The 57,671-nt window shown below is 69.3% G+C and carries 46 protein-coding genes and 1 tRNA gene (1 of these 47 running past the window's edge); 26 read left to right on the plus strand and 21 right to left on the minus strand.

The features are described from left to right. The 6 genes from ACSSVZ_RS12495 to ACSSVZ_RS12520 form a co-directional block, all read right to left on the minus strand. A partial coding sequence (locus tag ACSSVZ_RS12495) for a hypothetical protein (protein WP_453970441.1) occupies positions 1–182 on the minus strand: 182 nt, incomplete at its 3' end. Positions 183–339: 157 nt separating this feature from the next. Next, entirely contained in the window at positions 340–975 is a 636-nt protein-coding gene (locus tag ACSSVZ_RS12500) for a ferric reductase-like transmembrane domain-containing protein (protein ID WP_453970443.1), read from the minus strand. 20 nt (positions 976–995) lie between these two features. Further along, on the minus strand, positions 996–1,490 hold the full coding sequence (locus tag ACSSVZ_RS12505) for a twin-arginine translocation pathway signal (RefSeq protein WP_453970445.1): 495 nt from the start codon (positions 1,488–1,490) through the stop codon (positions 996–998). A 278-nt stretch (positions 1,491–1,768) separates the two neighbouring features. After that, the gene (locus ACSSVZ_RS12510; protein ID WP_453970446.1) at positions 1,769–2,158 is read right to left on the minus strand and encodes a DoxX family protein; all 390 of its coding nucleotides are present in this window, start codon (positions 2,156–2,158) and stop codon (positions 1,769–1,771) included. A gap of 714 nt (positions 2,159–2,872) precedes the next feature. After that, a complete protein-coding gene (locus ACSSVZ_RS12515; protein WP_453970448.1) occupies positions 2,873–3,613 on the minus strand; it encodes an acetoacetate decarboxylase in 741 nt (246 codons plus the stop codon). 119 nt (positions 3,614–3,732) lie between these two features. Next, on the minus strand, positions 3,733–4,884 hold the full coding sequence (locus ACSSVZ_RS12520; RefSeq protein ID WP_453970450.1) for a patatin-like phospholipase family protein: 1,152 nt from the start codon (positions 4,882–4,884) through the stop codon (positions 3,733–3,735). A 318-nt stretch (positions 4,885–5,202) separates the two neighbouring features. Here ACSSVZ_RS12520 and ACSSVZ_RS12525 point away from each other — a divergent pair, with 318 nt between their 5' ends. From ACSSVZ_RS12525 to ACSSVZ_RS12565, 9 genes are all read left to right on the plus strand, one after another. Then, complete coding sequence (locus ACSSVZ_RS12525; RefSeq protein ID WP_453970451.1) at positions 5,203–7,194, plus strand: AMP-binding protein; 1,992 nt, start codon at positions 5,203–5,205, stop codon at positions 7,192–7,194. 9 nt (positions 7,195–7,203) lie between these two features. Then, positions 7,204–8,025 (plus strand): ABC transporter ATP-binding protein, encoded by an 822-nt coding sequence (locus ACSSVZ_RS12530; RefSeq protein ID WP_453970453.1) that lies wholly within the window; start codon positions 7,204–7,206, stop codon positions 8,023–8,025. 72 nt (positions 8,026–8,097) lie between these two features. Further along, entirely contained in the window at positions 8,098–9,054 is a 957-nt protein-coding gene (locus tag ACSSVZ_RS12535) for a branched-chain amino acid ABC transporter permease (protein ID WP_453970455.1), read from the plus strand. A gap of 4 nt (positions 9,055–9,058) precedes the next feature. Continuing rightward, entirely contained in the window at positions 9,059–9,439 is a 381-nt protein-coding gene (locus ACSSVZ_RS12540; protein ID WP_453970457.1) for a VOC family protein, read from the plus strand. Next, positions 9,439–10,515 (plus strand): branched-chain amino acid ABC transporter permease, encoded by a 1,077-nt coding sequence (locus tag ACSSVZ_RS12545; protein ID WP_453970458.1) that lies wholly within the window; start codon positions 9,439–9,441, stop codon positions 10,513–10,515. The genes ACSSVZ_RS12540 and ACSSVZ_RS12545 overlap by 1 nt, the downstream gene beginning before the upstream one ends. Before the next feature lie 159 nt (positions 10,516–10,674). Continuing rightward, the gene (locus tag ACSSVZ_RS12550; protein WP_453970460.1) at positions 10,675–12,009 is read left to right on the plus strand and encodes an ABC transporter substrate-binding protein; all 1,335 of its coding nucleotides are present in this window, start codon (positions 10,675–10,677) and stop codon (positions 12,007–12,009) included. A gap of 95 nt (positions 12,010–12,104) precedes the next feature. Beyond that, a complete protein-coding gene (locus ACSSVZ_RS12555) occupies positions 12,105–13,148 on the plus strand; it encodes an alpha/beta hydrolase (protein ID WP_453970461.1) in 1,044 nt (347 codons plus the stop codon). After that, on the plus strand, positions 13,139–13,990 hold the full coding sequence (locus ACSSVZ_RS12560) for an ABC transporter ATP-binding protein (RefSeq protein ID WP_453970463.1): 852 nt from the start codon (positions 13,139–13,141) through the stop codon (positions 13,988–13,990). Before ACSSVZ_RS12555 ends, ACSSVZ_RS12560 begins: the two co-directional genes overlap by 10 nt. Before the next feature lie 19 nt (positions 13,991–14,009). Then, positions 14,010–15,242: a phenylacetate--CoA ligase family protein gene (locus tag ACSSVZ_RS12565; protein WP_453970465.1), complete on the plus strand. Its 1,233-nt coding sequence runs from the start codon at positions 14,010–14,012 to the stop codon at positions 15,240–15,242. Between the two features lie 42 nt (positions 15,243–15,284). Here the strand turns inward: ACSSVZ_RS12565 and ACSSVZ_RS12570 are convergent, their stop codons facing one another. Then, positions 15,285–16,262, minus strand: coding sequence for a linear amide C-N hydrolase (locus ACSSVZ_RS12570; protein ID WP_453970466.1), 978 nt, complete (start codon positions 16,260–16,262; stop codon positions 15,285–15,287). Between the two features lie 356 nt (positions 16,263–16,618). On the opposite strand from ACSSVZ_RS12570, the gene rplS reads away from it, so the two are divergent. Both rplS and ACSSVZ_RS12580 read left to right on the plus strand, forming a co-directional pair. Then, positions 16,619–17,035, plus strand: a complete 417-nt coding sequence (gene rplS / locus ACSSVZ_RS12575; protein WP_453970468.1) for a 50S ribosomal protein L19 — start codon at positions 16,619–16,621, stop codon at positions 17,033–17,035. A 540-nt stretch (positions 17,036–17,575) separates the two neighbouring features. Further along, on the plus strand, positions 17,576–18,775 hold the full coding sequence (locus ACSSVZ_RS12580) for a multidrug effflux MFS transporter (RefSeq protein WP_453970470.1): 1,200 nt from the start codon (positions 17,576–17,578) through the stop codon (positions 18,773–18,775). A gap of 215 nt (positions 18,776–18,990) precedes the next feature. On the opposite strand, the gene ACSSVZ_RS12585 is transcribed toward ACSSVZ_RS12580, so the two are convergent. Beyond that, positions 18,991–21,186 (minus strand): transglycosylase domain-containing protein, encoded by a 2,196-nt coding sequence (locus ACSSVZ_RS12585; protein WP_453970472.1) that lies wholly within the window; start codon positions 21,184–21,186, stop codon positions 18,991–18,993. A gap of 274 nt (positions 21,187–21,460) precedes the next feature. Here ACSSVZ_RS12585 and polA point away from each other — a divergent pair, with 274 nt between their 5' ends. Further along, positions 21,461–24,457, plus strand: coding sequence for a DNA polymerase I (polA, locus tag ACSSVZ_RS12590; protein ID WP_453970474.1), 2,997 nt, complete (start codon positions 21,461–21,463; stop codon positions 24,455–24,457). Positions 24,458–25,250: 793 nt separating this feature from the next. Continuing rightward, positions 25,251–25,622 (plus strand): MliC family protein, encoded by a 372-nt coding sequence (locus ACSSVZ_RS12595; protein WP_453970476.1) that lies wholly within the window; start codon positions 25,251–25,253, stop codon positions 25,620–25,622. A gap of 491 nt (positions 25,623–26,113) precedes the next feature. On the opposite strand, the gene ACSSVZ_RS12600 is transcribed toward ACSSVZ_RS12595, so the two are convergent. The 3 genes from ACSSVZ_RS12600 to ACSSVZ_RS12610 are packed head-to-tail and all read right to left on the minus strand — an operon-like array spanning position 26,114 to position 29,823. Then, a complete protein-coding gene (locus ACSSVZ_RS12600) occupies positions 26,114–27,046 on the minus strand; it encodes a glycosyltransferase family 2 protein (RefSeq protein ID WP_453970478.1) in 933 nt (310 codons plus the stop codon). 31 nt (positions 27,047–27,077) lie between these two features. Beyond that, positions 27,078–27,980 carry a glycosyltransferase family 2 protein gene (locus ACSSVZ_RS12605; RefSeq protein WP_453970480.1) on the minus strand — a complete coding sequence of 301 codons (903 nt, stop codon included), beginning with the start codon at positions 27,978–27,980 and terminating at the stop codon, positions 27,078–27,080. A 16-nt stretch (positions 27,981–27,996) separates the two neighbouring features. Then, positions 27,997–29,823 (minus strand): ABC transporter ATP-binding protein, encoded by a 1,827-nt coding sequence (locus ACSSVZ_RS12610; protein WP_453970482.1) that lies wholly within the window; start codon positions 29,821–29,823, stop codon positions 27,997–27,999. A 426-nt stretch (positions 29,824–30,249) separates the two neighbouring features. Between ACSSVZ_RS12610 and ACSSVZ_RS12615 the strand changes: the two genes are divergently transcribed. Next, on the plus strand, positions 30,250–31,089 hold the full coding sequence (locus tag ACSSVZ_RS12615; protein WP_453970484.1) for an O-methyltransferase: 840 nt from the start codon (positions 30,250–30,252) through the stop codon (positions 31,087–31,089). A gap of 42 nt (positions 31,090–31,131) precedes the next feature. After that, the gene (locus ACSSVZ_RS12620) at positions 31,132–32,547 is read left to right on the plus strand and encodes an undecaprenyl-phosphate glucose phosphotransferase (protein WP_453970485.1); all 1,416 of its coding nucleotides are present in this window, start codon (positions 31,132–31,134) and stop codon (positions 32,545–32,547) included. A gap of 10 nt (positions 32,548–32,557) precedes the next feature. Here ACSSVZ_RS12620 and ACSSVZ_RS12625 read toward each other — a convergent pair whose 3' ends face one another. The 4 genes from ACSSVZ_RS12625 to ACSSVZ_RS12640 all read right to left on the minus strand — a co-directional run bounded on the left by ACSSVZ_RS12625 (position 32,558) and on the right by ACSSVZ_RS12640 (position 36,056). After that, positions 32,558–32,869, minus strand: coding sequence for a hypothetical protein (locus ACSSVZ_RS12625; RefSeq protein WP_453970487.1), 312 nt, complete (start codon positions 32,867–32,869; stop codon positions 32,558–32,560). A gap of 174 nt (positions 32,870–33,043) precedes the next feature. Continuing rightward, positions 33,044–34,327: an HlyC/CorC family transporter gene (locus ACSSVZ_RS12630; RefSeq protein WP_453970489.1), complete on the minus strand. Its 1,284-nt coding sequence runs from the start codon at positions 34,325–34,327 to the stop codon at positions 33,044–33,046. Beyond that, the gene (gene aroB, locus ACSSVZ_RS12635; RefSeq protein WP_453970490.1) at positions 34,324–35,448 is read right to left on the minus strand and encodes a 3-dehydroquinate synthase; all 1,125 of its coding nucleotides are present in this window, start codon (positions 35,446–35,448) and stop codon (positions 34,324–34,326) included. The genes ACSSVZ_RS12630 and aroB overlap by 4 nt, the downstream gene beginning before the upstream one ends. Further along, positions 35,445–36,056, minus strand: coding sequence for a shikimate kinase (locus tag ACSSVZ_RS12640; protein ID WP_453970492.1), 612 nt, complete (start codon positions 36,054–36,056; stop codon positions 35,445–35,447). Before ACSSVZ_RS12640 ends, aroB begins: the two co-directional genes overlap by 4 nt. A 131-nt stretch (positions 36,057–36,187) precedes the next feature. Between ACSSVZ_RS12640 and ACSSVZ_RS12645 the strand changes: the two genes are divergently transcribed. The 3 genes from ACSSVZ_RS12645 to ACSSVZ_RS12655 all read left to right on the plus strand — a co-directional run bounded on the left by ACSSVZ_RS12645 (position 36,188) and on the right by ACSSVZ_RS12655 (position 39,671). After that, positions 36,188–37,126, plus strand: a complete 939-nt coding sequence (locus ACSSVZ_RS12645; RefSeq protein WP_453970494.1) for a site-specific tyrosine recombinase XerD — start codon at positions 36,188–36,190, stop codon at positions 37,124–37,126. A 62-nt stretch (positions 37,127–37,188) separates the two neighbouring features. Beyond that, positions 37,189–38,151, plus strand: coding sequence for an acetyl-CoA carboxylase carboxyltransferase subunit alpha (locus tag ACSSVZ_RS12650; RefSeq protein WP_453970496.1), 963 nt, complete (start codon positions 37,189–37,191; stop codon positions 38,149–38,151). 290 nt (positions 38,152–38,441) lie between these two features. Next, on the plus strand, positions 38,442–39,671 hold the full coding sequence (locus ACSSVZ_RS12655) for a L,D-transpeptidase family protein (RefSeq protein WP_453970498.1): 1,230 nt from the start codon (positions 38,442–38,444) through the stop codon (positions 39,669–39,671). A gap of 83 nt (positions 39,672–39,754) precedes the next feature. Here the strand turns inward: ACSSVZ_RS12655 and ACSSVZ_RS12660 are convergent, their stop codons facing one another. From ACSSVZ_RS12660 to ACSSVZ_RS12675, 4 genes are all read right to left on the minus strand, one after another. Continuing rightward, entirely contained in the window at positions 39,755–43,222 is a 3,468-nt protein-coding gene (locus tag ACSSVZ_RS12660; RefSeq protein WP_453970500.1) for an indolepyruvate ferredoxin oxidoreductase family protein, read from the minus strand. A 137-nt stretch (positions 43,223–43,359) separates the two neighbouring features. Next, positions 43,360–44,955 (minus strand): TRAP transporter large permease, encoded by a 1,596-nt coding sequence (locus tag ACSSVZ_RS12665; protein WP_453970501.1) that lies wholly within the window; start codon positions 44,953–44,955, stop codon positions 43,360–43,362. A gap of 7 nt (positions 44,956–44,962) precedes the next feature. Continuing rightward, entirely contained in the window at positions 44,963–45,502 is a 540-nt protein-coding gene (locus ACSSVZ_RS12670) for a TRAP transporter small permease subunit (RefSeq protein WP_453970503.1), read from the minus strand. A 117-nt stretch (positions 45,503–45,619) separates the two neighbouring features. Next, on the minus strand, positions 45,620–46,717 hold the full coding sequence (locus ACSSVZ_RS12675) for a TRAP transporter substrate-binding protein (RefSeq protein WP_453970506.1): 1,098 nt from the start codon (positions 46,715–46,717) through the stop codon (positions 45,620–45,622). A 251-nt stretch (positions 46,718–46,968) separates the two neighbouring features. Here ACSSVZ_RS12675 and ACSSVZ_RS12680 point away from each other — a divergent pair, with 251 nt between their 5' ends. The 5 genes from ACSSVZ_RS12680 to ACSSVZ_RS12700 all read left to right on the plus strand — a co-directional run bounded on the left by ACSSVZ_RS12680 (position 46,969) and on the right by ACSSVZ_RS12700 (position 52,589). After that, positions 46,969–47,745, plus strand: a complete 777-nt coding sequence (locus ACSSVZ_RS12680; RefSeq protein ID WP_453970508.1) for a gamma-glutamyl-gamma-aminobutyrate hydrolase family protein — start codon at positions 46,969–46,971, stop codon at positions 47,743–47,745. 69 nt (positions 47,746–47,814) lie between these two features. Further along, positions 47,815–48,213 (plus strand): DUF2946 family protein, encoded by a 399-nt coding sequence (locus ACSSVZ_RS12685; protein WP_453970509.1) that lies wholly within the window; start codon positions 47,815–47,817, stop codon positions 48,211–48,213. 63 nt (positions 48,214–48,276) lie between these two features. Then, a complete protein-coding gene (locus ACSSVZ_RS12690; RefSeq protein WP_453970511.1) occupies positions 48,277–49,665 on the plus strand; it encodes a PepSY-associated TM helix domain-containing protein in 1,389 nt (462 codons plus the stop codon). 225 nt (positions 49,666–49,890) lie between these two features. Next, positions 49,891–51,036, plus strand: a complete 1,146-nt coding sequence (locus tag ACSSVZ_RS12695; protein ID WP_453970758.1) for a glycosyltransferase — start codon at positions 49,891–49,893, stop codon at positions 51,034–51,036. Positions 51,037–51,047: 11 nt separating this feature from the next. Continuing rightward, positions 51,048–52,589, plus strand: coding sequence for a glycosyltransferase family 39 protein (locus ACSSVZ_RS12700; RefSeq protein WP_453970512.1), 1,542 nt, complete (start codon positions 51,048–51,050; stop codon positions 52,587–52,589). A gap of 115 nt (positions 52,590–52,704) precedes the next feature. Here the strand turns inward: ACSSVZ_RS12700 and ACSSVZ_RS12705 are convergent, their stop codons facing one another. Further along, a complete protein-coding gene (locus ACSSVZ_RS12705; protein WP_453970514.1) occupies positions 52,705–53,922 on the minus strand; it encodes a hypothetical protein in 1,218 nt (405 codons plus the stop codon). 307 nt (positions 53,923–54,229) lie between these two features. On the opposite strand from ACSSVZ_RS12705, the gene ACSSVZ_RS12710 reads away from it, so the two are divergent. Next, positions 54,230–54,304 (plus strand) — tRNA-Glu (locus tag ACSSVZ_RS12710). Between the two features lie 173 nt (positions 54,305–54,477). On the opposite strand, the gene ACSSVZ_RS12715 is transcribed toward ACSSVZ_RS12710, so the two are convergent. Continuing rightward, entirely contained in the window at positions 54,478–55,221 is a 744-nt protein-coding gene (locus ACSSVZ_RS12715) for a GntR family transcriptional regulator (RefSeq protein ID WP_453970516.1), read from the minus strand. A gap of 384 nt (positions 55,222–55,605) precedes the next feature. Between ACSSVZ_RS12715 and ACSSVZ_RS12720 the strand changes: the two genes are divergently transcribed. Both ACSSVZ_RS12720 and ACSSVZ_RS12725 read left to right on the plus strand, forming a co-directional pair. Then, positions 55,606–56,841, plus strand: coding sequence for a branched-chain amino acid ABC transporter substrate-binding protein (locus tag ACSSVZ_RS12720; RefSeq protein ID WP_453970517.1), 1,236 nt, complete (start codon positions 55,606–55,608; stop codon positions 56,839–56,841). A gap of 192 nt (positions 56,842–57,033) precedes the next feature. Beyond that, a protein-coding gene (locus tag ACSSVZ_RS12725) for a branched-chain amino acid ABC transporter permease (protein WP_453970519.1) crosses the window boundary here: on the plus strand, positions 57,034–57,671 show its 5' portion. The gene runs 304 nt beyond the window's last position; only the first 638 of its 942 coding nucleotides appear in the window; it begins with the start codon at positions 57,034–57,036; its stop codon lies off the right edge, out of view.

Here is a 57,671-nt window from a genome sequence, read left to right on the forward strand (position 1 = left end):
TCATGCGCAAGCTCATCACCCATCTCAACGCCATCGTCCGCAACGCCGAAACAGCACAGACCATCGCACCCTAATCCGACACGGTTGCTCATTCCCGCGAAAGCGGGAATCCAGGGCGTCAGGCCGCAGCCTTGGCCAGGGGCTTCTTTTTTTGGTCGCTCACGCGCGTTCGCTTCGCTCACCGCTCCGCGGGGGCGGCCTCCGGCCGGCGCGCGGTCGCGCGCTGGGGGGTGCGGTCCGGCTAGTCTGAGGGGGGCGTCCTAGCCCCTTCACTCCGTCCATTCCCGCGCAAGCAGGAATGAAGGGCGTCAGGCCGCAGCCTCGGGGTGCCAGGTCGTCTCACGTCCGTTGCCCGGCCTTCGCCTTGCTCACGGATGCGCGGCCGGCCCGCCGCCGGACGGCCTGGGCTAAGAGGGTCACCGTCGCCGCCACCACCAGCCCGCAGAGCGCCGTCTTGGAGATGGTCTCCATCGTGCCCTCAATTAGGAGGGCGTGGGCCACCACCCCGCCGACGATCACCACCGCCAGCGACACGTGGCCGGCCCGCCACCATTTCGGGCGGATGCGCAGGGGCCGGCGCAGCGCGGCCAGCAGCGCCGTCGCGAACACCGCCCACATGGCGATCACGCCCCAGACCGAGAACGGCGTCGGCGAGCGGAACAGGAGCACGTCGATCACGTCCGGCGGGCTGGTGATCCACAGCCCCGCCACGTGGACCACGAGCGCCGCGACGAGGGCGATCCCGACCCAGCGGTGCAGACGCCTGCGGCCGGCGGGCGTGAGCCCCGGCAGGAAGCCGCCGATCGAGAGCGGCTGCAGGAGTAGGAGGCCGAGCGAGACAACTCCGGCGAAGCCCGCCGCGATGTAGACCGGGCCGCGCCAGGCGAGCAGGGGGCTGCCGGCGGCGAGCGCGACCGGCACGACGACGGCCGCTCCCACCACGGCCCAGGTCAGGATCGGGCGGACCTGGCGCATGCGGCGTGAGGTCAAGCCGGTCAGGCCGGCTGCAGGACGAAGTGGGCCTCGAGGCTGGTGTCGCTGGAGCTCGCCATCACCGGCCGCAGGAAGACCGTCTCGAACGCCCCGCCGTCATAGGCGAGGTGGCCGTGCGCCTGGCCGAAGGCCGGCACGATCTGCGGCATCTCCAGCCGGAACACGCCGTTTTCGTCGGTCAGCGTGGCGCCGTGGCTCTCCGGGTCGCGCTCGTAGCCCTCGGTGGTGTGCGCCCAGACCTGGATGCGCTGGCCGGCCAGCGGCGCCCCGTCGCCGGCGCGGCGCACCGTGCCGGTCATCCAGAAGCCGCCGCCGCCGATCCGCTCCACGATGGGCGCGCCCGGACGGTAGTTGTTGGATCCGCCGCGCATCGAAGGTGTCGGCGCCAGGCCGGCGGCGCGGGCGCGGGCGGGGAGAAGCAGGCCGGACGCGCCGGTTGCAAGGGCCGCGCCTCCGGCGGCGAGAAGCGCGCGGCGGTCGATCAAGCCGGGTCTCATGATACGGGCCTCCTGATTGAGCGCTCGGTCGGACATGCCTGCGGTCGTCGTCGGACGGGCAGGCCCGTCCTCGACACCGACCTAGGGCGTCACTCGCCGATTACAAACGGAGGTGGGCATTTGCGCGGCGGCACCCACTCACAGTCGCGTGAGGGGGTTACACCGGCCCCGGCCGAACCCTCCGCTCATTCCCGCCAAGGCGATAATCCAGGGCCGCAAGCTGCAGTCTTGTCGTGAAAGCGCGACCCCCCGACATGAGTCGGGGTGAGCGGTACCCCTCAAAACCGCCGCTCGTCCGCGCTCCACGGGCCCGGGCCGGCGAACACGAAGTACAGGAACAGGAAGCAGAACAGCACCGCCGCGTCGCCGCCGTTGGTGGCGGGGAAGGGGGTCTGCGGGGCGTGGACCATCCAGTAGGCGACCGCCATCATGCCCGAGGCGACGAAGGCGGCGGGGCGGGTGAACAGGCCGATGGCGATCAGCACGCCGGTGACGATCTCGATGACGCCGCCCACCCAGAACAGCGACAGGAAGGCCGGCGCGTTCTCGGTGGCCGGGATGCCGATGAGCTTCTGGGTGCCGTGCTCCAGGAACAACAGCCCCGAAACGAGCCGCAGGATGCTCAGCACCCGCGGTGCCAGCCAGGTCGGAAATCTGCTCGTTGCCATGTCGTCCCCCGTTTGGCCCGTTGAAATCGTCTCAGCCGTCAAGCGTTAGCAAAGACGCGGCCGGTGCGGAATGCGGAATGTGCGGGGCGGGGCGGTGGTGTGTCTCGCTCACGCCGAGTGCGCTTGGTTTCTCGCCGCTCACGCCGAACGCGCTGCGCGCGTCGGCTCCGCGAGGGCGCCCTGACCGGCCGGCGCGCGGTCGCGCGCTGGTGGGTGCCGTCCGGCAAGGCGGTGGTGGGTGTGCCGAAGCGTCAACCCAGCTTCCGCTCATTCCCGCGAAGGCGGGAATCCAGGGCTGCCGGCCGCAGCCTGTCCCCCTGCGCTCGATGCGGCGTGCGTCCGGCGCACCGGCTCTGGCCGGCCGGCGGTCGCGGACGGCACCGACCAGCGCGCAACCGCGGCCGGCTCAGGCAAGGCCAGGGCAAAGTGGGAACCGGTTTTCCGTCCGGCCTTGCGGTCGAACGACGCCGCTCACGCAGGGGTCGGCGTGAGCGGACGCGCCCGGATACTCCGGAACGTGCGGGAGTGAGCGGATTTTCGGTCCGGTGGTGGCGTGACCCAACTCAGCTGGGCCGTACCCCTCCGACCAGCGGACGACCGTCCGCCGGCCGGAGGCCGCGCCCGCGCAGCCGATGCGCGGAGCGCATTCGGCGTGAGCGCAAGGAAAACAGGCCGCGCAAGCGAACCCGGCGTGAGGGGAAAAGAGCCCCGTCCTCAGGCCAGGTAGTCGTGCACGACCTCGCCGAGCCCGAGCGTCAGATCGGAGAGGATGTGGGTGGCGCCGAGCACCTCGACCACCGGCAGCTGGGCCACCGGGGCGAGCGCGTGGTGGAACAGCTCGATCGCCGCCGGGCCGGTCCAGGCGCCTTTGAAGGCGATGTCGGTCATGTGGTAGCGCACCAGCTCGCAGACCCGCGCGGTGCCGTCGACGTGGGGCACGATCTTCAACAGGAAGTTCGGCGCCGTCAGCGACGGCATCACGTCGGCCTCGGCGAGGTCGGCGTGCTTGTAGCCCATCGTCGCGGTGCAGACGCGCACCGGACCGAAGTCCAGCGTGCCGACCAGCGTCTCCTTGTGCACCTGCATCGTCGGCTTGGCGTACTTCTTCGGGAAGCCCCACAGCTCGCGGCCGCCCAGGATCGGCGGGCCGTCGTCCAGATACATGGCGTGGACGTAGGCGCCGCGCTCGCCCTTGTAGGTCACCGGGATCACCTGGCCGGTCTCGGTGTAGTCGCCAAAGCCGTTGGAATCCGGCATGCGGATGAACTCGTACTTGACGATCGGATCGGTCACCTCCAGCGGCGCCGGCACCACGGCGGCCAGCGCCTCCGGGTCGGTGCGGTAGGTGATGATGAAGAATTCCCGGTTGGTGAACCGGTAGGGGCCCTTCGGGAAGGCGGGCGAGGTGAACGGCATCGCGAAGGCTTTGGCCTTGATCGTCTCTTCGCTGATCATGTCGGGGATCTCCGCTGGGTGAAACGGGCAGGCGGTGGGGCGGGCGCGCCGCGCCGGCGGGCCGCCGCAGCGGTGCCCGCCGGCGCGGCGCCGGCCCGGTTCCAGGTCGCAGGCGGCGGTCAGTCCTCCGCTTCGCGATCCACGTCGTGGGTGACGAACCCGATCTCCGGGTCGGGCGGCGCGAACCAGTCGGTGTGGCGCAGCGTGCGGCGCATCGACGAGGCGCCCGCCTGCCAGTGGTCGACCATGGTGTTGCGCGAGAACTCGTAGTCCTTGAACGCCTGGTCGTAGAGCTTGCGCCGGTAGATCAGGTGGAAGACGTTGACGCTCGCCGTGAGGCCGAACGACTTCAGCCGCTTCACCTCCGGATTGTCCTGCATGTCCTCCGGCAGTTTCTCCAGCAGCTTGCCGACGGCCTGGCGCGCCTCCTGGATGCGCTTGAACATGTTGGTGTTCAGGCGGGTCCGGCTGGAGAAGCGGATGTCCTTCTCGCGCTCGGAGACGTCCTGCAGGTTGCGCGGCCGCGGGCCGCGGGCGCTGAACAGGTCCACCTGGAACACCAGCGTGCCGTCGTACTGGCCGGAATCGATGATGTAGGAGAGCGGCGTGTTGGAGACGAGGCCGCCGTCCCAGTAGAGCTCGCCCTCGATCTCCACCGGCGGGAAGCCGGGCGGCAGCGCGCCGGACGCCATGATGTGCTCCGGCCCGATCCGCCGGTAGGCGCTGTCGAAGTAGGCGAAGTTGCCGCTGCGCACGTTCACCGCGCCGACCGACAGCCGCATCGGCCCGTCGTTGATCCGGTCGAAGTCGACGAGATCCTCCAGCGTCGCCTTCAGCGCCGAGGTGTCGTAGTAGCTCATCGCCCCGAACGAGCCGGCCGGCTGGAAGAGCGGCGCCGGGAAGCGGGGCGTGAAGAAGCCCGGCACCCCGAACGTCATCACCGCCATCGACGCGGCCTGGTTGTAGGCGGCGCGGATGTCGTCGCCGTCGGGGATGTGCGGCCAGTTGACCCGGCTGGTCACCCGCTCCCAGAACTCGCGCATCCGCTCGACGCGCTTCTCCGGCGGGTTGCCGGCGATCAGCGCGCAGTTGATCGCGCCGATGGAGATGCCCGCCACCCAGTCGATGTTGATCTTGGCGTCGTGCAGCACCTCGGCGACGCCGGCCTGGTAGGCGCCGAGCGCGCCGCCGCCCTGGAGGACGAGCGCGGTGGTCTTGTAGTTGCTGTCGATGGTCTTTCGGCAGGCGGCGAACGGGTCGCCGGAGGCCATGTCTTCTCGATCAGGATCGATCACGCGCGAGCCCCCTTTGTGGTTTTGCGCCACGTTTTCCGCCCCACTTCTAGCGGGCAACCTTAGTCGTTTCATGAAGGCCGATAAAGGGGGCTTGTGCGCTGCAACATCCGGCCTGGCGGCGGCCCGCGCGCCGGGGGCGCGATGGGCAGATTTCAACCCGCCCTGCCACCCGAAGTTTTCGCCCACTTGATTTGCAACGGTCAGTCCGCTTCACTCTGACGCAACCAACAAGAAGATTCCCGCAAGGATCGGCGCCAGACCGGCCTGGGGATCGCCAGAGGGTGGAAGCAGCATATGAACGGAGCGGCCGCGACCGCAGCCGGCGGCAATGTCACGTTGCCGCAGCTGCTGGTGCGAAACGCGAGCGCGTTGGGGGCGCGCCCCGCGATCCGCGAGAAAACCTATGGTATCTGGCAGACCTGGACCTGGGCCGAGGTGCACGACGAGGTCCGCCGGGCGTCGATCGGGCTGTCGCAGCTCGGGCTGAAGCGCGGCGACAGGGTCGCGGTGGTGGGCCAGAACCGCCCGCGCCTCTACTGGACCTTTGCCGCCGTCCAGGCGTTCGGCGGCGTGCCGATCCCCGTCTATGCCGATTCCGTTGCCGAGGAGATGGCCTTCGTCCTCAACCACGCCGAGGTGAAGGCGGCCGTCTGCGAGGATCAGGAGCAGGTCGACAAGGTGCTGTCGATCGCCGAGCAGGTGCACTCCATCGAACTGCTGGTCTACGACGAGCCGCGCGGCCTCAGGGACTACGACCACACCCGCCTGAAGAGCTTCGAGGACGTCCAGGAGATCGCCGACCGGGCGATCGCCGGGGAGCCGGAGCTTCTCGACGCGTGGGCCGCCGAGATCGCCCGCGGGCGCGGCTCCGATCTCGCGGTGATGCTCTACACCTCCGGCACCACCGGCCAGCCAAAGGGCGTCATGCTCACCCACGACAACCTCGTCGTGTCGGCCGAGAACGCCAACGTCTTCGACAACTTCTCCCGCGACGAGGAGGTGATCGCCTACCTGCCGCTCGCCTGGGTGGGCGACCACATGTTCTCCTACGCCCAGAGCTACGCGGCGGGTTACTGCGTCTGCTGCCCGGAAAGCCCGGAGACGGTCAACGACGACCGCCGCGAGATCGCGCCCACCTATTTCTTCGCGCCGCCGCGCGTCTACGAGACGCTGCTCACCGCGATCATGGTGCGCATGGAGGACGCCAGCGCGCCCAAGCGCCGCATGTTCCACGCGCTGATGCGCCACGCCCGCAAGGTCGGCGAGCGCATCCTCGACGGCGACCGCGTGCCGCTCGGCGACAGGCTGCTCTATCTGCTCGGCGAGTTCCTCGTCTATGGCCCGCTGAAGAACCGCATGGGATTCACCCGGCTGCGCGTCGGCTACACCGCAGGCGAGGCGATCGGGCCGGAGATCTTCCGCTTCTACCGCTCGCTCGGCATGAACCTGAAGCAGCTCTACGGACAGACCGAGGCGAGCGTCTACATCACCATGCAGCCCGACGGGACGATCGACGCGGACACCGTCGGCACGCCGCCGCCCGGCGTCGAGGTGAAGATCGCCGACAGCGGCGAGGTGATGTTCCGCTCGCCCGGCGTCTTCCAGGGCTACTACAAGAACGACGAGGCCACCCGCGAGACCAAGACCGAGGACGGCTGGGTGCACACCGGCGACGCCGGCATCTTCACCGCAGAAGGCCAGCTGAAGATCATCGACCGCGCCAAGGACGTCGGCCGGCTCTCCGACGGCAGCCTGTTCGCGCCGAAATACATCGAGAACAAGCTCAAGTTCTTCCCCAACATCAAGGAAGCCGTGGCCTTCGGGCACGAGCGCGACTTCGTGGCGGCGTTCGTCAACATCGACCTGATCGCGGTGGGCAGCTGGGCGGAACGCAACAACGTCTCCTATGCGAGCTACCAGGAGCTCGCCGCCCTGCCGCGGATCTACGAGATGATCGCCGCCCACGTGGCCGAGGTGAACCGCAGCCTGGCGGCCGAGCCGATGATGGCGTCCTCGCAGATCCGCCGTTACCTCGTGCTGCACAAGGAGCTCGACGCCGACGACGGCGAGTTGACGCGCACCCAAAAGGTGCGGCGCCGCTTCATCGCCGAGCGGTACCAGCCGCTGATCGACGCGCTCTACGACGGGTCGACGGAGAAGTTCGTGTCCACCGAAGTCATCTTCGAGGACGGCCGCAAGGGCGCCATCGAGGCGACGGTCCGCATTGCCGAGGCGGAGACGTTCCCGCCGGCGCAGGCGGCCGCGCTGTCGCAAGCGGCGGAATAGGAGCGAGCGATGGTGGCGATGGTCGACACACGGACCGAGGCCGACGCGGCGGATGCCCCGCGCGAGGTGCTGCTGGAGGTCGCCAACGTCTCGCTTGCCTTCGGCGGGGTGAAGGCGATCTCGGACATTTCCTTCGACATCCGCACCGGCGAGATACGCGCCATCATCGGTCCCAACGGCGCCGGCAAGACGTCGATGCTCAACGTCATCAACGGCTTCTACCACCCCCAGGACGGCACCATCACCTTCGAGGGCAAGGTGCGCCGGCGCATGCGGCCCTACGAGGCGGCGCGCTCGGGCATCGCCCGCACCTTCCAGAACGTCGCGCTGTTCCGCGGCATGACCACCCTCGACAACATCATGTCCGGCCGCACGCTGATGATGCGGAGGAACTTCTTCTGGCAGGCGATCCGCTTCGGGCCGGCGCTCGCCGAGGAAATTGCCCATCGCCGCCGGGTCGAGGAGATCATCGACTTCCTGGAGATCCAGCACATCCGCAAGATCCCCGTCGGCAAGCTCCCCTACGGCCTGCAGAAGCGGGTGGAGCTCGGCCGCGCGCTCGCCATGGAGCCGCGCCTGCTGCTGCTCGACGAGCCGATGGCCGGCATGAACCTGGAGGAGAAGGAGGACATGTCCCGCTTCATCCTCGACGTGAACCAGCAGTTCGGCACCACCATCGCGCTGATCGAGCACGACATGGGCGTGGTCATGGACATCTCCGACCGGGTGGTGGTGCTCGACTACGGCAAGAAGATCGGCGATGGCACCCCGCAAGAGGTGCGCGCCAACCAGGACGTCATCGACGCCTATCTGGGAGTGCCGCACGAATGATGACCGCGTGGGCCGACGGGCAGGGGCGGGGCGGCCGGTGCGCCGTCGCCGGGCGAGGGGAGCGCTGAGGCGGTGGACACCCTCTATCTGATCTTCATCGACCCGTTCGTGCAGATGGTGCAGGCGCCGGACTTCCTGCTGCAGGTGCTGTGGGAGGGCTTCGTCTCCGGCGTGCTCTACGCGCTGATCGCGCTCGGTTTCGTGCTCATCTTCAAGGCCTCGGGGGTGCTCAATTTCGCGCAAGGCATCATGGTGGTGTTTGCCGCCCTGTCGCTGGTTGGACTGACGGCGCTGGGCGTGCCGGCGCTGATCTCCTTCGTCATCTGCCTCGGCATCATGTTCGTGCTCGCCGTCGGCATCGAGCGGATGGTGCTGCGCCCGCTGGTCAACCAGCCCGACATCATCCTGTTCATGGCGACGATCGGGCTCACCTACTTCCTGATCGGCCTCGGCGAACTGATCTTCGGCGGCGAGCCGAAGACCATGGTCACCGAACAGCTGATGCTGCCGACCGGCTCGACGGCCTTCGATCTGCTCGGCGGGCTGCTGATCCTCCAGCACATCGACATCGCGGCGGCCGTCATCGCGATCCTGATGGTGGCGGCGCTCGGCTTCTTCTTCTCCAAGACCCGGATCGGCCGCGCCCTTCGTGCCGTCGCCGACGACCACCAGGCGGCGCTGTCGGTGGGCATCTCGCTCAACCAGATCTGGGTCATCGTCTGGTTCGCGGCCGGCATCGTCGCGCTGGTCACCGGCGTCATGTGGGGGGCGCGCTCGGACGTGTCCTTCGCGCTGCAGATCGTCGCCTTCAAGGCGCTGCCGGTGATCATCCTCGGCGGGCTCACCTCGATCCCCGGCGCCATCGTCGGCGGGCTGGTGATCGGCATCGGCGAGAAGCTCGGCGAGATCTACTGGGGGCCGCTGGTGGGCGGCGGCATCGAGAGCTGGCTCGCCTACATCATCGCACTGGCCTTCCTGCTGGTCCGTCCGCAGGGGCTGTTCGGTGAACGCATCATCGAGAGGATCTGACGACATGACCCACCGGAGCGGGCTCGAGGGGTTCGTGATCGACTGCCAGACGGAGGATCTCGCCGAGGCGATGGCGTTCTGGTCGGCGGCGCTCGGCGCCACGGCCGAGCTCGACGCGGACGGCAGATACGCTCACCTGGCCGGTGCCTTCGGCGGCCTCGACCTGCTGATTCAGGCGGTCGACCACGCGCCGCGCATCCACCTCGACCTGAAGAGCGACGACATCGAGGCGGAGGTCGCGCGGCTGGAGGCGCTGGGCGCCCGGCGGATCGGGCCGGGAGCGAACTGGATCGTCATGGAGGCGCCCACCGGCCACCGCTTCTGCATCGTCGGCCGGGATGCCGCGAAGATCGGCGACGACGCCACAACCTGGGACGGGAACTGATGTTCTACCGCGAGGCCGGCCAGTACAAGACGACCTACGCCGCCGACCAGGCGGTGTTCCCGATCCGCCAGGACCGGATCGGGATCGCGGTGATCCTGGCCGTCGCCTTCGTGGCGATCCCGGTGTTCGGCAACGACTTCCTGCTGACCTCGATCATGATCCCGTTCCTGATCTTCACCCTGGCGACGATCGGGCTCAACATCCTGACCGGCTACTGCGGGCAGCTGTCGCTCGGCACCGGCGCCTTCATGGGGGTCGGCGCCTATGCCTGCTACAAGCTCACCTCGATCTTCCCCGACACCAACATCGTCGTCTGGATCCTCGCGTCGGGCTTCTTCGCCGCGGCGGTGGGGGTGGTGTTCGGGCTGCCGAGCCTGCGCATCAAGGGCTTCTATCTGGCAGTGGCGACGCTGGCCGCCCAGTTCTTTCTCGAATGGGCCTTCATCCGCATCCCCTGGCTCTACAACTCCAACGCATCGGGGGCGATCGAGGTGGCCAGCCGGTCCGGCTTCGGCGTGACGCTGACCGGGCCGTCGGCCGCGGCGCTGCCGCGCTATTTCGCCGTGCTGGCGATCGTCGTCTTCATGACCTGGATCGCCTCGAATTTGCTGCGCGGACGGATCGGCCGCTCGTTCATGATGATCCGCGACATGGACATCGCCGCCGAGTTGATCGGCGTCAGGCCGCTGCACACCAAGCTGATGGCGTTCGCGGTGTCGTCGTTCTACTGCGGCGTGGCCGGCGCGATGATGGTGTTCTTCTGGCTCGGCGCGGCGGAGCCGTCGGCGTTCTCCATCAACCTGTCCTTCCAGATCCTGTTCATGGTGATCCTCGGCGGCCTCGGCAGCCTGATCGGCTGCTTCATGGGCGCCGCCTTCATCTGGGTCCTGCCGATCCTCATCCGGATGGTACCCGAGACGCTGGGCCTGTCGATCGAGGCGGCGACCATCGAGCACGTCAACTTCGTCATCATCGGCGCGCTGATCATCTTCATCCTGATCGTCGAGCCGCACGGGCTCGCCCGCATGTGGCAGATCCTCAAGCAGAAGCTGCGCGTCTGGCCATTCCCCTACTGAGGAGGACCCGATCCGGCCGGGGCCGCGGGGAGGCGGTCCGGGCCCGACAACGTCGGCTTGCAATGGTCGGCACCGCACTTAAGATCGACGGCATGGGGCCGCCAACGAGCTCCAGCTGACAACAAATCTGCGGCACACCCCGCAGCAGGGAGGAACAGCATGATCACATCGAGGAGCGCGATCGCCGGCCTGGCGTTCGCCGCCACGGCCTTTTCCGGCATCTCCGCGCCGCCCGCGCTCGCCCAGGACGGCGAGCTCTTCATTCCGCTGCTGACCTACCGCACCGGCCCGTTCGCCGGCTCCGGCATCCCGATCGCCGACGGCATGCGCGACTACCTGACCATGCTGAACGAGCGCGACGGCGGCATCGGCGGCGTGAAGATCAAGATCGAGGAGTGCGAGACCGGCTACAACACGCAAAAAGGGGTCGAGTGCTACGAGAGCACCAAGAACCGCAGCCCGCTGATCTACAATCCCTATTCCACCGGCATCACGCTGCAGCTGATCCCCAAGGCGTCCGTCGACAAGGTGCCGGTGCTGTCGATGGCCTACGGCCTGTCGGCGGCGGCCGACGGCAAGCTGTTTCCGTGGGTGTTCAACCCGCCGGACACCTACTGGGACGGCGCCTCGGCGATCATCAAGTACATCGCCGAGCAGGAAGGCGGCGACCTCGCCAACCTGAAGGGCAAGAAGATCGGCTACATCTTCCTCGATGCCGGCTACGGCCGCGAGCCGATCCCGCTGCTGGAGCAGTTCGCCAAGGACTACGGCTTCACGCTGACCCAGTATCCGGTCCCCGCCGACCAGATGCAGAACCAGTCCTCCCAGTGGCTCAACGTGCGCCGCGACCGGCCCGACTACATGATCATGTGGGGCTGGGGCGCCATGAACCCGACGGCGGTGAAGGAAGCCGCCAAGATCCGCTATCCGATGGACAAGTTCATCGGCGTGTGGTGGTCGGGCGGCGAGGACGATGCCCGACCGGCCGGCGACGGCGCCAAGGGCTTCAAGACCCTCAACTTCAACGCCGTGGGGGCCGACTTCCCGGTCATCCAGGACATCCAGAAGTTCGTCGTCGACAAGAACATGAGCCAGGTCTCCGACAAGTCCCGGGTCGGCGAGAACCTCTACAACCGCGGCGTCATGAACTCCTTCCTGATGGCCGAGGCGATCCGCACCGCCCAGAAGATGACCGGCAAGACGGTGATCGACGCGGCCGACATGCGGGCCGGCATGGAGAACCTCGACATCACGGCGGAGCGCCTGAAGGAAGCCGGCATGGAGGGCTTCATGGCGCCCCTCAAGCTCTCCTGCGAGGACCATTCCGGCGAGAACGACGTCTACGTCCAGCAGTGGGACGGCAAGACGTGGCAGAAGGTATCGGACTGGTTCGCGCCGATGAAGGACGTGGTCCGGCCGATGCTGGTCAAGGCGGCGGAGGAGTATGTCGCCTCCAACCAGCCGTGGCCGGAGCGGTCCGAACCGTGCAACTAGTGGTCTGACACGCCGGGCGGGGGGCGGTTCGCCGCCCGCCCGGTCCCCCGTCCCACGCTCCGTCGTCCGAGGGGCAGCACCGAGAGGCCGTTTCCGTGCCGCATCGACGATGGCGCTCCATCCGCCGGCTGATCGTCCTGATCCTCGTGCTGTTCGGCCTCTTCTGGGGAACCGGCTGGCTCTATGACTTCAACGCCGAGCGCACCCACCGCCATTTCAACGACTTCGGCGCCGACGGCGTCATCGTCAAGGCGCGCGAGCGCGTGCTGGAGCGCGGCTCCCGCCGGCTCGTCGTGCTGGTGCACGGCTTCGGGGCCTCGCCGATGACCATGGAGCCCTTCTACGACGCCTTCGCCGAGAACACCGAGGCCGACCTGTGGGCGCCGCTTCTCGACTATCACGGCCGCACGCTGGAGCGCTTCGCGGCGTTCGACGCCGACGCCATCCGCGACAACCTCTCGGAGCGCCTGACCCGGCGCATGGAACGCTACGACGAAGTCGTCATCATCGCCCATTCCTTCGGCGGCGCGATGGTCGCCGACCTCATCCAGGCCGGGACCATCCCCGACAGCGCCGTCGTCATCCTGCTGGCGCCGGCGATCGACATCCGCGCGAACACCCGGCTGCTGGGGCTGGAGCTGAAGGCCTACCGCCTGTGGGCCGACTACTGCGACTTCGTCGAGATCGGCTGCAAGGTGCCCAACCCGGTGGGCGTCGACGCCGCCGGCGTGGAGGACATCTACGCCCAGAACATCTTCTTCACCATCGTGCCGGACGCCGTGCTGCAGCTCTTCGACTATGCCGACCGCGTCGCCCCCCGGGTCGGCGGCATCGCCCGGCCGGTCGACATCGTGATGGCGAAGGACGACGGCGAGGTCGACTTCGCCGGCACGCAGGCGATCTGCGCCCGGCTTGCCGCCTGCCGCCTCTACGCCTTCGAAACTGGCGGCCACCTGCCGCAGTTCGGCGCCAACGCGGCGGCCGTCACCGCGCTGTTCGTCCGCCTGGCCGACGATCCCGCCGCCGGCTGCGACGGCCTGCCCTGCACCGTCACGCCCCAGACAGATGCCCGCCGCGCGCCCGCCGCCCTGCCCGGCCGGCAGGCCACGGCCGCCAGGGAGACCGCCAGATGGAACTGACCACGGAGACGGCGCCGGCGCCCGCGCCGGCCGCGGCTGCCCCGCCCATCCTCGACGTGTCCAACATCGAGGTGATCTACGACCACGTGATCCTCGTCCTCAAGGGCGTCTCGCTGGCCGTGCCCCAGGGCGGCATCGTGGCGCTGCTGGGCGCCAACGGCGCCGGCAAGACGACCACGCAGAAGGCGATCTCCAACCTGCTCAGGGCCGAGCGCGGCGAGGTCACCAAGGGCACCATCAGCTTCGCCGGCGAGCGGGTGGAGGCCTTGTCGCCGAACGCGCTGGTCACGCGCGGCTGCATCCAGGTGATGGAGGGCCGCCACTGCTTCGGCCATCTCACCATCGAGGAGAACCTGCTCACCGGCGCCTACACGCGCCGCGAGGGCTGGGGCGCCATCCGCGACGACCTGGAGATGGTCTATTCCTACTTCCCGCGCCTCAAAGTGCGGCGATCCTCCATGGCCGGCTACACCTCCGGCGGCGAACAGCAGATGTGCGCGATCGGCCGGGCGCTGATGTCGCGGCCGAAGATGGTCCTCCTCGACGAGCCGTCGATGGGCCTCGCCCCGCAGCTGGTCGAGGAGATCTTCGAGATCGTGAAGTCGCTCAATGAGAACGAGGGCGTCTCGATGCTGCTCGCCGAGCAGAACACCAACATCGCGCTGCGCTACGCCACCTACGGCTACATCCTGGAGTCCGGCCGGATCGTCATGGACGGCGATGCGGCGGCGCTGCGCGAGAACGAGGACGTGAAGGAGTTCTATCTCGGCGTCGGCGGCGAGGGGCGGCGCTCCTTCCGCAACGTCAAGCACTACAAGCGCCGCAAGCGCTGGCTGTCCTGAAGTCGGTCGGAGGTCATCGATGAGCCTGTATTTCGACGAGCGCGAAACCCAGGACAAGGAGACGCGCGAACGCGTGCTCATGCGCCGCCTCGCCGCCCTCGTTCGCCACGCCGTCAACAACGCGCCCGGCTGGGCCCGCCTGCTCGAGGGGCAGGACACCGGGTCGGTCGCGTCCCGCGCCGATCTCGCCCGGTTGCCGGTGCTGCGCAAGGCCGACCTGACGGCGCTGCAGGCCGGGGACCCGCCGTTCGGCGGCCTCGTCGCCGCGCCGCTGGAGTCGCTTGGCCGCGTCTTCGTGTCCCCCGGCCCGATCTTCGAGCCCCAGGGGGTGGGGCCGGACCCCTGGAATGTCGCGCGCGCCCTGTTTGCGGCCGGGCTGCGCCGCGGCGACCGGGTCCACAACGCCTTCTCCTATCACATGACCCCCGGCGGCTGGCTGATGGACGAGGGCGCCCGGGCAATCGGTGCCACCGTCTTCCCGGCGGGATCCAGTGGCACGGACCAGCAGGCCGCGGCGGTGGGCGCCCTGAAGTCCGGCTTCTTCTGCGGGGTTCCGGACTTCCTGAAGATCCTTCTGGACAAGGCCGACGAGCTCGGCGTCGACGCGTCCTCGATCACCCGGGCGCTGGTCTCCGGCGGCGCCCTGCCGGCGTCGTTGCGGGCCGGCTTCGACGATCGCGGCGTCGCCGTCCTGCAGGCCTACGCGACCGCCGAGCTGGGCGTCGTCGCCTACGAGAGCGAGGCGCGCGAGGGGCTGATCGTCAACGAGGACGTGGTGCTGGAGATCCTGCGCCCCGGCACCGGCGAGCCGGTGCCCGACGGCGAGGTGGGCGAGGTCGTCGTCACCAGCCTGTCGCCGACCTATCCGCTGATCCGGCTCGCCACCGGCGACCTGTCGGCGATCCTGCCCGGCGACAGCCCGTGCGGGCGCACCGGCACCCGCATCCGCGGCTGGATGGGGCGCGCCGACCAGCGCACCAAGATCAAGGGCATGTTCGTCGACCCGGCCCAGATCGACGCGCTGGTGAAGCGCCATCCGGAGGTCGTTCGGGCCCGGCTCACGGTCACGCGGGAGAGCGAACGCGACGTGATGGCGCTGGCGATCGAGACCGACGCGGGCGAGGCGATCGCGGCGCGCGTCGCCGAGAGCCTCCGCGACCTCACCAAGCTCGGCGGCGAGGTGACCGTCGTCGCGCCCGGCTCGTTGCCCAACGACGGCAAGGTGATCGCCGACGAGCGCCCCGTCGGCTGACCGCTTCCCGCCCGGGTCGATGCGCCCCGGGCGGCAGATGCCCTACGGGATCAGGAATTCGAACGGTGCGCTCGGCGTCAGGAGCGGCGCGATGTCGCCGCCCGCGTCCCGCGGCTCGTTGAGGTGCACCTTCATCGCCGGCGCGCCCTCGCCGAGATCGACCGCGTCCAGGTCGACCCACATCACCGTCGGATTGATGACGGAATCGAAGTAGTAGCGCTTGGCCGCGTGCTCGCTGACGGTCCGCCACAGGGTGGAGGAGATGTTCGGCTTCACCGGGTCGTTGAGGCCCAGCGGGGTGCTGATTGCGCGCATCTGCGAGAAGATCGCGGCCAGCGCGGCACGGCGGTCGGCGAACTTCGGGGTGGCGTTGAGATTGTAGCTCGCCCGGGCGAACCGGTCGGCGGCGGCGATCGTGCCGGGCAGGAAGTGCTGGCCGCCGACGAGGCTCCAGTAGCTGTTGATGGCGAGCTGCTGCTCGTAGATGGGCGAGTTGGTCATCACCCGGTGGTCCGGGCTGTGGTGGATCTGCAGCGCGCCGCCGACGAACTCCAGGATGGCGGAATCGCCGCTCGCGTCCGAAAGGCTCAGGTGGACCGTCGCCGGCTTGCCGTTCGGCGCGTTCGCGGAAATGATCGTGAAGGGATCGTGCTCCATGGCGGCGACCGCCTCCGCCACGGTGGCGAAGCTGTCGAGGATGTATTGGAGCCACGCCCCGACCGAGAGGGTCGGCTTGCCGCGCGCCGCCGGGTCTCCGTAGTCGGACTCCACCAGATAGAGCAGGTTGCCGGCGAGCCCCGCCTCGTTCAGCCCGTCCGATGTCGCCATGTCGTAGATGGCCACCGCCGCGGACCCGTAGGTCGAGGTCCAGCGCACCGTGTCCGCTCCGGTGCCCCCGTCGCGCTGCATGCCGCGCGGGAAGATCCACAGGTCGGTCGCCATGTGGACGTCGCTCCAGTCCATGGTGCGGCCGGTGAGGTGGGTGCCGAGACCGGTTTCGTAGAAAACGCGCGTGCACATGCGTGGAGCCCCCGATGTCAGTCCGAATGGTGCCATGTCCGGAGCCGTTGGTCGCCGCCGGTCACCCACCCGTACCACCGCGTGCCGCGCCGGGGAAAGGCGGGCCCTGCGGCCCGAAACCGTCTCATTTCACCGATTTGAAGCACTTGGCCTGCAATTCGGCCCCCGTTGGCGCGGATTTTCTGTCTGGAGCTCTTGAAATCCGGTCGCGAACTTCGCTATCTCCTGAGGATCGACAAGTTCGCCGCATCGGTGTAGACCGTCGAGCTGTTTTCCCGAGACCTATCGCTGCCACATGCGCCCTGTCGCAGGGTGCCGACGCCGCGCTCGTAAATGAATTGAGAAGGTAGAGTGCCATGAACGTCATCGAAGAGATCGAACGCGAGCAGATGGCGACCATCGATGGCCAGCGGAAGCTGCCGCCGTTCCAGGCCGGCGACACGCTGCGCGTGAACGTGCGCGTCACCGAAGGAACGCGCACCCGCGTCCAGGCTTTCGAAGGCGTCTGCATTGCCCGGTCCGGCGGCGGCCTCCACGAGAACTTCACCGTTCGCAAGATCTCCTACGGCGAGGGCGTCGAGCGCGTGTTTCCGTTCTTCTCGCCGATGATCGAATCGGTGGACGTGGTTCGCCGCGGCAAGGTCCGGCGCGCCAAGCTCTATTATCTGCGCGGCCGTCGCGGCAAGTCCGCCCGTATCGTCGAGCGGCGTGACCGTCGCGGCGAAGAGGGCCAGCGCTCGACGATCAAGCCGACCGCCGACGCCGCCGAGTAATTTCACGACTGGACAGTCCGAAAGGGCGGTCGTGATCCATCGGATCGCGGCCGCCCTTTCGTTCGTCCGCAGCACGGCGTCGACGCGCGCGCCCTTGTCCCCAGCCGCGCGGTGTCCCATCCGGGCGCCGGACGCCGGCAAGGGGATTATTCTTCGACGGACCGACACGCTTGGCCCGGTTCATGCGATGATCCCCCGCGTGCAGGCGCCTGCATCCCCGGTTCGGACCTCCTTCCTCGCCGGTCCCTGAGCCTTCAGCGCGCCGCTGCCGTGGCCGGGCCTGCGCCCGTCCGCGCCGCCATCGGTCTGTTCGCCGGTGCCGGTGCCATGCATCTGGCATGCGCCGGCGTCATCGATTCCTGTGTGCGTTTGCGTCAGTCGTCAGTCCCCCATGCCAGTTTTCGTCGTTTCGTTGCCGTGTGGTGCCCCCGGGGTGTCCGTGATGTCAGCCGTTGTATCCATGCGATCGCGCCGGACGGGCCGCCGTGCCGGTGCGCCGCCGATCCGGCCTGAGGCGGGATCGGGCGGGGCGGGCGCGTCATGCTGAAGGCCGGCACCCTCGCGCTCACCGTGCTGCTGGCGCTGCTGCAGGCCGCCGGTCCGATCTCCACCGACACCTACCTGCCGTCGCTGCCGGCGATCGCGCTCAGGCTGAACGCCTCCGTCGCCACCGCCCAGCTCACGCTGTCGGTGTTCCTGGTCGGCTTCGCCATCGCCCAGATCGTCTATGGGCCGTTCTCCGACCGGTTCGGCCGCAAGCCGGTGCTGGTCACCGCCCTTTCCCTGTTCGCCGTCGCGACGCTCGCCTGCGCCCTCGCCACCTCCATCGAGATGCTCATCGCCGCGCGCTTCCTGCAGGCCCTCGGCGCGGCCGGGCCGGTGGTGCTGTCGCGGTCCATCGTGCGGGATCTCTACGAGGGCCGGCGGGCGGGCACGGAGATGTCGCGCATGGCCACCATCATGGGGCTCATGCCCGCCGTCGCGCCCACCTTCGGCGGTCTCATCGACGCGCTGTTCGGCTGGCGCGCGGTCTTCCTCGCCGTCTTTCTTCTCGGCGTGGTCATCCTCGCGGCGGTGATCTTCAAGCTGCCGGAGACGGTGCGCGAACGCACCGAGACGCCGCTGACGGTGCGCACCTTCTTCGGCGGCTTCGGTCCGGTGATCCGGGACGCGGGCTACCGCGTGCACGTGGCGATCGTCTGCTTCACCTACGCCGGCATCTTCACCTTCGTCTCCGCCTCGTCGTTCGTGTTCCAGAACCTCTACGGGATGAGTTCGGTGGGGTTCGGGCTGGTGTTCGGCATCTGCGCGCTCGCCTACGTCTCCGGCACGCTGATCGGCCAGCGGCTGCTGCAGCGGCTTGGCGTCGCGGCGGCCCTCGGCATCGGCTGCGCCTTCCTCGCCGTCGGCGGGATCGCCATGGTGCTGGCGCTGGCGGTCGGCTTCGACAGGCCGCTGGGCATCATCATCCCGTCGATGATCTACATGGCCGGGGTGGGCCAGGCGATGCCCCAGGCGATGGCCGGCGCGCTGATGCCGTTCTCGAAAGGCGCCGGCGCGGCCTCGTCGCTGCTCGGCTTCACGCAGATGGTGTTCAGCGCGTTCGTCGGCGTGGCGGTCGGCATCGCGATGGGCTCGACCGCCTGGCCGATGGCGCTGTTCCTCTGCGCCTGCGGCATCGCCGCGGCGCTCACCCACGCGCTGTCGCGCCGGATCCGCGCCGCCGGCCCGACCTGGTAGGGCGGACAGAGCAACCCCAGGAAAAGTGCACTTGCGGTTTTCCGTCCGGGATTGCGGAGCTGAGCGTTCATCCCAGGAAACGCGCGCTTGCGGCTCTCCACTCCCCAACAGCAACTGGCTTGTCTCCAACAGCGCGCGACCGCGCGCCGGCCGGAGGCCGCGCCCGCGCAGCCAGCGAGCATCGGCTCGCTGGCGTGAGCGCCGGGAACGACTCGCTATCCCCCGAACAGCTTCTTGAAGAAGCCGGTGCCGACGTTGCGCTCCGGCGGGATCCAGGCGCCGTGGCTGGCGCCCTGCACCTGCCGCGTCTCGCCCGCCTGGGCGGGATAGGCGCCCGGGTTGGGGCCGTCGAGGGGCACGTCGGCGCTCGCCACCGGCACCGCGCCGCCCACGTAGGCGCCCGGCAGGTCGGCCACCGCCATGCCCTCGTGGACCTTCTGCATCACCGCCCGCCACAGCTCGGCCGGGGCGTGGCCGCCGGTGGCCCGCTTGGTCGGCGAGTTGTCGTCGTTGCCGAGCCACACGCCGGTGGTGAAGTAGGCCGTGTAGCCGACGAACCAGGCGTCCCGCCAATCCTGGCTGGTGCCGGTCTTGCCGGCCGCCGGCCAGCCCTCGATCTGGGCGCGCTGGGCGGTGCCGGAGGTCAGCGCCTCCGACAGCATGGCGTTCATCTCGCCGACCTTCTGTTCCGACACGACCCGGCCGGGGCCGGAGCCGGCGCGCTTGTAGATGACCTTGCCGTCGTCGGTGCGGATGCGCTGGATGACGTGCGGCATGACCCCGTAGCCGCCGTTGGAGAACGGCACGTAGGCGGCGGTGAGCTCCAGCAGCGTCACCTCCGAGGTGCCCAGCGCGATCGAGGCGTTGGGATCGAGCTCGGACTGGATGCCGAGCCGGTGGGCGGTCTTCACCACGTTGGCCGGCCCCACGGTGGCCGCCAGCTTGGCGGACACGGTGTTGAGCGAGTTGGAGAGCGCCCGGGTCAGCGTCACCGGCCCATAGTACTTCTTGGTGTAGTTCTGCGGCGACCAGTTGCCGATCTTCACCGGCTCGTCGACCACCACCGACTGGGGCGTGAAGCCCTGCTCCAGCGCCGTCAGGTAGACGAACGGCTTGAACGAGGAGCCCGGCTGCCGCTTGGCGGTGACGGCCCGGTTGTACTGGCTCTTCTGGTAGTCGCGGCCGCCGACCAGCGCCTTCACCGCGCCGCCGCCGTCCATCACCACGATGGCGCCCTGGCCGACGCCCATCTCCTTGCCGTCCTTGTCGAGCTTGGTCTTCAGCGCGTCCTGGGCCATCTCCTGCAGGCCGAGGTCGATGGTCGTCTCCACGACGATGTCCTCGTCGATGGCGCCGACGTAGCCCGGCAGCACGTCGGCCACCCAGTCGGCCACGTAGCCGACGCTGGGCGAGGTCGCCCGCGTCACCACCTGCGCCGGGTTGGCGCCGGCGATCTTCGCCTCGATCTGGGTGACGTAGCCCTCGTCGGCCATCGCCTGCAGCACCACCTTGGCGCGCGCCGCCGCGGCCTCCGGGTCGCGGGTCGGCGCGTAGCGCGACGGCGCCTTCAGGAGGCCGGCGATCATCGCCGACTGGGCGAGGTCGAGCTCGCGCGCCGACCGGTTGAAATAGCGCTCGGCGGCCGCGTCGACGCCGTAGGCGCCGGCGCCCAGGTAGACGCGGTTCAGGTACATTTCCAGGATCTGGTCCTTGGAGTATTTCGCCTCCAGCCAGATCGCCATCAGCATTTCCTGCATCTTGCGCTCGATGGTCCGTTCGGGCGTCAGGAACAGGTTCTTGGCGAGCTGCTGGGTCAGCGTCGAGCCGCCCTCCACGACGCCGCCGGCGACGAGGTTGGAGAACATCGCGCGCGCCAGGCCGATCGGATCGATGCCGTAATGATCGCGGTAGCGCCGGTCCTCGATGGCGATCACCGCCTCCGGCAGGTATTTCGACATCTCCGAAAGGGTGAGGGCCTCGCCGCCGGTGTCGCCGCGATTGGCGATCAGCTCGCCGCGCTCCGACACGATGCGCACGTTCGGCGGCCGCTTCGGCACCGCCCATTCCGAGGTCGGCGGCAGCGTCGCGGCGTAGTAGGCGAAGATGCCGGCGACCGCGATCAGCCCCCAGATGCCGACGAACATCGTCCAGCCGACCAGGCGCCGCAGCAGGCTGCGCTTGCGGCGGCCGCCCCGGGTGGTCTTCCTGCGCCGGGGATCGCGGCGCTCCGGCTCGGCCGCACGGCGCGAGGCTCCCCCGCCCGAGGACGATCCGCCGCCCGACGCGCGTCCGCCGCCGGACGACCCGGTGCCGGATCCGCCGGTGCGGATCGGGTGCAGGTCGAGGGTCTTGTTCGCCGCGCTGGGCTTGCGGCGGGGAGGGCGCCCTTGCGGCGGCCGGCTGGATGCCATGTCTGTTCGGGTCCTTGGCTTGTGGGCCGCGCGCGTGGAATCGGCTGCGTCGGCAGTCCCGGTCTCCGGATGAAGGCCAGATGTGGCGATTTCGGGTCCCACCGCGTACATCGAAACGACAGGACGACCCTGCCGCTTCCGGCGGCCCGCGCATCTCCGATCCGCCGTTGGCCGCCGGAGTGTGTGCGGTTATCCCTAAGGGGCGGTAAAAGACCGGCGACGAAGGCGAGATTCGCCCTTCAATCCGAACGGACCGGAAGGCATCATTCCCGACATGGCGACAGTGACCCCCTCATCGACCCCGTTCACGCCGCGCGCGCCGAAGGCGGGCGACCATGTCTTCCTGGTCGACGGCTCCTCGTTCGTGTTCCGCGCCTACTTCCAGTCGATGAACCAGGACCGGCGCTACAACTACCGCGACGACGGGCTGCCCACCGGGGCAGTCCGGCTGTTCTGCAACAAGCTGTTCCAGTTCATCCGCGATGGCGCCGTCGGCATCACGCCGACCCATCTCGGCATCATCTTCGACAAGTCCGAAGCCTCGTTCCGCCGGGAGCTCTATCCCGACTACAAGGCCCACCGGCCCGATCCGCCGGAGGATCTGGTGCCCCAGTTCCCGCTGATGCGCTCGGCGGTGAAGGCGTTCGGCATGATCCCCATCGAGCAGGTCCGCTACGAGGCCGACGACCTGATCGCCACCTACGCCTGCCAGGCGCAGGAGGCCGGCGCCGACGTGCTCATCATCTCCGCCGACAAGGACCTGATGCAGCTCGTCCGGCCGGGCATCTCCATGTACGACCCGGCCTCGGGCGAGAAGAAGCGCGGCTCCTTCCGGGCCGAGCGGCGCATCGGTCCGGACGAGGTGATGGAGTATTTCGGCGTGCCGCCGGAGAAGGTCATCGACGTCCAGGCGCTCGCCGGCGACGCCACCGACAACGTGCCGGGCGTGCCCGGCATCGGCATCAAGACCGCCGCCCAGCTGATCGCCGAATACGGCTCGCTGGAGGAGCTGCTCGCCCGCGCCGGCGAGATCAAGCAGCCGAAGCGCCGCGAGAAGCTCATCGAGAACGCCGAGCTCGCGCGCATCTCCAAGACGCTGGTGACGCTCGTCTGCGACGTGGAGCTGGAGGTGCCGCTGGAAAACCTCGCGGTCCACGATCCCGACCCGGCGACCCTGATCGCCTTCCTGAAGGCGATGGACTTCACCACCATCACCCGCCGGGCGGCCGAGGTGTACGAGGTCGATGCGGCGGCGATCGAGCCGGACCCGGCCTTCACCGGGCTGCCCGACGGCGTCGTCGCGGCGGTGCCCGAAGCCGAGGTTGCCGCGACCGCGGTGGCCGCCGCCCTCGACGGGCCGGCGCTCGACGGCGCGGCCGGGCTCGCCCAGCGGCGCCTTGCCGAGGCGACCGCCACGCCGGTCGATCCGAAGGCGTACCAGACCGTGCGCACGCTGGAGGAGCTCGACCGCTGGATCGCCGACGCCCAGGAGGCCGGCGTGGTCGCGGTCGACACCGAGACCACCTCGCTCACCGCCATGAGCTGCGAACTCGTCGGCGTGTCGCTGGCCACCGCCCCCGGCCGCGCCTGCTACATCCCGCTGACCCACCGCAACGGCAGCGCGGATCTGTTCGACAGCGGCGCGCTGCTGGAAGGCCAGATCCCGTACGCCGACGCCATCGCCCGCCTGAAGCCGATGCTGGAGGACCGCTCGATCCTCAAGGTGGCGCAGAACATGAAATACGACTGGCTGGTGCTGATCCGCTGCGGCATCGATGTCGCGCCGTTCGACGACACCATGCTGATCTCCTACGCCCTGGACGCCGGCATGCGCGCCCACGGCATGGACGAGCTCTCCAAGCGCTGGCTCGGCCACACGCCGATCGCCTACAAGGACGTCTGCGGCACCGGCAAGGCGCAGGTCACCTTCGACAAGGTCGACCTCGACCGGGCGACCGAATACGCCGCCGAGGACGCCGACGTGACGCTCCGCCTGTGGCGGGTGCTGAAGCCGCGCCTGGTGTCGGAGAAGGTCACCACGGTCTACGAGACGCTGGAGCGGCCGCTGGTCGACGTGCTCGCCCGGATGGAGCGGCGCGGCGTGGTCATCGACCGCCAGGTGCTGTCGCGCCTCTCCGGCGAGTTCGCCCAGAAGATGGCCGCCGTCGAGGCGGAGATCCAGGAACTGGCCGGCGAGCCCTTCAACGTCGGTTCGCCGAAGCAGCTGGGCGAGATCCTGTTCGACAAGATGGGGCTGCCCGGCGGCAAGAAGACCAAGACCGGGGCCTGGGCCACCGGCGCCCAGGCGCTGGAGGACCTGGCGGCGGAGGGCCACGACCTGCCGGCGCGCATCCTGGAATGGCGCCAGTGGGCGAAGCTGAAGTCCACCTACACCGATGCGCTGCCCACCTACGTCAACGCCGAGACCGGCCGGGTCCACACCTCGTTCGCCATGGCGGCCACCTCGACGGGCCGGCTGTCGTCGTCGGAGCCGAACCTGCAGAACATCCCGATCCGCACCGAGACCGGCCGCGGCATCCGCTCCGCTTTCATCGCGGCGCCGGGCACCAAGCTGCTGGCCGCCGACTACAGCCAGATCGAGCTGCGCGTGCTCGCCCACATCGCCGACATCCCGCAGCTCAAGCAGGCGTTCGCCGACGGTCTCGACATCCACGCGCTCACCGCCAGCGAGATGTTCGGCGTGCCGGTGGAGGGCATGGACCCGATGATCCGGCGCCGCGCCAAGGCCATCAACTTCGGCATCATCTACGGCATCTCCGCCTTCGGGCTCGCCAACCAGCTGGCGATCCCGCGGGGCGAGGCGGGCGAGTACATCAAGCGCTATTTCGAGCGCTTCCCCGGCATCCGCGACTACATGGAAGCCACCAAGGCGTTCGTCCGCGAGCACGGCTACGTCACCACCATCTTCGGCCGCAAGGCGCACTATCCGGAGATCGACACCAAGAATCCGTCGATGAAGGCCTTCTTCGAGCGCGCCGCCATCAACGCGCCGATCCAGGGCTCGGCGGCCGACATCATCCGCCGGGCGATGATCCGGCTGGAGCCGGCGCTGGCCGGCAGCAGGCTCGGTGCGGGCATGCTCCTGCAGGTCCACGACGAACTCATCTTCGAGGTGCCGGACGAGGAGGTGGAGCAGACCATCCCGATCGTGCGTCAGGTGATGGTCCACGCCTGCGATCCGGCGCTGACGCTGTCGGTGCCGCTGGAGGTCGACGCCAATGCCGCGGACACCTGGGCGGCGGCGCACTGAGAAGTCTATTTGCCCCTCACGCCGAGTGCGCTTGCGCGCACCGGATCCGGGTGGGCGGCCTCCGGCCGGCGCGCGGTCGCGCTCTGGTGGGAGAGGTCCTGCAAGGTCATGCGGATTGGCTCCGTGACTGCCCCAAATTCCGCTCATCCCCGCGAAGGCGGGGATCCAGGGCGACAAGCCGCGTCCCCTTTTGCACTCCGCTCATGCCCGTACCGGTTGCCAAGACCAGGGAATGAAGCGGCCTGACCGGCCGGCGCGCGGTCGCGCGCTGGTGGGAGAGGTTCTGCAAGGTCTTGCGGATTGGCTCCGCAACCGCCCCAAATTCCGCTCATCCCCGCGAAGGCGGGGATCCAGGGCGACAAGCCGCGTCCCCTTTTGCACTCCGCTCATGCCCGCACCGGTTGCCAAGACCAGGGAATGAAGCGGCCTGACCGGCCGGCGCGCGGTCGCGCGCTGTTGGGAGAGGTCCTGCAAGGTCTTGCGGATTGGCTCCGTGACCGCCCCAAATTCCGCTCATCCCCGCGAAGGCGGGGATCCAGGGCCACGGGCCGCAGCCTGGAGACGGCCGCCCAGGCCCCCGGCTGTCGCTGAAGCAGGGATGAGCGGAGTGTGAGGCCATCACCGTGCCCAGCGCCTGCTGCGTGATTTGCTCACCCCCATCCAGCAAGTTCTGGAAAATTCCCTTGCGGCGGGCGGCCCGAAACTGCGATCCGAGGGACGCTCGGGCCGGCAATCACCTGGCCGATAAGAAATGGCTCCAGAAGGTCCAACCCACCAAACGGGAGACGGGACGATGAAGAAACTGATGCTTGGCCTTGCGGCCGCAGCCCTGGCGCTGGCCCCGGCCGCACCGGTCCTCGCCGCCGGAAAGTCGGCCACGGTCTCCTTCGAGGTGCCGGGTGCCGACGACGCGACGTCGACCAAGGCGACCTATGCCTGCGGCGACCAGACGGTGGCGGTCGAGTACATCAACGCCGGCTCGGTGTCGCTGGCGCTCCTGACCCTCAAGGACGATTTCGTCGTCGCCGCCAACGTGCTGTCGGGCTCCGGCGCGCAGTATGCCGGCGCCCAGTACATCTGGTGGTCGAAGGGCATGAGCGAAGCAACCCTCACCGACCTGATGACCGACACCCAGACGGCGGTGGAGTGCACGGCGAAGAAATAGGGTTCTCCTCCCTGGCCCCGCACCCCGCTCATCCACGCGAAAGCGGGGATGAGCGGGGTAACTTGCTGGTCTCCGCGCGTACCATTCGCTCAGGGCCCCCGGGTGCTCTCCATACCCGCCGGCCCCCAGCCGCTCTCCGCACCAGCCCCCAACCTCCGCTCATCCCCGCGAAAGCGGGGATCCATAGGGAGTCTGCGCCAGATAAAGGCGGGATGTAGAGGCCCGGGTGCGAGCGCTCGTACCATGGCCTTCACTGTCCAAACGCTCGCGAGCCCACGGACCGGCACATCACGAAACGGCGCCGCGCGTGGAGGATCGCCTTGTTGCTGGAGACAAGCGGAGATGGGCGCGACCTGGACGAAAGGCTTCAGCTCTGATGGCTCGGCCCCATGGATCCCCGCTTTCGCGGGGATGAGCGGAGGGTGGGGCAAGGTTTCGCAGATGAGGGCCTGCTGTCAAAAGCCGTCACCCGAGACCAGGCCAAGTCCCCGTCAGCCCACATGCCCCTCGCCATAAAAGCGCGGGCCGGTCTTGCGCCACCAGCCGAGCTTGCCGAGGCCGGAGAGGGCGATGGCCGTCGCCTGCGGCGGCCATCGTCCGGAGATCCGGCCGGCCACCGCAAGTGGTCCGGCAAGCGCCACCTGGGCGGCGCCCTTCGCCATCTGCACGGCGATCTCCCGCCTGAGCGGCGGCGCGAGCAGCGACGGCACCAGGCAGCGGATCTGGCCGCTGGCGTAGCGCCGCCGCCAGATGTAGCCGTGGTCGAGCCGGGAGGCCGGGACGTGCTCCAGCACCGGCGCCTCGGCGCACCAGACCATACGCCCGCCCGCCGCCCGCACCGACTTGAACAGCAGCACGTCCTCGCCGCCGAGCCGGTCGAGGCGGGGGTCGAAGGCGAGGCCCGTGTCGAAGCAGGCGCGGCGGAACAGCGATCCCGTCAGCGGAAGATAGTCGCACCGCTTGTCCACCGGCGCGCCGGAGGGAAGGCCCAGGTCCTGGGTGAAGCTCGCGGCGAACCAGGCGGCATCGCGCTCCGGTTCGGCCTCCAGCACCGCGTGGCGCGGCCCGAAGAGGGCGTCGGCACCGGTGTCCTCCAGGCACGCAAGGCGCCGGGCGAGCCAGTCCGGCGGCGCCGTGCAGTCGTCGTCGAGAAAGCCGATCACCTCGCCCCGGGCGGCGGCGAGGCCGGCATTGCGGGCGGTGGCGACGCCCATCCGCGGCTCGTGGACGACGCGCAGGGACGCGGCACCTGCCACCTCGTCCGCCAAAAGGGCATTTTCCGCCCCGCCTTCGGGCGCGTTGTCGACGACGACGATCTCCAGCGTACGGTCGCCGAGGTCCGTCTGGGCGGCGAGCGAGGCGACCGCCCGCCCGAGGCCGTCCGGACGGCGCAGCGTCGGCACGATGACCGAGACCTCGGTCACGGCACGGCTCGCCCAGGCAGGGCCGGGCCGGTCATGCGGTCGCGCCGACCGGGCGGCGGCGCAGCTCGAACTTCAGCGGCCAGCACAGCTTGCCGAGCGCGCCGGAGAGGCGCAGCAGCATGTAGGCCCGGCGGTCGCGGCCCATCAGCGGGCTCGCCAGCGCGGCCAGCCCAAGCGCGCCGGACTGCAGCACGGCCTTCACGAAGATCTTTGCGGCGGTCAGCGGCGGCGAGCCGGAATAGCGGATCTGCGTCCAGGCGTAATGCTGGCCGCCGGCATACTGGCGCTTCATCACGTAGCGCAGATTGACCCGATCGGCCGGCACGTACTCGTAGGCGATGGCCTCCATGCACCAGCCGAACCGGCAGTCCCGCCCGTCCAGCCGCGTGTAGAAGTCCGTGTCGGACCCGCCGGTGAACGCCATCGCGGGGTCGAACGGGTTTGCGTCGGTGGCGCAGGTGTCGCGGCGAAACAGCGTGCCCCCCGAACCGCGCTGCCCGCGATAGCGCCGGTAGGAGTCCGCGACCGCCTTGGCCGGCGACAGGCCCGGCTTGGAATAGACCGGCTCGACGTTGGAGAACAGGCAGTCGACGCGCTCGGCCTCGATGGCCCGGGTCATCAGCTCCAGCCAGTCAGGCGTGATGGTCTGATCGTCGTCGACGAAGGCGATGAACGGGCTCTCGGTCGCGTGGATGCCGGCGTTGCGGGCGTTGGGAATCCCAGGCTTCGTCTCGTGCACGTAGCGCACCGGCACCGGGGCAGCCGCCGCGATCTCCTCGACCAGCGGGCGGGCGGTTCCGGCCGGGTTGTTGTCGACCACGACGATCTCGAAGCCGCCCGGGATCGCCGAGGTCTGCGGCGTGCAGGTGTCCAGGCAGGCACGCAGAAGATCCTGCCGGGCGTAGGTGATGATGACGATGCTGACGGCGGCCATGTTCCCCACCCTTGCGCTAGTTCCGGCGCGCCGGCATCGGCCCGGCATCGGCATCCGCCTGGTCGCCACCCGACAGGATCCGGCCGCCGCCGAGCTGGATGATCCGGTCGCAGAGCGCCATCGACGAACTCTGGTGCGCCACGAAGAACATCGTGTAGGCGTCGCGCTCGAGCCCGGCTATCGCCGCCAGCACGTCGCGCTCGGTGTCGGCGTCGAGCGCGCTGGTGGCCTCGTCGAAGATCAGCACGCTGGCCCGCTTGTAGAGCGCGCGGGCGATGCCGATGCGCTGGCGCTGGCCGCCCGACAGCCGCACGCCGCGCTCGCCGACGATGGCCTCGAAGCCTTCCGGCAGCTTCGCGATGAGATCGGTCAACTGGGCGCGCTCGGCGCAGGCGCGCACGCGGTTCATGTCGATCGCCTCGCGCGGCCGGCCAAGCGCGATGTTCTCGGCGATGGTGCCGTCCGACAGGAAGATCGACTGGGGGACGTGGGCGATCTGGGCCTGCCAGGCGCGGCGGTTGTCGCGGTCCAGCGCGGTGCCGTCGACCAGGATGGCGCCCTCGGTCGGGTCGATCAGGCCCATCATCAGGTCCATCAGCGTGCTCTTGCCGGAGCCGGTCTTGCCGACGATGCCGATGCGCTCGCCGCGTGCGACCGTCAGGTCGATGGCGTCGAGCACCGGCGCGTCGTCGGGCGTGTAGCGGAAGCTCAGTCGCTGGAAGCGGATGGCGGTCCGGAACGGCAGCGGCGCCGCGGGCCGGGCCGCCCGGTATTCCGACGGGATTTCCTGATCGAGGAAGACCAGCACGTCGAGGAGGACGGAGCGGCTGCCGGCGGCGCGGCTCCAGCCGGCATAGACCTTCTGGGCGAGCGGCAGCAGCCGCTGCGCGCCCAGCGCCAGCGCGCCGAGCACCGGCAGCGAGGCGACGATGCCGGCGTCCGAGCGGCTGAGCCACAGGGCGAGCCCGACGATCACGCAGATGCCGACGCCTTCGACGGCGAAGCGCGGCAGCACCGCCAGCGACAGGTTCGTCGCCTGGGCCCGGCGCAGCCCGGTCTCCACCGTCGCGAACTTCGCCACGTAGGCCTCCTGGGTGCCGTCCAGCAGGATGTCGCGGATGTCGCCCAGGCCCTCCTGGACGCACTTCACCCGGTCGGTCTGGGCGGCGGCGATCTCGACGCTGTTGTGAGTAAGCAGCGGTTTCACCAGCCGGGTGATGATCAGATAGATCACCGCGAAGGCGGAGCCGGCGATCAGCGCGCTGGAGGCGTCGATCAACAGCAGCGCCAGCACGATGAAGACCGCGACGAAGGCCGCGGAAAACGCTTCGAAGAACGGCTGCAGCACGTAGAACAGCAGGATCTGCACCGAGTTCGTCACCGCGATGACGTCGCTGGAGTTCTGGTTCACGTGGAAGGTGTAGGGCTGGTAGAGCGTCTTGCGGTAGGCGTCGATGCCGAAGTCGTTGGCGACCGCGAAGACGTACTTGTAGAGCGCCCGGTACATCAGCACGCTCGTCGCCGAGGCGATCAGCGCCAGCGCCATCAGCACGAAGCTCGCCACGTAGACCGCCTGGCCGGACGCGATCAGCCCGGCCGGCACGATGTCGTCGAGAAAGCCGGCGGCGCCGCCCTGCTGGGCGACGTCGGTGCCGAACAGCACCGCCAGGAACGGCACCACGGCGCCCAGCGTCACCAGTTCGGCCATGGCGCCCAGGAACATCAGGCCGATGAGCAGGCCGAGCTGCTTGCGCCGGTGGGCGGATAGGTGGGCGTGGAAACGCTTCAGAAGCGACAGGAGCGATCCGCCCTCGGCTGCGGTTTTCGGCGCGGAGTTGGTCATGTCGGGCGCAAGGCTGTCCTGCTGGTGGCCGAAGTCCGGAAGGCTTGGTGCGCAAGACGCAACGCATCATCAAAGCGCAGCAAAATGCGCAGCAAAAAGCGCAGCAGTCGACCCGTTTAGGGGCGGAAAGCGCAGTTTGGGGCGCGCACTGCGCAGGGCGCCAACTGTAGCGACGGCCGAACGCGTGCGCAGCAAAAAAGGCGTGCCGTGCGGAACAGGGTCGAGTGGCCCGGAAAACGGCGCTCGAGCCTTTTCCGACCAGGTGGTCACACCTGATCGATAGGAAATGGCTCCAGAATCAAACCCTTGAGCAATTCCTTGTCGTTCAGATCGTTTCGATCTGAATGGGAAATGCTCTAGAAGAGCGGGGCGATTCGGTCGGGGCCTGCCCGTGCGGGCGGCGGTCGACAGGGGGAGGACTGGACCATGTCGATCCTGAGCGCGGCAAAGCAGGCCGTCCGGCGCGGGTTCGCCGGCCGCGACAGGGCGGTTCTCGGCCGCCTCCGTGCCAGCGGCGACGCCAGGGTCGCCGCGGTCGTCGATGCGGTGCTTGCCGTCTACGACGTCCAGCGCCGGCCGCCGGCCTCCGTGCAGGCCATCGAGGCGGCGCGCGGGGTGCGGGCCGCCGACACCCGGCCCCTCGTCGACGGCAGCCTCGGTGCGGCCGGCCCCTTCGACGACGGCGAGACCATCGCCAGCGCCTGCGCCGTCAGCAAGCCGCCCGCTCAGGCGGTGCTGCTCTACGCGCTCGCCTCGCGGCTGAAACCGGCCTCGGTGCTGGAACTCGGCACCAACATTGGCATCTCGTCGGCGTTCCTCGGGGCCGGCCTTGCCGACGCCGGCGGCGGCCGCATCCTCACCCTGGACGTCTCGCCCTACCGCGTCCGCACCGCCGAGGCGCTGCACCAGGAGCTCGGCCTGACGTCGATCGCCGCCCGCGTCGGCCTGTTCCAGGACACGCTCGCAGGCGCCATCGAGGCGGCCGCACCGATCGACATGGCGTTCATCGACGGCAACCACCACTACGAGCCGACGCTTGCCTATACCCACCAGATCGCGGCCCGGTCGGTAGCGGGCGCGCTGTTCGTCTACGACGACATCCGCTGGTCCGACGGCATGAAGCGGGCCTGGGCCTCGGTCTGCGCGAATCCGCAGTTTCCGGTGGTGATCGATCTTTATACCATGGGGCTCGCGATCTATTCGCCGACGGCCACGGCGGACAGGACCGTCACGGCCCCTCTCTATTCGGTGCTGGCGCGGCACTGAGCCCGCGACCGACAGGGGCCCCGCTCGAATGTCGACCGACCCATGACCCAGTCAACTCTCCGGCTGCAGCACATTTCCGAACTCCTTCGCGTGATCGATTTCGTCGCGGTGGTCGTGGTCGGCTACGGGATCTACCTGATCTATCCCGGCGTCAGCACCCGGCTGGGGGCCGAATACGCGCTCGCGACGCTGCTCGGCGGCGCCGTCTGCAGCTGGTTCCTGTGGCTGAACCGGGTCTACAACGACCAGCCGCACCGGGTCCGCCCGCGCCTCGTGCTGCAGCTCACCATCGCCGTGGTCTCGACGGTCACGGTGCTCGCCGCGATCGCCTTTGTGTTCAAGGAATCGGAGACCTATTCGCGGCTGTGGGCGCTGGCGTGGGCGGGCGGCACCTGGGCCGTCCTGGTGCTGCTGCGCGTTGCCGCCGCGGTGGCCGTCCGGCGGATCATGCGGGCGGGCGGCCTGATCCGCCGCGCAGCCATTTTCGGCGGCGGCGACCAGGGCCAGCTGCTGATGCAGTATCTGCTCGCCGCCCACGACCCGGGCCTGCGCGTCGTCGGCTTCTTCGACGAGCGCTTCGACCGGGTGCCGGAGAATTACGACGGGATTCCGAGGCTCGGCGGGCTCGCGGAGATGGAGGAGGCGGTGGCGCGCGGCGAGGTCGACACCGTGATCCTGGCGCTGCCGCTGAACGCGGTGGACCGGCTGATGTCCATCTCCAACCAGCTCGACCGCTACCCGGTGCTGGTGCTGCTGGCGCCCGACCTGATCATGTGGCGGGTGTTCCAGCGCAACTCCTACTCGCTGGCCGGCATCCCGCTGCCGCGCCTGCTCGATCAGCCGATCTTCGGCTGGGCCGGCGTGGCAAAGATCCTCGAGGACAAGCTGCTGGCGATGCTGCTGCTCATCCTGCTCGCGCCGGTCTACGCCGCGATCGCGCTGGCGATCCGCCTCGACAGCCCCGGCCCGGTGCTGTTCCGCCAGCCCCGCGCCGGCTTCAACGGTGAGCTCTTCACCATCTACAAGTTCCGCACCATGCGCAGCGAGGCGACCGACGTGGCCGGCGCCCGGCAGACCACCCGCGACGATCCGCGGGTGACGGCGGTCGGCCGCTTCCTGCGCCGCACCAGCCTCGACGAGCTGCCGCAGTTCTTCAACGTGCTGAAGGGCGAGATGTCGCTGGTGGGCCCGCGGCCGCACGCCGAGGGCACCATGCTCGGCGACGAACCGTTCGAGCGGTCGGTGCAGAACTACATGCAGCGCTACCGGGTTAAGCCCGGCGTCACCGGCTGGGCCCAGGTGAACGGCTGGCGCGGTGAGGCCGACAGCGCTGAGAAGCTGCAGATGCGCATCCGTTACGACATCGAATACGTCGACAGCTGGTCGATCGGCCTCGACCTCTACATCCTGCTGATCACCCCGTTCGTCGTGCTGTTCAAGCGCGACAACGCCTACTGAGACGGGAGGCTCAGCCGAGCCAGGCCCAGAGGCCGACCGCCGCTGCGGCCAGGGCCAGCAACGCCAGGGCACGTTCGGCGCCGACCGGGGTGGCGATCGCCAATCGCATCATGCTCTGCAGGAACAGCCAGCCGAACAGCAGCCCGAACAGGAGGCCGAGCCAGCGGACAATGGCGAGGACCGAGGCCGGGGCCGGCGGGATCGGACCAGGGAAATAGAAGACGGCCAGACAGACGAGCGAGAGCGCCGCGAAGGCGAGGGCGCTCCGGATCTCGTCCCGGCGGTCTTCGATGGAGCGAACCGGAAACGGCCTGGGGATCATCCGGGGTCTCTTCACATGGACAGGGCGCATTCCGGCCGGAGGGGGGTAGGTCGACCTGTAGCGGCGAGCGTTTCAATGCGTTGAGCAATTCCCGTCCGGTCGCATCGCGGCTCATTCGATATCTTGGAGCGGGAGGCGAGCGGACAACCGGTTGCCGCTTTTCCTCGGCCCGCTCTAACCGGGCAGTTCGCCCTCGGCGACCGGCTGCACGCGCAGCATGGTGATGCGGTTGCGCTCCTTCTTCTCCACCACGAAGCGGACCTTGTGGAAGGTGAAGGCCTGCTTCTCCTCCGGGATCATCCGTGCCTCGTGGATGACGAGGCCGGCGGCAGTCGTCGCCTCCTCGTCGGGGAGGTTCCAGTCCAGCGCGCGGTTGAGGTCGCGGATGGACACGCCCCCGTCGACCAGCAGCGTGCCGTCCGGCTGCGGCCGCACGCCCTGCACGACGATGTCGTGCTCGTCGGAGATCTCGCCGACGATCTCCTCCAGGATGTCCTCCAGCGTCACCAGCCCCATCACCTCGCCGTACTCGTCGACGACGAGGGCGAAGTGCGACTTGCGCTTCAGGAAGACGTTGAGCTGGTCGTGCAGGTTGGTGGTGTCGGGGACGAACCACGGCGGCTTGGCGATCGCCAGGATGTCGAGGCTGTCGACGTCGCCCTTGGCGGCATGGAGCGCCCGCAACAGGTCCTTGGCGTGCAGCACGCCGACGATGTTCTCCGATTCGCCCCGCCACAGCGGCAGCCGCGTGTGCGGGCTGGCCAGCGCCTGATCGACGATCTGCGCCGGGGTCTCGTCGGCGTTGAGCATCTGCATGGCAGTGCGGTGCTTCATCACGTCCGAGACGTCGAGTTCGCTGAGGTCGAGGATGCCGCCCAGCCGGTCCCGCTCGGCCTTGTGGAGGCCGCCCTGATAGTGCTGCAGGTCGACGGTGCCGCGGATCTCCTCGTGCGGCGAGATGCCCAGCGAGGCGTCGACGTCGATGCCGAAGCGGCGCAGCATCCAGCGCACGAAGATCTGCACGGCCATGGTGACCGGGCCGAAGACGATGACCACGACCCGCAGGATCGGCGCCACGGCCACGGCGAAGCGGTCGGGCGTGGAGATCGCCCACGTCTTCGGCAGCACCTCGGCGAAGATCAGCACCAGGAAGGTCATCAACAGCGTCGCGTAGACGACGGCCGCATCGCCGAGCACGGCGATGAAGGCGCTGGTGGCGAGCGACGAGGCGAGGATATTGACGAGGTTGTTGCCGAACAGCAGCGCGCCGATCAGCCGCTCGCGGATCTCGATCAGCTTGCCGGCGGTTCCCGCACGCCGGTCGCCGGCCTTTTCCAGCTGGTGCATGCGGGCGCGGGACGCGGCCGTCAGCGCCGTTTCCGAGCCGGAGAAGAACGCGGACAGCATCAGCAGGACGACGATCGCGCCGGCGATCAGCCAGAGCTCAAGTGCGGTCATCGGGCGAGTTCCACCTCCAGGAAGCCGGCGATCGCGTCGCGGGTGACGTCGCGAGCGATATAGGCCTTTCCGATCCCGCGTACGAGGATGAACGTCAGCATGCCGCGTTGCACCTTCTTGTCCTGGGCCATCAGCGCGAGCAGGCGATCGGCGTCGCGGGCCTCCGCCGGCAGGTTCGCGAGGTCGGTGGGCAGGCCGACGGCGGCCAGATGGCGCTCGACCGTTTCGGCGTCCTCGGCGGGGCAGAGCCCGAGGGCGGCGGAAAAGCGGAATGCCATGGCCATGCCGATCGCCACCCCCTCGCCGTGAATCAGCGCGTCACCATAGCCGAGCGCCGCCTCCAGCGCGTGGCCGAAGGTGTGGCCGAGATTGAGCAGCGCCCGGTTGCCGTGCTCGCGCTCGTCCGCCGCCACCACCCGCGCCTTGGCGCGGCAGCTCTCCTCGATGGCGCGGGCCAGCGCCGTGCCGCCGGCGAACACGTCCGACCGGTTGGCGTCGAGCCAGGCGAAGAAGGCCGGGTCGTCGATCAGGCCGTATTTCACCACCTCGGCGTAACCCGCCCGCATGTGGCGCTCCGGCAGGGTGGCCAGCAGGTCGGTGTCGATGAGCACCAACTGCGGCTGATGGAACACGCCGACGAGGTTCTTGCCGCGCGGCGAGTTGATGCCGGTCTTGCCGCCGACGGAGGAATCCACCTGGGCGAGCAGCGAGGTCGGCACCTGGACGAAGCCCATGCCGCGCCGGGCGACGCCGGCCGCGAAGCCCGCGAGATCGCCGACGACGCCGCCGCCCAGCGCAACGACGACGTCGCCCCGCTCCAGCCGGGCCGCGAGGATCGCGTCCACCACCTTCTCGAACATCGCGAACGACTTGGTCGCCTCGCCGGCCGGGACGGTGATCGCCTCGCTTTCCACCCCGCCGGCCGCGAGGCCTTTCTGCAGCGTTCCGAGATGGCAGGCGGCGACGGCTTCGTCGCTGACCACCAGGACGCGGCTGCCGGGGGCGATGCGGGCGAGGTGGCGGCCGGCCTCCGCCGCCAGCCCGGGTCCGATGAGGATGTCGTAGCTGCGGTCGCCAAGCTCGACGGTGACGGTGCGCGGGCGTGTCGTGTCGAGCATCATTCGGGGGGCTCCTGGGCGGACGTCTCGTGCCCCAGATGGGCCGCAAGGGCCTCGATCATGGTGGCGACGATGGTTTCGTGGGGTGTCTCCCACGACTGGATGGCGAGATCGGCCAGAGCGAACGTGGGCTCGCGGGCGACGAGCAGCCGGCGCATCACCTCGTCGGGATCCGCGTTGGCGAGCAGCGGGCGGTGGCTGCGCTTGCGCACCCGCTGCATCAGCGTCGCCAGGTCGGCGCGCAGCCAGACCGAGACGCCGGCCTCGGCGATGGCGGCGCGCGTCTCGGCGTTCATGAAGGCGCCGCCGCCGGTCGCCAGCACCTGCGGCCCGTTGCCGAGCAGGCGCCGGATCACCCGGCGTTCGCCGTCGCGGAAGGCGGCCTCGCCGTGCACCTCGAAGATGTCGGAGATCGCCATGCCGGCGGCCGTCTCGATCTCGTGGTCGGCGTCGACGAACGGGATCGACAGCCGCGCCGCCAGCCGCCGCCCGACGGTGGTCTTGCCGGCGCCGGGCATGCCGACCAGCACGATCGAGCGCCGGCCGAGCCGCGCCGCGACCTGCGCACAGGTGCGGTCGGGAGCGGAAGTCTGGCTCGGCGCGGAAGACACGAACAACGCTCGCTCGGGTGTTGAGGTGACGATCGTCTGGTTGAAAGGTGCGGCTAACGACCTGTCAAGTCTCGCCCGCTAGGTTCGTAGCACGGCCGGACCCCTCCGGCGCACCCGTTGACGGAACCCACATGGACCGGCCGGCGATCGAAATCGAACGCTTCCTGGAAGCGATGGCCGTGGAGGCCGGCGCCGCGCACAACACGCTGGCGGCCTATCGGCGCGACCTGGAGGCGTTCGCGCGCTTCCAGCGGGCGCGCGGCCGGAGCCTCGGCGCGGCCAGCGCCGACGACGTGTCGGCGCACCTTTCCGACCTGGCGGCGCGGGGCTTCGCGGCCTCCAGCCAGGCGCGCCATCTGTCGGCGCTGCGGCGGTTCTTCCGCTTCCTGCACGCCGAAGGCGACCGCGCCGACGACCCGGCCGGCCGGCTCGCCCGGCCGAAGCGTGTCCGGCCGCTGCCGAAGATCCTGTCGGTGGACGAGGTCGACCGGCTGATCGGCACCGCCAGGGCGGCGACCGAGGAGGCCGACCTCTCGCCGGCGAAGGCGCTGAAGGCCAGCCGCACCTACACGCTGCTGGAGCTGGTCTACGCGACGGGCATGCGCGTTTCGGAGCTGGTGTCGCTGCCGGTGTCGGCCAGCCGAGTGCGCGACCCGGTGCTGCTGGTGCGCGGCAAGGGCGGCCGCGAACGCATCGTGCCGCTGACCCGCGGCGCCTGCGCGGCGATGACGGCGTTCCGCGGCCTCCGCGATGCCCGCCCGCAGCTAGCGAAAAGCCGGCATCTCTTCCCCGCCGACAGCGACAGCGGCCATCTGACCCGGCAGGCGTTCGCCCGCGACCTGAAGGACGTGGCGATCGCCGCCGGACTGGAACCCTCGCGGGTCTCGCCCCATGTGCTCCGCCATGCTTTCGCCAGCCATCTCCTGCAGAACGGCGCCGACCTCAGGGTCGTGCAGCAGCTTCTCGGTCACGCCGACATCGGCACCACCGAAATCTACACCCATGTGCTGGCGGAACGGCTCGCCAGGCTCGTCGGCGAGCATCATCCGCTCGCGCGCCCCGCAACTTGACTTCCCGGGCGGCGGGTCTCACGGTCCCGCCACCCCGACCGCCGAAGGATCCGACACCTCGCATGCATAGCTTTCTGGAGTTCGAAAAACCGGTCGCCGACCTCGTCGGAAAGCTGGAGGAGCTGCGCGCGCTGGCGGCGAGCGACGAACGCTCGGTCGACGTCGACGACGAGATCGCCCGCCTCGAGGCCAAGGCGAACCAGGCGCTGAAGGACCTCTACGCGAAGCTGACGCCGTGGCAGAAGACCATGGTGGCGCGCCACCCGGATCGGCCGCACGCCAGCGACTACATCGCCGCGCTGATCTCGGAGTTCACGCCGATCGCCGGCGACCGGGCCTTCGGCGAGGACGCCGCCATCATCGGCGGGCTGGGCCGCTTCCGGGGCACGCCGGTGGCCGTGCTGGCCCAGGAAAAGGGCCACGACACCGCCACCCGCCTGAAGCACAATTTCGGCATGGCGCGGCCCGAGGGCTACCGCAAGGCGGTGCGCATCATGAAGCTGGCGGACCGCTTCAAGCTGCCGGTGATCGCGCTGGTCGACACCGCCGGCGCCTATCCCGGCATCGGCGCCGAAGAGCGCGGCCAGGCCGAGGCGATCGCGCGCTCGACCGAGGCGTGCCTGGCGCTCGGCCAGCCGAACGTCGCGGTGGTGATCGGCGAGGGCGGCTCCGGCGGGGCGATCGCGCTGGCGACCACCAACCGGGTGATCATGCTGGAGCATTCCATCTACAGCGTCATCTCGCCGGAGGGGGCGGCGTCGATCCTGTGGCGCGATTCCGCCCGGGCCCAGGACGCGGCCACCAACATGAAGATCACCGCCCAGGACCTGTTGCGGCTGAAGGTGATCGACGAGATCGTGCCCGAGCCGGTGGGCGGCGCGCACCGAGACCGGGCGGCGATGATCGGCGCCGTCGGCGACGCGGTGGAGGCGTCGCTCGCCTCGCTGGTGCGCGAGGACGCGGCGACGCTGAAGCGCGCCCGGGCCGACAAGTTCCTGGCGATCGGGCGAACCCTCGACCGCTGAGGCCGCCCGGCAGGCGCGCGTCACAACAACGCCGCAATTTCGGTGTGATGTGAGGGATTGGAAAACCGTCGGGCATTGGCCGGAGACGGGTTGCACCAGTCACCGGAATGGCGGTTACTGTTTGGCAACCCGGGTCGGGCACACTCGGCGTTCGTGAGGACGGCCAGGGCCGTCCCCGCCGAAGCCGGCCGCGGCATGGTAAACGTGGGCGCGGGGCTTCGGTTCCTTGGATATGATCGGCGGCCCGCATGGTTCATGCGGGGCCGGGATCAAACCGAAGGGTGACTGTCGTGACGAGTTGCCGAGGCATTCTGTCGAGCTGGCGCGGGCTGATCGCGGTCGCTGCGATCGGACTCGCGGTGGCGGGCTGCCAGGTCTCCGACCTGCCCAAGCACCTGAAGCCGCTGAGCCCGTCGATCATGGCGAAGATCAAGCGGCTCGACATGACCACCACGTCGCCGATTCTGGTCCGCATCTTCAAGGAAGAGAACGAGCTCGAGGTCTGGAAGAAGACCCGCGAGGGCAAGTTCGCGCTGCTGGAAACCTACGAGATCTGCGCCTGGTCGGGCGATCTCGGGCCGAAGAAGGTCGAGGGCGACCGCCAGTCGCCGGAGGGCTTCTACACGATCCGCCCGGCCCAGATGAATCCGAACTCGAGCTACCACCTCGCCTTCAACCTCGGCTATCCGAACAGCTACGACGCCTCCCTCGGCCGCACCGGTTCCTTCCTGATGGTCCACGGCGACTGCTCGTCGCGCGGCTGCTACGCCATGACCGACGAGCAGATCGAAGAGATCTATGCGCTCGGCCGTGAGGCCTTCCGCGGCGGCCAGCGTGCCTTCCAGGTTCAGGCCTATCCGTTCCGCATGACGCCGGAGAACCTGGCCAAGCACCACGGCGACGAGAACATGCCGTTCTGGTCGATGCTGAAGGACGGCTACGACCACTTCGAGGTGACGCACCAGGAGCCGCAGGTCGCGGTCTGCGAGCACAAGTACGTGTTCGACGCCGAGGCCAAGGACGGCAAGTCCTTCCGCGCATCCGACGCCTGCCCGGAGTACCAGGTGCCTCAGGACATCTGGATCGCGGTCGCCTCCAAGCAGCGTCAGGACAACGAGCGCACCCAGCAGATCCTCGCGTCGCTCGAGCGCAAGGAGAAGCGGGAAGAGGACTGGGAGGCCCGCAAGGCGGTCATCGCCGGCATCATCAAGGGCAACTCCGACAAGGACGCGGCCGGCGTGTCGCCGGCGCCCGCCGAGACGCCCCAGGTCATCCCCGGTGCCGCTCCGGCCGGTGAACCCACCGACGATCCGGCGCGGATGATGGAGATCGCCTCCAGCGTGCCGCTGCCGCCCCAGTCGCCGGCGGACGCCGCTGCGGCCCCGGCCGACGGGGCCGAGGGCGACGTCGCCGCCAAGTCGACGGCGCTGGCGCTGGTGCCGGAGGAGCCGCAGACCGGCGCCATCGGGCGCATCGGCAAGGCCTTCGACCGCGTCAACTCGGTGCTGCCCTGGAACTGAGGTTCCCGCCAGCGCCGATCCGCAGGACGCCTTCAACAACCCCTCGATCCAACGGTCGCGGGGTTGTTTCGTCTTGAGGGGATCTACTCGGCCGCTTGCGCCGGGCGGGCACCGCTGCGGAAGGCGCGGCGGAGCTCCTCGCGGGTGGCGTGCGCCCGGTCGATGGCGGCGTCCTTCACCGGGCCGTAGCCGCGGATCTTTTCGGGATAGGCGGCCAGCGCCACGGCGGCCGGCCAGGTCTCCGGTGCGAGCCCGCTGACGATCTCGTCGAGAACGCCTTCGTAGTCGGCCAGCACCTGTCGTTCGCGCCGGCGCTCGTCGGTGCGGCCGAACACGTCCAGCGGGCCGCCGCGGAAGCGCCGGGCCCAGGCGAGCATCGGCATCACCTTGAGGATCCACGGCCCGAAGGTGCGCTTGGCCGGGCGGCCGGTGCGCGGATCGGTCTTCGACAGGAACGGCGGCGCGAGATTGAGCTCCAGCCGCTCCCAGCTCTCGAACTGGCCGGCAAGCTGGGCGCGGAACGCCGGCGAGGTGTAGAGCCGGGCCACCTCGTACTCGTCCTTGATCGCCATCAGCTTGAACAGCGAGCGGGCAACGGTGTCGAGGAGATCGGAGCGCTCCGGCGCCATCCGGGTCTCGATCTGCCGGATCTGGTCGAGCCGCTTCAGATAGCGGGCGGCGTAGTCGGCATTCTGGTAGTCGGTGAGGATGCGGGCGCGCCGGGCGATCGTCTCGTCGAGATCCCCGGAGAGTTGGCGATGGGCGAGCTCGGGGGCCTGGCCGGCGCCGCCGAGGCCCTCGGCCGCCGTCGGATCGATGGCGAGCCGCCTGCCGAAGCGGAAGGCGGCGAGATTCAGCTTGGTGGCCACCCCGTTCAGCGAGATCGCCTTTTCGATCGACAGCGAGGAGACCGGGATCGTGCCGAGCTGATAGGCGGCGCCCAGCATGACCATGTTGGCGGCGATGGCATCGCCGAACACGGCGGTGGCGATTTCGGTGGCGGCGAAGAAGGCGGCGCGGTCGGGCCCGGCGGCGTCGCCGAGCGCCTTGATGACGCGGCGCGTCGGCAGCGAAAAGTCGGGATCCTTGACGAAGTCGCCGGGCAGCTGCTCGTGTGTGTTGGCGACGATGCGCGTCCGGCCGGGATCGATGGCGCCGAGCTGCCTGGCCATGCCGGCAACGGCGATGTCGCAGGCGAGCACCAGGTCGGCGCCGGCGGTGCCGACGCGGATGGTGTGCAGGTCTTCGGGCGACGGCGCCAGCTTGAGATGGCTGGTGACGGCGCCGCCCTTCTGGGCCAGCCCGGCCATGTCGATGATGCCGCAGCCCTTGCCCTCCAGGTGGGCGGCCATGCCGAGGATCGCGCCGATGGTGACGACGCCGGTGCCGCCGACGCCGGTGATCAGGATGCCGTAGGGCTTGTACAGGCCCGGCAGCGACGGCTCCGGCAGCGGCGCTGCGTGGGGGGCCTCCACGGCGGTCTCGGAGCGCCTGTGGAGGCGGGCGCCGTGGACGGTGACGAAGGACGGGCAGAACCCCTTCAGGCAGGAGAAGTCCTTGTTGCAGCTCGACTGGTCGATCTGGCGCTTGCGGCCGAACTCGGTCTCAACCGGCTGCACGGCAACGCAGTTGGACTGCACCGAACAGTCCCCGCAGCCCTCGCAGACCTCCTCGTTGATGACCACGCGCTTGTCGGGGTCGGGGAAGGTGCCGCGCTTGCGGCGGCGGCGCTTCTCCGCCGCGCAGGTCTGGTCGTAGATGAGCACCGTCAGGCCGGGCAGCTTGCGCAGGTCGCGCTGGACCTCGTCGAGATCGTCGCGGTGATGGACGCTGGTGCCCGACGGCCAGCCGGTGGTGTACTTGTCCGGCTCGTCGCTGACGACGACCAGCCTCTCCAGCCCGATGGCCGCGACCTCGGCGGCGATCTGCTGCACCGTCAGGCCACCGTCGTTGGTCTGGCCGCCGGTCATGGCGACCGCATCATTGTAGAGGATCTTGTAGGTCATGGTGACGCCTGCCGCCTTGGCGGCACGGATGGCCATGATTCCCGAATGGTTGAAGGTGCCGTCGCCGATGTTCTGGAAAACGTGGGGGGTGGTGGAGAACGGCGCCTCGCCGATCCAGTTGGCGCCCTCGCCGCCCATCTGGGTGAAGCCCTCGGTCGACCGGTCCATCCACATGGACATGAAGTGGCAGCCGATGCCCGCGAACGCGTGGCTGCCGTCGGGCACCACGGTGGAGGAGTTGTGCGGGCAGCCGGCGCAGAAATAGGGGCGGCGGCTGGAAATGTCGGTGGTCTCGGCGAGCCGGCGCCGGGCGGCGCGGACGCGCTCCAGCTTCGCGGCGATCCGCTCGTCGCCGGTGAGCGCGACGATGCGCGTGCCGATCGCCTCGGCGATCATCGTCGCGTCGAGGGCGCCGTTGGAGGGGAACAGCCAGGCGCCGCCGGTGTCGCGCTTGCCCTCGATGACCGGCCGCTCGGTGCGCGCGAACAGGATCTCCTTGAGCTGGCCCTCGATCAGGCCGCGCTTTTCCTCCACCACCAGGATCTGCGGCAGGCCGGCGGCGAACTCCGCCGCCCCCTCCGGGTCGAGCGGCCAGGGGCAGCCGACCTTGTAGAGGCGGACGCCGAGATGGGCGCAGTCGACCTCGTCGATGCCGAGGATGTCGAGGGCCTCCAGCACGTCGAGCCAGCTCTTGCCCACCGAGACGATGCCGAGCCGGGGCCGTCGGCCGCCGTGGGTGACGATGCGGTCGATCCGGTTGGCGCGGGTGAAGGCAAGTGCGGCCGGAATCTTGTGGGTGTGGAGGCGCTCCTCCTGGCCGAGTGCGTCGAAGCCCTGGCGGATGTTGAGACCGCCGGGCGGCATGGCGAAATCGGGCCGCACGATCGGCAGCCGGTCGAGGCTGCCGTCGATGGAGGCGGTCGATTCGATGGTGTCCTTGACGCACTTGAGCGCCGCCCAGGTGCCGGCGAAGCGCGACAGCGCGAAGCCCATGAGCCCGTAGTCGATGACCTCCTGCACGCCCGCCGGGCTGAGGATCGGGATCATCGCGTCGACGAAGGCGAACTCGGACTGGTGGGCGGTGGTGGAGGATTCGCAGGTGTGGTCGTCGCCCATCAGTGCCAGCACGCCGCCCCAGGGAGAGGTGCCGGCGAGATTGGCGTGGCGGAAGGCGTCGCCAGAGCGGTCGGCACCCGGACCCTTGCCGTACCAGACGCCGAACACGCCGTCGTGGCGGCCGGTGCCGCGCAGCTCGGCCTGCTGCGTCCCCCACAGCGCGGTGGCGGCCAGGTCCTCGTTGAGGCCCGGCTGGAACACGATGCCGGCCTCCTGCAGGCGATTGCCGGCGCGGGCGAACTGCTGGTCGAGGCCGCCGAGCGGCGAGCCGCGGTAGCCGGTGACATAGCCCGCCGTCGACTTGCCCAGCGCCGCGTCCCGGGCCTGCTGCATCAAGGTGAGCCGCACGACGGCCTGGGTGCCCGACACGAAGATGCGCTCGGTGGCCAGGTCGTACTTCTCGTCCAGGGTGACGGGGCGCGGGGCCATGCGGGCGATCCTCGGGAAGAGAGGTGGAGGGGTTGTCTGGAGAGACTCCAATTCCCGACCGCCCGGGTCAACCGGAAACGAAACCGCCCGCGCCGTTGTGATGACGGTGCGGGCGGTGGGCGCGAACGCGGCCGGTGTCAGTTGCCGTAGATGACCGTCGGCAGCCAGGTGGTGAGCTGCGGCACGTACCAGAGGATGAGCAGCGCCAGGATCTGGATCAGCACGAACGGGATGACGCCGAGATAAATCGACATGGTCTTCACCTCGGGCGGCGCGACGCCGCGCAGATAGAACAGGGCGAAGCCGAACGGCGGCGTCAGGAACGAGGTCTGCAGGTTTACCGCCATCATGATGCCGAGCCAGACGGGGCTCATCGGCTCGCCGTTGGGCATCTCCATCATCAGCAGCACCGGAGCGACCAGCGGCACGACGACGAAGACGATCTCCAGGAAGTCGAGGAAGAAGCCCAGGAAGAACATCAGCAGCATGACTGCGAGGATGGCGCCGATCGTCCCGCCCGGCAGGCCGGAGAGGAACTCCTTCACCATCTCCTCGCCGCCGAGGCCGCGGAAGACCAGCGAGAACAGCGCCGCGCCGATGAGGATCACGAACACCATGCAGGTGATCTGGGTGGTGCCTTCCAGCACCGGCTGCATGACGCCGGCCCGCAGCACCCGCAGGAACGCCACCAGGCAGCCATAGGCGACGAGGGCGCAAAGCGCGAACGCCACGTAGATGGCGAGCTGATCGCTGCTGCCGATGACCTCGCGGTTGACGCGCATGTCGACGGTGGCGACGAGGATGAGCAGCCCGACCACCGCGAGCCCGGCGACGTAGATCGGGATCGGCCGGCCCTGGTCGAGCCGCAGGCCGCCCAGCAGCAGCGCGCCGACGGCGCCGACCGAGGCCGCTTCCGTGGGCGTGGCGACGCCGGCCAGGATCGAGCCCAGCACCGAGACGATCAGCACGATCGGCGGCACCAGCGCGTGCATGAACCGGCCGAAGGTGACGTGTTCGCCCTCTTCCGGCGGCATGGCGGGGCTGGAGGCCGGCCAGATCAGCGCGACGATCAGCTGGTAGGCGATGTACATGAACACCAGCATCAGGCCGGGAAGCAGCGCGCCAGCGAACAGGTCGCCCACCGAGACCGTCTCGGGGGAGAAGATCCCCATGTCGAGCTGCGCCTTCTGGTAGGCGTTCATCAGCTGGTCGCCGAGCACGACGAGGACGATGGAGGGCGGGATGATCTGCCCGAGCGTGCCGGCGGCGGCGATCGAGCCGCAGGCGAGCCGCGGGCTGTAGCCGCGCTTCAGCATGGTGGGCAGCGACAGCAGGCCCATGGTCACCACGGTGGCGCCGACGATGCCGGTGGAGGCCGCCAGCAGCGCGCCGACGATGGACACCGACAGGCCGAGCCCGCCGCGCATGTGGCCGAACAGCTTGCCCATGGTGTCGAGGAGTTCCTCGGCGACCCGCGAGCGCTCGAGCATCACCCCCATGAAGATGAACAGCGGCACGGCGACCAGCACCTCGTTGGTCATGGTGCCGAAGATGCGCTGGGGCAGGGCGGCGAAGAAGGCGATGTCGAACACGCCGAAGAGCATGCCGATGAGGCCGAAGACCAGGGCGATGCCGGACAGCGTGAAGGCGACCGGGAAGCCCGACAGCAGCACGACGCATGCCGCCACGAACATCAGCAGGTCGAGAAGGTGGGCGAAATCGGCGAATGTCATGGGGCGCTCAGGGCGTTTGCATCGGGGCGTCGAGAGCGGCGAGCTCCCGTTCGTCGCCAGCGAGCGCGAGGAGGGAGTGGCACATCATCGAAATGCCCTGGAGGCCGATCTGCGCGGCGAACACGATGATCGCCGTCTTCAGGAGGAACACGCCGGGAATGCCCGAGGATTCCCGCGAGCCTTCGAAGATCGCCCACGAGTTGGAGACGTACGGCCAGCTGATCCAGCCGATCAGGATGCACACGGGAAGCAGGAAGAAGATGCAGCCGAGCAGGTTGACCCACGCCTTCCGGCGCGGCGAGGCCTCGCGGTAGAAGATGTCGATGCGCACGTGCCCGTCGACGCGCAGCGTATAGGCCGCCGCCAGCATGAAGAGGAAGGCATGCATGTAGATGATCAGCTCCTGCATCTGGATGGAGCCGACCCCGAACACGTAGCGCATCACCACGACGACGAACTGGACGACGACGATGGCGAGCGCGAGCCAGGACAGGATCTTGCCCGTCCAGAGATTCAAGGCATCGATCACGGTGGCGAGGGCACGCATGCGGACTGTTCCTGCGGGGTCTTGCGCGCGGGCCGCGCGCCAGATCGTCACGGAAGCGGCGCGGCGGTCTGCCGCGCCGTCCGATGAAGGGCGAGGGGCGGGGCCGCCCCCTGCGGCCTACAGCTTGCCGATGATCCGGTCGCGGCCCAGCGAGTAGGCCTGCTCGGAGATGTCGGTCCAGCCGGCGAGGTCCTTGCGGGTCTTGATGTAGCTGTCGTAGATCCGCTTGCCGAGATCGTCGTGCTCGGCAACCTTGGCCACCACCTCTTCGGAGGCGGAACCGAAGGCGTCGAAGATCTCGTCGGAGAACTTCTTCAGCTGGACGCCGTGCTCGTTGATGAGCGTGCTGAGCGCCTGGCCGTTCTTGGCCATGAACTCGGCGTACATGTTGTTGTTCTCGTCACGGGCGCAGGAGGCGACGATCGCCTTGTCGGAATCCGACAGCTTGTCCCAGATGCCCTTGTTGAGGCCGACGCCGAGCGTCGGGCCGGGCTCGTGGAAGCCCGGATAGTAGTAGAACTTGGCGACCTTGTAGAAGCCGAAGGCCAGGTCGTTCCACGGACCCACCCATTCGGTGCCGTCGATGGCGCCGGACTGCAGCGCCTGGAAGATCTCGCCGCCGGGCAGGTTGATCACCGATACGCCCAGCTGGCGCAGCGCCTCGCCGCCGAGACCCGGCATGCGGAACTTCAGGCCGCGCAGATCCTCCACGGTGTTGATCTCGTTGCGGAACCAGCCGCCCATCTGGACGCCGGTGTTGCCGCACTGGAACGGCTTGATGTTGAACTGCGCGGAGAGCTCGTCCCACAGCTCCTGGCCGCCGCCCCACTGCACCCAGGCGTCCTGCTCGCCGGCGGTCAGGCCCATCGGGACCGTCGCGAAGAAGGCGAAGGCCGGGTGCTTGCCCTGCCAGTAGTATTCCGCGCCGTGGTAGAGCTCGGCCGTGCCGTTCTGCACCGCGTCGAACGATTCGAACGGCGGAACCAGTTCGCCGGCCCCGTAGAGCTTGACGGTGATGCGGCCGTCGGTGGCGGCGGTGAGCTTGTCGGCGAAGCGCTGGGCGCCGGTGCCGAGGCCGGGGAAGTTCTTCGGCCACGTGGTGACCAGCTTCCACTCCTGCAGACCCTGGGCGATGGCGGGCGCGGCCAGCGTGGCCGACGCCGCGGTGGCGCCGGCGGCGACGCCTGCAGATTTCAGAAAAGAACGGCGATCCATGGGTTTCCTCCCGGTTGAGACGCTGGTGACGCACGGACCACTCGTTGCCGACACGGACGGCAGGCGGCGGTTCTTTTTACGCACCGAGCTCAGATATAAAACGCATGTTTCCGGAGCCGACAAGGGTCGCAGTTGCAATTGGGCAGATTTCTGAACCATTTCGAAGCGCGCCTCATGGCGCGCGCCGACGCGGCGACGAAGTGCTAAGAACTGGGCCGTGTGTTTCAGCACAGGAAGTTAGGCAAGGTCGAATGTCAGCCCCCCTTATTCTCGTCACGTCGGACCAGAGGTCGTTCGACAAGTATGTCTGGGCAGCAACCCCCACCCAGTATCTGGAGGCCGTCGCCCAGGTCGCCGGCGGCGTGCCGGTGATCGTGCCCACCCTCGACAAGCCGCTGAACGTCGACGACCTGCTCGACCGCGCCGACGGCGTGGTGGCGACCGGCTCGCGCTCCAACGTGCATCCGTCGCGCTATGGCGGCACGCCCACCGAGGAGGCCGAGCCTTACGACCAGGCGCGCGACGCGGTGTCGCTCAGGCTGATCGCGCGGGCGATCGAGCGCGGCGTGCCGCTGCTCGCCATCTGCCGCGGCATGCAGGAGCTCAACGCGGCGCTGGGCGGCACGCTGCATCCGGCCGTCCACGCGATCCCCGGGCGGATGGACCACCGCCCGCCCGAATCCGACGACAACGCCGAGCGCTTCAAGCTGCGCCACGCCGTCGACCTGGTGCCCGATGGCGAGCTGGCGGCGATCATGGGCGAGACCAGCTTCATGGTGAACTCGCTGCATCGCCAGGCGATGTTCACGCTGTCGGACCGGCTGGTCGTTGAGGCCACCGCGCCGGACGGGACCATCGAGGCGGTGCGGGTCAGGGACGCGCAGGATTTCGCGTTCGGCGTGCAGTGGCATCCGGAATTCTGGGCGCGCACCGATCCGCCGTCGCGGCGGCTGTTCGAGGCCTTCGGCGATGCGGCGCGGGCGTTTGCCGCCCGCCGCACGGCCGCCGCGGCGCCGGCCGCCGTCTGACGTGGACAATGGCCGGACGAACGCATCTGCCGCAGTGACTTGCCGGTACCGGCTTGGCATGGTGTCAGCATGGGCAGGGTGAGAAGCACGGCAAGGGTCGGCGCGTCCGCCGCTTCGGCGGTGGCGATCATCTATCTGTGCCTGTTGCAGGCGTTCCTGTGGGGTGCCGCGCAGGGGGCGATGGCGACGGTCGCCTTCGACCCGCTGCAGGTGATCTGCTCGTCGACCGGAGCCACCGCCGACGGCACCGGCGGGTCCGATCGACCGGCCGAGCGCCGGATGGACTGTCCGCTCTGTGCCCTCAGCCGCGTCGCGGCCGCCGCGATGCCGGCCCCGGATGCGCCGTGCGCCATCGTTGGCCGGCTCGAGCCGGCGGCGCTCGTCCGCGCATCCGCACCCCGCACCGTGCCGTCGTCGCTGCTGCGCATCCGCACGGCGGAGGCGAGGGCCCCACCCGCGATCTCCTGACGCACCGACGCAGACCGGCCGCCGCGCGCGGCGCCGATCCCCTTTCGATGTCAGGAGTTTCCCATGTCCCACGTTGCCTCCGGGCCCGTGCGCACGGCCGCCGTGCGTGCGCCCACCGATCTCTACCGCGCCGTCTGGCGCTGGCACTTCTACGCCGGCCTGCTCGTTCTGCCGTTCATGGTCCTGCTGGCGGTGACCGGCGGGATCTACCTCTTCAAGGACGAGATCAACGACGCCGCCTATGCCCGTCTCCGGCTGGTCGAGCCGGCCGCGACCCAACCGCTGGCGCCGTCGGCCATCGCCGCCGCGGCGCTCGCCGCCCATCCCGGCACACTGACGTCCTACATGCCCGCCGCCGCCCCCGACCGATCTGCCGAGGTGAAGATCAAGGGGGCGGACGGCGTCAAGGACACCCTCTACGTGAACCCGTACACGGGGGTGGTCCTCGGCAGCGCATGGGACGCGGGCTCGTCGGGAACCGGGCTGATGTGGACCGTGCGCAAGCTCCACAGCCTCGATCTCGTCGGCTGGTGGGGCAACCGCCTCGTCGAGGCGGCGGCCGGCTGGGCCGTGCTGCTGGTCGCCACCGGGATCTTTCTGTGGTGGCCGCGCGGCAAGGCCGTGGGCGTCGTCCGGGTGCGCAACAAGCGCGGCCGGCCGTTCTGGCGCGACCTGCACGCGGTGACCGGCCTCTACGTGGGCGTGTTCATCGTGTTCCTGGCCGTCAGCGGCCTGCCGTGGTCGGGCTTCTGGGGCAACCAGTTCTACGATCTGTCCTACAAGGCCGGCCTCGGCATGCCCGACGGCTACTGGGGGAGCTACCCGACCTCCACCATGCCGACCGGCGAGGCGCTCGACCGGGCGCCATGGATCCTCGAGCACCAACCGATGCCGGTGTCCGGCGCTGCCGCCGGCGTGCCCGCCGGTCTCGACCAGATCGTCGCGACGATCGAGGCGCGGGGCATCCATCCGGGCTATGCGCTCAACATGCCGAGCGGACCGGAGGGGGTGTTCACCGCCTCCGTCTACCCCGACGACGTCACCCAGGAATGGGTCATCCATCTCGACCAGTACACCGGCGACGTGCTGTTCGACATGGGGCTTTCGGACCTCGGGGCCCTCGGCCGCGCGGCGGAATGGGGCGTCAGCCTGCACATGGGCCAGGCCTTCGGGCTCGCCAACAAGCTCGTCCTGCTGGGCGCCTGCATGGCGATCGTGCTGCTCGCGGTGTCGGGCGGGGTGATGTGGTGGAAGCGCCGCCCCGCCGGCTCGATGGGGGTGCCGCCGATGCCGCTGGACCGGCGGGTGTTCGCCGGCCTGCTGGCCATGCTCGTGGTGGGCGGGCTGGTCTTTCCGCTGGTCGGGCTGTCGCTGGCGGTGATGCTGATGCTCGACCAGCTCTACGTGCGTCTCCGCGACCAGCGCCGGACGCCCGGGCCGCGCGCGGCCTGACCACCCCGACACGATGGTTCGGCGGGCCCGGCCCGGCTTTTGCGGGGCCCGCCGACCCGTGCTCGGAAGCGGCTCGACCACCGCGGCGCGTCGGGTTGCCGCGCGGCGCGCGTTGGGCAAGCACGGACCGGCCATTGCATTCGGCCTTGCGCGGGCTATGGTCCGGCCGGCCGGGCGCCAGCGAGCACCCGGCGGTCACATGTTCCTGACGGCGTACCGCGCGTGATGCAGCCTCTCGATTCCGCCCCGCAACCGGCCGGCACCCCGGTTTACGGCCCGCACAGCGCGCCGGAGATCACCGTCGTGCTGCCGACCTACAACGAACGGGACAACATTCCGGTCGCGATCGAGCGCGTCGGCACGGCGCTTGCCGGGCGCAACTGGGAGATCATCGTCGTCGACGATGATTCGCCCGACGGCACGGCCGACGTGGTGCACGCGCTCGCCGAACGGGACGGCCGCGTGCGCTGCATCCGCCGGGTGGGCCGGCGCGGCCTCTCCGGCGCCTGCGTGGAGGGGATGATCGCTGCCGCGTCGCCGATCGTCGCGGTGATGGATTCCGACCTGCAGCACGACGAGACGATCCTGCCCGCGATGCTCGCCGCCATCGAGAGCGGCGACGCCGAGATCGCCGTCGGCAGCCGCTACGTCGACGGCGGCGCCTCGACCGAAGGGTTGTCCGCGGTGCGCCAGGCCGGCAGCCGGCTTGCCAACGGGCTCGCCCGGGTGCTGCTCGGCGTGCGGCTCAACGATCCGATGAGCGGCTTCTTCATGCTGAAGCGCGAGATGGTCGAGCGCCTGGAGCCGAAGCTGGCGCGCCAGGGCTTCAAGATCCTGCTCGACATCGTCGCCTCGGCGCCGCGCTCCACCCGCGTCGTCGAGATCCCCTTTTCCTTCCGCGAGCGCGTCGCGGGCGAGAGCAAGCTCGATGAGCTGGTGACCATCGAGTTCCTGGCGCTGATCCTGTCGAAGCTGCTGTTCAACGCCGTGTCGGTGCGCTTCATCCTGTTCATGGGCGTCGGCGCCACCGGCGTCGTGGTGCATCTGGCGACGCTGCGGGCAGGCATCGCCGTGCCGGGCATGGCGTTCGGGGTGGCCCAGACGATCGCCACCGTGGTGGCCATGACCTGGAACTTCTTCCTGAACAACTGGCTGACCTATCGCGACCGGCGCCTGCACGGGCTGGCGATGCTGCGCGGCCTGGTCTCCTTCTATCTGGTCTGTTCGCTGGGGGTGGTGGCCAACGTGGGGGTCGCCAGCGCGGTACACGGGTCCGATCACGTCTGGTGGGTGGCCGGCATCGCCGGTGCGGTGGTGGGCTCGGTGTGGAACTACGCCGCCAGCGCCGCGCTCACCTGGCGCGTGCGCTGAGGCGGTCGCCCGTGCGCCCGGCCCCCGCCACCTCGGTCTCCGCGCCGCGCCGCCCGCTGGTCGACCTCGCGTCGCCGGCGACGATCGTCACGATCATGCTGGCACTGACGGCAATTCGGCTGGTGGCGGCCGCCACCATCGAACTGACCGAAGACGAGGCCTACTACCGGCTCTGGGCGATGGCGCCGGCCTGGAGCTACTACGACCACCCGCCGATGGTGGCGTGGTGGATCGCCGCCGGCCAGGCGATCTTCGGCGACACGACGCTCGGCATCCGCTTCTTCACCGTGATCGCCGTCTCGCTCGGGTCGCTGGCGATCTGGCGCACGGCGATCCTGCTCTACGACGAGCGCCGCACCGCCGGCCGGGCGGTGATCTGGTTCAACGCCACGCTGCTGGTCGGCATCGGCGCGATGATCGCCACCCCGGACGTGCCCTCGGCCTTCTTCTGGGGCCTCGCGCTCTGGGCGCTGGTGGAGCTGGACCGGTCGTCGGACGGGCGCTGGTGGCTTGCCGTCGGCCTCTTCGCGGGCTTCGGGCTGCTGTCGAAATATTCCGGGCTTTTTCTCGGCGGTGGCATCGCGCTCTGGCTGGTGCTGATTCCCGGCGCCCGGAAGTGGTTCGCCAGCCCCTGGTTGTGGGTGGGAGGCGCGCTGGCGCTGGCGCTGGCGGCGCCGGTGGTCTGGTGGAACGCCCAGCACGACTGGGTGTCCTTCGCCAAGCAGTTCGGCCGGGTGGCCGGCGATCACGTCGAGATCCGCTTCATTCCGGAGTTCCTGCTTGCGGAAGTGGGGCTGATCGGGCCGCTGATGATCCCGTTCCTGGTGCTGGGCATCCGGAACATCCTGAGATACGGGCGGCGCGACGGCGATCCGGGCCATTGGCTGCTGCTGCTCTCCAGCCTGCCGTTTCTGGCGTATCTTCTGCTTCACGGTCTGCACGACCGGGTCCAGGGCAACTGGCCGGCGCCGCTCTATCCGGCGATCGCGCTTATCTCCGCCGAGGCGGCGAACCTGATGTGGATTCCGATCGCCCACCGCAAGCCGTGGGAGCGGCTGCGGCCTTGGGTGGCGGCGGTCGGCATCGGCCTGGCGCTCCTGGCGATCGTCCACTCGGGGTTCTCGGCGGGCTTCGTCACCACCAAGGATCCGACCAAGCAGCTGCGCGGCTGGGGCACGTTTGCGACCGAGGTCGACAACATCCGGGAGGCGCAGGGGGCGGCCTGGATCGGTGCGGTGCACTACACCGTCACCGGCGAACTCTCCTTCCACCTGCCGCAGGTGCCGGTGTTCGGCATCGTCGAACCGCTGCGCTACGCCAACCTGCCGGCGCCGGACCTTTCGCTGTTCGAGAAGCCCGGGCTGGTGCTGGACGAACACCGCCGGCTCGGCACCGACATTCTGGGCGCGCGCTTCGAGCACTTCGAGCAGATCGGAACGCTGACGCGATCGGCGAACGGGGTGCCGATCGCCCGCTACGACATCTGGCGCGTCAGCGGCGCCAAGGGCGATCCGACCCGGCGCAGCGACCTCTTCGACACGGCAGCGGATTAACGCCTTCCCGACCAGACAAACGGATCTCGTCGGTAAAAAATGGCTGCAGCATCAACGTCTTGGGCATTCCTCGCCGCCCGGAGCGGCAGGCCGGATGCCTGGACCGGGTGCTGCCCTATTTGCCTTCCTCGCAGATCATCTCGACGCCGGCGGTGCTCGTGCACGCGGCGATCGCCTCGTTGCGCTCTGCGGCCGCCTCGAGCCGGGCCGACAGCGCGGCCGCGTCGACCGGCAGGGCGAATTGCTCGTCCACGGCAAACGACCCGACCGCCTGGCGGACCTGCTCACGGTCGCTTCCGGAGGCCGACTGAGGCAGGTAGCGCAACTGCTTCAGGCGGCTGACGACACCGGGGTCGGACAGCGCGGCGCTCATGTCGGTGTCGGTGTCGTCCCGCTGGGGCGGCGCATCCGTGGGCCTGGGCTGGGCGGCGCCATCGAGGTCGGCGCCGCCGGGATAGATGACGCGCGAGACCTTGTCCGCCTCGGTGATCTGCCGGGCCGGCGGGGTGTCGACGGGGGTCGTCGACGTTCCGCCGATGACCTCGTTCTGCGCCTGTGCGCCGGCCAGCGGCTCCGTGCCGCTCTCGGTTCCGGCGGTCTGGGCGGGCGGGCCGTCGCCGGGCTGGCCGGCGGTGGCGTCGGGGAGCGGCGCGGACTCGATCTCGCCCTGGCCGGCACCGGCCCCGGCGTTCTGCCCGAAGGTGTCGGGGATCGGAACCCCTTCCTGGGTGCCGTCGGCGAGCTCTCCATCCGGCGTCAGCGACTGCGGCGTGCCGTTGGCGATATCGGGCGACAGCGGCGGCAGCAGGCCGCGGTTGCGGAGCTCCTCTTCGGACATCTCCGGCACGTTCTCCAGGCCGGGCTGGCCGTAGATCGGCGCCTCGGGCACGGTCGATTCCCGCGCGATGATCGTTTCCGGCTGCACCATCACCCACATGCCGCCGGAGTTGCGGCAGCGGAAGCCCTCCAGCACGACGCGCTCGGCCTGGTCGGCACGGGTGTAGGTGACCTCGTAGCCGCGGCAGGGATTGGCGCAGTTGATGCACAGCGCATTGGAGCGGCGGGAGACGGGTTCGAAGGGGCGCACGCTGATGCCGGCGCCCGAGGGCGCGCGGAAGTACTGGGGCACGTTCGGCTGCGCGACCGGCAGGATCGACTGCAGCTGCTGGTCGATCGCGCCGAGATCGCGCGGCGGAATCGGGCCTTCCTGGGCGAGGGCCGGGTCGGCGATCAGCCCGGTACCCAGCGCGACCAGGGCGAGCGGGCGCACGGCCCGCGGTGCCGTGTGCCGCAGCAGGGTCCGAAGTCGCGCGAAGTGGGACAGCAATGCCATCGGCTCGTCCTTCTCGTGGTCGGTGCCCGGCGTGCCCGCCGGCAGCGGGGGCGGTGCCGGACGTCGGCGCGCGGGCCGGGCCGCAACCGGATGCGGTTAGCCCGCCCGTCCCATCCATTCAAGCCGACTTCGGCGGTATGGTGGCAGCGGCGTGCGATTTTTGCGCACGGCCGGCGGGGCCGGACCGGTCGAACGGGCGACGCGCCGAATTTGGATGCGCCCACCCGTGGATTGCGTGCTTTCGCCCCTTGCCGACGCGCGCCGTGCTCCTTATAACCCCGCCAGCGTTTGCGAAAGCGAGCGTCGTGCGCCCTTCGTCTATCGGTTAGGACGCCAGATTTTCATTCTGGAAAGAGGGGTTCGACTCCCCTAGGGCGTACCATTCCCGCATCTGCGCTTTTTTGCGCTATTTTGCGCATTCAGGCCTTTTTGCGCTGCGCACGGGCCTGCGTACGCGCAGTGCGCACGGGCCTGCGCACACCCCCCAAGCGACCATCCCGACGCGTGCGAACTCCCCCCGCCGGAGATGACCGGAAGCGTGACCGCTTCCGCGCGCTAGCGCCGCTGCTTCGGCCGGGCTGTCATCGACCCGTCGGCGTGCGCGGCGATCAGGGCGCGGCGGATCGAAACGTGGGCGGCGCGGATGTCCAGGTTCACCGCCCGCCGTGCCGCGGCCCGGTCCTTCCGGGCGATCGCCTCGATGATCTCCTCATGCACCGAGCAGCCGATGTCGAACAGCCGTTCGAACAGCCCTGCGCTGTTGCGGGAGGCGGCCAGGATCGGGCCGGTGCGAAGCCAGAGGCTGGCGATGATGTCGACGAGCTGCGGCGATCCTGCGGCGCGGTAGATCTCGAAGTGGAAGGCCTGGTTGGCGGCAAGCGCGGCCTCGAAGTCGGCCGAGCCGAGGGCCCGGCGCATCGCCTCGTTGTGCGCCGCCAGGGCGTCGATCATCTGCGGCGTCTTCGCCACGGTCGCCCGGTCGGCCGCGTAGCCCTCGAGCTGCATCCGGATCCGGATGTACTCCTCGTGCTCGGCCGCCACGTAGGGGGCGACGCGCAGCAGGCGGTCGGTGGACTGCTCGAACGCCTTTTCGGAAACGAGCCGCCGCACCGCTTCCCGCACCGGCATGGCACTGGTGCCGAGCGCCTGGGCCAGGTTGCGGATCGACACCTGTTCGCCGGGCAGGAACTGGCCCTTCAGAAGGGCGAGGCGAAGGCTCTGATAGACCCGCTCCTGCACGGTCGAGACGTCGACCGGATCGAGGGAGAATGTGGCGGGCCGGGGCTCTAGCGTGGTCAACTCTGGATCTGCCTCGATGCAGGGGAATCGGTCCGTCCGCCAGGGACGTGGCCGACTTTCATACCCCGTCCTGACGGTGAGATGCGAGTGGGCAGCGTTTCCCGGGCCGATTTCCCGGGTCCGCCGCCTTGGCGGCGGCCGCCAGTCCGGGCCCGTTCGGGCGGGTCGGGCTCCACGCATTGGCGGCGGTGGGGAGACACTGAATTAGGCTCTCCTAATGTGTGATCACAGATCAAGCATCTATCATCTGACATCTTTACATGATGCGCGTTTCGCGTAGTCTTGTCTCGATGCAAGAGGCGCAAACGCCCTTGCGAGGAGTGCGCGGCCGTCCTGGCAGGCGGCGGGCGCTCGAAAAAGAACTGTTCCTGGGAGGGAAACACCATGCGACATGAAGCCATCGCCGTGGCTCTGGCCTCGGCCTGCGTACTCGGCGCGACGCCGCTCAAGGCCGAGCCCCTGAAGATCGGCATCATCGAGAGCCTGTCCGGCTCGCAGACCTCCACGGGCCGGATGTTCTCGGCCGGCGTGCAGTACAGCATCGACCAGCTGAATGCGGCGGGCGGCTTCAACGGCGAACCCGTCGAGGTGATCGAATACGACAACGCCGGCGGCCCGACCGAGGCGGCCGACAAGTTCCGCCAGGCCGTGGCCGACGGCGTCGACATCGTGTTCCAGGGCGCCTCTTCCGCCATCGCCGGCCAGATCACCGAGGACGTGCGCAAGCACAACCTGCGCAATCCCGGCAAGGAGATCATGTTCATCAACCTCGGCGCCGAGGCGATGGAGCTGACCGGCGGGAAGTGCCACTTTTACCACTTCCGCTACACCACCAGCGCCCCGATGCGCGTCAACGCGCTGGTCAGCGCGATGAAGGAAGCCGGCGATCTCGGCACGCGCGTCTACGCGATCAACCAGAACTACTCCTGGGGCCAGGACATGCAGGCGGCGACCGAGGCGGCGGCCGAGGCCGGCGGCTACACGGTCGTCGAGACGACGCTGCACGACGTCAACAAGATCCAGGATTTCGCGCCCTACGTGGCCAAGATCAAGGCGGCCGCCCCCGACACCGTCGTCACCGGCAACTGGTCGAACGACCTGCTGCTGCTGATGAAGGCGACCGGCGATTCCGGCCTCAAGGTCCGCTTCGCCACCGCCTTCCTCGATCAGCCGGGCAACATCGCCAACGCCGGCGAAACGGCGCTCGGCCACTACATCGCCAACAGCTACGACAACTCCGCCGCCACCGACGACAGCTTCGCCGAGGCATACAAGGCGGCGATGGGCCACTATCCGACCTTCGTCGAGCCCCAGGCCGCGTTCGCCGCGGGCGCGCTCGCCCAGGCGCTGGACGGGCTGGACTTCAAGGGCGGCGACATCGACGTGACGGCGATCGCCACGGCGCTGGAAGGCACCACCTACGAAACCCCCGTCGGGCCGATCTCGGTGCGCAAGGAAGATCACCAGACGATCCGTCCGGTGGTCGTCTCCAAGGTGGTGAAGAACCCGAAATATCCGGCCGACGATACCGACATGGGCTTCGAAGCCGTGTCGGTGGTGCCGGGCGACCAGGCGATCTATCCGGTGCAGGACACCTGCGAGATGAAGCGGCCCGACTGAGGCAAATCCGGAGCCTGGCGTCCGGCCCGGCAGGTGCCTGCGGGCGGCTGACGGCTCCGGATGCCAGGGACAGCCGGCGGTCGGACCAGACCGGTCCGGCCGGTTGCCCCTTCCGGATCCGCCCGGCCGCGCGCCACCGCCCGCGGCCGGACCATCCCGCCGAAGATCGACCCGAACGGTCCCGAGCCCCTCATGGAATTCGTCCTCGTCTCGACCCTCAACGGCGTCATCTACGGCCTGCTCCTGTTCATGGTGTCGGCCGGGCTGACGCTCATCTTCGGCATGATGGGCGTGCTGAACTTCGCCCACGCGTCGTTCTACATGCTCGGCGCCTACGTCGCCTACGCGGTCTCGTCGGTGTTCGGCTTCTGGGCGGGGCTGCTGGCGGCGCCGATCGTCGTGGCGGTGTTCGGCTTCGCGGTGGAACGCTTCCTGCTGCGCCGGGTCCACGCCTTCGGCCACGCCCACGAGCTGCTTCTCACCTTCGGGCTGGCGCTCATCATCGAGGAGCTGATCAAGCTCTTCTTCGGCGACTTCCCGGTCAACTACCAGATGCCGGACCAGCTGCGCTTCGCGGCGTTCAGCATCTTCGGCACCGACTATCCGTTCTACCGGATCTTCATCGGCGCCGTGGCGGTCGTCATGTTCGTGGTGCTGTGGCTGCTGTTGTCGCGCACCCGGATCGGCATCGTCGTGCGCGCCGCCGAGCGGCTGCCGTCGATGGCCGAGGCGCTCGGCCACAACATCCCGATGGTGTTCATGGGGGTCTTCGGCGTCGGCGCGGCGCTCGCCGGACTGGCCGGCGCAGTCGCCGGTGCCTTCTACCCGAC

The sequence above is a fragment of the Amorphus sp. MBR-141 genome (assembly GCF_053628695.1).

What these genes read in the sequence shown, in the direction of transcription:
- ACSSVZ_RS12500 (WP_453970443.1), bottom strand. Translation starts at nt 975, where the DNA reads ATGCGCCAGGTCCGCCCGATCCTGACCTGGGCCGTGGTGGGAGCGGCC.
- ACSSVZ_RS12505 (WP_453970445.1), bottom strand. Translation starts at nt 1,490, where the DNA reads ATGAGACCCGGCTTGATCGACCGCCGCGCGCTTCTCGCCGCCGGAGGC.
- ACSSVZ_RS12510 (WP_453970446.1), bottom strand. Translation starts at nt 2,158, where the DNA reads ATGGCAACGAGCAGATTTCCGACCTGGCTGGCACCGCGGGTGCTGAGC.
- ACSSVZ_RS12515 (WP_453970448.1), bottom strand. Translation starts at nt 3,613, where the DNA reads ATGATCAGCGAAGAGACGATCAAGGCCAAAGCCTTCGCGATGCCGTTC.
- ACSSVZ_RS12520 (WP_453970450.1), bottom strand. Translation starts at nt 4,884, where the DNA reads ATGGCCTCCGGCGACCCGTTCGCCGCCTGCCGAAAGACCATCGACAGC.
- ACSSVZ_RS12525 (WP_453970451.1), top strand. Translation starts at nt 5,203, where the DNA reads ATGAACGGAGCGGCCGCGACCGCAGCCGGCGGCAATGTCACGTTGCCG.
- ACSSVZ_RS12530 (WP_453970453.1), top strand. Translation starts at nt 7,204, where the DNA reads ATGGTGGCGATGGTCGACACACGGACCGAGGCCGACGCGGCGGATGCC.
- ACSSVZ_RS12540 (WP_453970457.1), top strand. Translation starts at nt 9,059, where the DNA reads ATGACCCACCGGAGCGGGCTCGAGGGGTTCGTGATCGACTGCCAGACG.
- ACSSVZ_RS12545 (WP_453970458.1), top strand. Translation starts at nt 9,439, where the DNA reads ATGTTCTACCGCGAGGCCGGCCAGTACAAGACGACCTACGCCGCCGAC.
- ACSSVZ_RS12550 (WP_453970460.1), top strand. Translation starts at nt 10,675, where the DNA reads ATGATCACATCGAGGAGCGCGATCGCCGGCCTGGCGTTCGCCGCCACG.
- ACSSVZ_RS12560 (WP_453970463.1), top strand. Translation starts at nt 13,139, where the DNA reads ATGGAACTGACCACGGAGACGGCGCCGGCGCCCGCGCCGGCCGCGGCT.
- ACSSVZ_RS12565 (WP_453970465.1), top strand. Translation starts at nt 14,010, where the DNA reads ATGAGCCTGTATTTCGACGAGCGCGAAACCCAGGACAAGGAGACGCGC.
- ACSSVZ_RS12570 (WP_453970466.1), bottom strand. Translation starts at nt 16,262, where the DNA reads ATGTGCACGCGCGTTTTCTACGAAACCGGTCTCGGCACCCACCTCACC.
- rplS (WP_453970468.1), top strand. Translation starts at nt 16,619, where the DNA reads ATGAACGTCATCGAAGAGATCGAACGCGAGCAGATGGCGACCATCGAT.
- ACSSVZ_RS12580 (WP_453970470.1), top strand. Translation starts at nt 17,576, where the DNA reads ATGCTGAAGGCCGGCACCCTCGCGCTCACCGTGCTGCTGGCGCTGCTG.
- ACSSVZ_RS12585 (WP_453970472.1), bottom strand. Translation starts at nt 21,186, where the DNA reads ATGGCATCCAGCCGGCCGCCGCAAGGGCGCCCTCCCCGCCGCAAGCCC.
- polA (WP_453970474.1), top strand. Translation starts at nt 21,461, where the DNA reads ATGGCGACAGTGACCCCCTCATCGACCCCGTTCACGCCGCGCGCGCCG.
- ACSSVZ_RS12595 (WP_453970476.1), top strand. Translation starts at nt 25,251, where the DNA reads ATGAAGAAACTGATGCTTGGCCTTGCGGCCGCAGCCCTGGCGCTGGCC.
- ACSSVZ_RS12605 (WP_453970480.1), bottom strand. Translation starts at nt 27,980, where the DNA reads ATGGCCGCCGTCAGCATCGTCATCATCACCTACGCCCGGCAGGATCTT.
- ACSSVZ_RS12610 (WP_453970482.1), bottom strand. Translation starts at nt 29,823, where the DNA reads ATGACCAACTCCGCGCCGAAAACCGCAGCCGAGGGCGGATCGCTCCTG.
- ACSSVZ_RS12615 (WP_453970484.1), top strand. Translation starts at nt 30,250, where the DNA reads ATGTCGATCCTGAGCGCGGCAAAGCAGGCCGTCCGGCGCGGGTTCGCC.
- ACSSVZ_RS12620 (WP_453970485.1), top strand. Translation starts at nt 31,132, where the DNA reads ATGACCCAGTCAACTCTCCGGCTGCAGCACATTTCCGAACTCCTTCGC.
- ACSSVZ_RS12625 (WP_453970487.1), bottom strand. Translation starts at nt 32,869, where the DNA reads ATGATCCCCAGGCCGTTTCCGGTTCGCTCCATCGAAGACCGCCGGGAC.
- ACSSVZ_RS12630 (WP_453970489.1), bottom strand. Translation starts at nt 34,327, where the DNA reads ATGACCGCACTTGAGCTCTGGCTGATCGCCGGCGCGATCGTCGTCCTG.
- aroB (WP_453970490.1), bottom strand. Translation starts at nt 35,448, where the DNA reads ATGATGCTCGACACGACACGCCCGCGCACCGTCACCGTCGAGCTTGGC.
- ACSSVZ_RS12645 (WP_453970494.1), top strand. Translation starts at nt 36,188, where the DNA reads ATGGACCGGCCGGCGATCGAAATCGAACGCTTCCTGGAAGCGATGGCC.
- ACSSVZ_RS12650 (WP_453970496.1), top strand. Translation starts at nt 37,189, where the DNA reads ATGCATAGCTTTCTGGAGTTCGAAAAACCGGTCGCCGACCTCGTCGGA.
- ACSSVZ_RS12660 (WP_453970500.1), bottom strand. Translation starts at nt 43,222, where the DNA reads ATGGCCCCGCGCCCCGTCACCCTGGACGAGAAGTACGACCTGGCCACC.
- ACSSVZ_RS12665 (WP_453970501.1), bottom strand. Translation starts at nt 44,955, where the DNA reads ATGACATTCGCCGATTTCGCCCACCTTCTCGACCTGCTGATGTTCGTG.
- ACSSVZ_RS12670 (WP_453970503.1), bottom strand. Translation starts at nt 45,502, where the DNA reads ATGCGTGCCCTCGCCACCGTGATCGATGCCTTGAATCTCTGGACGGGC.
- ACSSVZ_RS12675 (WP_453970506.1), bottom strand. Translation starts at nt 46,717, where the DNA reads ATGGATCGCCGTTCTTTTCTGAAATCTGCAGGCGTCGCCGCCGGCGCC.
- ACSSVZ_RS12680 (WP_453970508.1), top strand. Translation starts at nt 46,969, where the DNA reads ATGTCAGCCCCCCTTATTCTCGTCACGTCGGACCAGAGGTCGTTCGAC.
- ACSSVZ_RS12685 (WP_453970509.1), top strand. Translation starts at nt 47,815, where the DNA reads ATGGGCAGGGTGAGAAGCACGGCAAGGGTCGGCGCGTCCGCCGCTTCG.
- ACSSVZ_RS12690 (WP_453970511.1), top strand. Translation starts at nt 48,277, where the DNA reads ATGTCCCACGTTGCCTCCGGGCCCGTGCGCACGGCCGCCGTGCGTGCG.
- ACSSVZ_RS12695 (WP_453970758.1), top strand. Translation starts at nt 49,891, where the DNA reads ATGCAGCCTCTCGATTCCGCCCCGCAACCGGCCGGCACCCCGGTTTAC.
- ACSSVZ_RS12705 (WP_453970514.1), bottom strand. Translation starts at nt 53,922, where the DNA reads ATGGCATTGCTGTCCCACTTCGCGCGACTTCGGACCCTGCTGCGGCAC.
- ACSSVZ_RS12720 (WP_453970517.1), top strand. Translation starts at nt 55,606, where the DNA reads ATGCGACATGAAGCCATCGCCGTGGCTCTGGCCTCGGCCTGCGTACTC.